The sequence below is a fragment of the Nocardiopsis potens DSM 45234 genome, assembly GCF_000341105.1.
Taxonomy (GTDB): Bacteria; Actinomycetota; Actinomycetes; order Streptosporangiales; family Streptosporangiaceae; genus Nocardiopsis_A; species Nocardiopsis_A potens.
In genome coordinates, this window is record NZ_ANBB01000027.1 from 55,941 (window position 1) to 111,300 (window position 55,360).

The window sequence follows — 55,360 nt, forward strand, 5'->3', positions numbered from 1 at the left end:
CCGCCGCGATCATCGCGGCCGTCTTCCCGAGCAGGAGGACGCGCCGGTCGGGCGTCGCGGCGAGGCTCATCCGGAGCTGCCCGCCGCGGTACTCGCCGGCCGCGGCGTGCACGGGCAGGACCAGGAACGCGTACACCGGGGCGAGCATGAGGGTGCCGAAGGAGGAGAGCGTCGACGGTCCCCGGGCGCCCCCGGTGTAGAAGGCCGTGCCCGACGCGTCGATCACCGCCAGAAGGGTGTTCACGGCCGCGGCGACGGCGAGCAGGGCGACGGCGACCGGATCCGTGGCGATCTTGACGGCCTCCGCGGCGATGACGTCGCGCCGGCGGATCTCGGGCGGTGCGGCCGCTGCGCTCATCGGGCGTCCCTCCGCTTGACGGCCAGCGTCGCGGCGGCGGTGGCGGCGAGCGCCCAGCAGGTCAGGACGGCCGCGCCGTGTCCGGCACTGCCGGTCAGGGGGGCGCCCGCATCGCGCCCCTGCAGCAGGAGGTTGCGCGCCGCGCTCAACGGCAGGAACGCGTCCGCGGCGGGCGAGACCACTGCGACGATCTGCGCCATGGTCAGCATGATCAGGAGCACCACCGCGACGACCCCGGTCGGCGTGCGCCGGCCGATGAGGGTGATCCCGGTGCCGATCAGCGTGAACGTGACGATGAACAGCAGCAGGCGGGCCTCGGTGGCCAGCATCTCCGGGCTCCACAGCATGCCGGGGTTCCAGCCGCCGACGGCGGCGTAGGTGAACGCCGCGGCGATGGCGATGCACACGGTCCCGAGCGCGAGCGCATAGACCGCTGTGGCGAGGAACTTGCCCAGGACCAGGCGGGTGCGGTCGGGCACGGCGACCACGCTCAGGCCCAGCTGCCCGGCGCGGAACTCCGCGCCGGCGATCACCGCGCCGAGTATCGGGAAGAGGAGGCCCGGATTGAAGACGCCGACGCCGAGCGTCTGGCGGAGTTCCGTTTCGGCGTGGACGAGCCGCCCGTCGACCTCGGCCATTCCGTCGGGCCGCACGCCGGCGACCGTGTCGATGTTGAAACCGAGGGTCTGGTACTGGAAGAAGACGTTGAGCGCGAGGACGGCGCCCGTCATGATCCAGACGCTCGGGAGGGTCAGAGCCTTCGCCAGCTCGGAGCGGATGATGTCCGGCACGCCGATCACCGGCTCTGCCCGGGTCGGCCGCCGGTCAGCGAGAAGAACGCCTCTTCGAGCGAGGCATGCCCTTCGGTGACCTCGGCCAGGGCGCCGTCCGCGATGATGCGGCCCTTGTCGATGATCACGATGTCGTCGACGGTCTCCGCGGTCTCGCCCATCAGGTGGCTGGAGAGCAGCACGGTGTTCCCCTGGTCCGCGTATCGCCGCAGGAACGTGCGGACGGTGCGGATGCCCTCGGGGTCGAGGCCGTTGACCGGCTCGTCGAGGACGAGGATGCGCGGCTCTCCGAGCAGCGCCGCGGCCAGGCCCAGCCGCTGCCTCATGCCCAGGGAGTACTTGCCCACCCGCACCTTCGCGGCCTCGGAGAGGCCCACCGTCTCCAGGACCTCGGAGATCCGCCGGGACGGGATGCGGTTGGACCGGGCGATCCAGCGCAGGTGGTCGACCCCGCGGCGCTCCGGGACCGCCGAGGCACCGTCGAGCATCGCACCGACGGTCCTCAGCGGCCGCCGTATCGACGTGTACGGTCGGCCCTCGATGAGCGCCGTCCCGGACGTGGCCCGGTCGAGCCCCAGGAGAATGCGGAGCGTGCTCGATTTCCCCGCTCCATTCGGACCGAGGAACCCGGTGACCCGCCCGGGGGCGGCGGTGAAACTCACCCCGTCGACGGCCGTTTTCGGCCCGTACTTCTTTGAAACGTTCTTCACTTCGATCATCGGCACCGGTCTTCCTCGGTCGGACGCTTTCTCCGTGCGGGTCCAGCATCACGCGCGCGGGTCCGCCGTGCTGACACCCGAAAGGGGACAATGGGAAAAGCGCGGCGGGATCGACCGGCGGGGCGGCGACCGGCGGCGCCGGCCCCGGAAGGCCGGTCGGGTCTCAGCGGATGACGCCCGCCTCATAGGCCAGGGCGACGAGTTGGGTCCGGTTCCTGGCCCCGAACTTCTCGAACATCCGCCGGAGGTACGTCCGCACGGTCTCGTTGCTCAGGTGCAGCTCGTCCGCGATGTCCTGGCTCCGGTACCCGGCCGCCAGGAGCCGGCAGATCTTCGCCTGCTGCCCGGTGAAGGACGGACGCCCCCCGCCCGCTCCGGCGCGGCCGGGGCCCTCGCCGGCGGGCAGGAGGCCGGCCAGGCGGGACGCCACGTTCAGCGCCAGCGACGCGTGCCCCGCATGGACCGCCCTGACGGCGCTCAGCACCCGGGCGGGCGAAGCGCTCTTCAGGAGGAAGCCGGCCGCGCCGCAGCGCAGCGCCTCGTGCACGTATTCGTCGCGGTCGAACGCCGTGAGCACCACGGTCCTCGTGGGCAGGGAGCGCCGGTGCAGGTCGCGGACGACCTCGATCCCGGTCGGCCCCGGCATCTCGACGTCGAGCAGCAGGACGTCCGGTTCCAGCCCGGCCAGGCGCTCGGCGAGCCCTTCCCCGGTCCCGGCGGAACCGACCAGGTTCAAGCCGGGGACCTTTTCGAAGAACCTCTCGTAGGCGCGCAGGAAACCGGCGTCGTCGTCGGCCATGAAAACGTCTATGCTGCTCCCGGCGGAAAGGCCGCCCTCGGCTCCGCCCGCGCTGAAACCGGTGCCGTCCGTCGGAGCGGAGGAATATGAATTCGATGCCTGCACGTTCATCTCCCTCCGCGGAAACGGCTCGCCGGTATCGGGGGCAGGGATGCTAGCACGGCGGCCGCGCGGGTCGGATCGCCGTTCCGGGGCCGGCGGGTGAAGAGAGGGCGCCGGGGCGCGCCGGGCCGGCGCGCCGCCGCGTCCTGGCTCGTGGACGCCGCCGTTTCGGCGGCGGCCGTGCTGGTCTTCTGGGTCCCCCCGGTCCTCGCCCTCGACGGGGGAGGGCAGCGGCTGCTCGGCGCCACGGCGGCCGGCTGGGCGGTCTCGGCCACCACCGACCCCATGATCGGGGCGGCCTGGTGCCTGTACCCCCTGGCGCTGCAGCACCGGTCCCGGAAGCGCGCCGCCGGACCCGTCGCCGTCGGGGTCCTGGTGGCGGCCGCCCTCGTGCTGGGGATCAGCGTGCCGGAGGGCGACCCGGTGCAGCGGGCCGTCTTCGGGCTCGGCGCGATCGGCGCCGCCTGGCTCCTCGCGCGCAGTGAGGCGGAGCGGGCCGCCGCCGTCCGGCGGGCGGAGCGCGGGCGGGTCGAGGCCGAGCAGGCGCGGAGGGAGGCCGCCATGGCCCGCGAGGTGCACGACATCGTGGGGCACGCGCTGAGCACCATCAGCGCCGAGGCGGGCGTCGCGCGCGCCGTCTCGCACTCGGACAAGGGGGAGATGCTCGAAGCCCTGGAGGACATCGAGCACCGCTCGCGCGCCGCGCTGGAGGAGGTGCAGGCCCTGGTCCGGTCCCTGCGCAGGCGCGACCGCACCGCACTCGGCGGCGGGCGCGGCGCCGCCGCGCTCCGCGAACTGGTCGCGGCGGCGAAGGTGAGCGGGGTGGACGTGGACGCCCGCATCGACCTGCCGGAATGCAGGGACGAGACCGTTCTCGCGGCCACCCGGGTGGCCCAGGAGGCGCTGAGCAACATGGTCCGGCACGCGGCGGCCGAGCGGTGCGAACTCATGGTGGCGCCGGTCGGGGAGCGGCTCGTCGTCCGGGTCGACGACGACGGCAGGGGAATCCCGCCCGGCGGGCGCGCCGGGTCGGGGATCGCCGGGATGCGCGAACGCGCCGAGTCGGTCGGCGGCCGCCTGACGGTCTCCGACCGCCCGGGAGGAGGGACGCGCGTCCTGGCCGAGCTGCCGCTGCCGGCACAGGACTGAGCCCTGCGCGCCGTGCCTCCCGGGCCGCCGGGGCCGGCCGGTATCGCCCGGCGCGGGGCTAGCGGTCCGGCGTCCGGGCGGTGAGCAGGTCGGCGACCAGGCCGCGGGCGTATCCGGCGTCGAGGCCGCCGGGGCGGAAGAGGATGCGGTACATCAGGGGCGCGACGACCCGGTCCAGGACGGTCTCGACGCCGGGCGCGTCCTCCCCCCGGTCGGCGGCGCGGGCGAGGACGGTCTCGACCTGCTCGGCCGCATAGGACGAGCACAGGACGGGGTTGCCGCCCTCCGGGTCGCCGAGCAGGGCGTCGCGGACGTAGGTCCGGCCGGGAGCGGAGCCCATCTCCTCCAGGAACCGCTCCGCCCAGACCGCCAGGTCCTCGGCCAGGCCGCCCAGGTCCTCCGGGGGCGCTTCGGGGCGCAGCCGCTCCACCGCCACGTCGGAGAGCAGCCCCTGCAGGTCGCCCCAGCGGCGGTAGACCGTCGACGGGGTGACCCCGGCGCGCGCCGCGATGAGCGGCACGGTGAGGGCGTCGCGGCCCGACTCCGCCACCAGATCGCGCACGGCGGCGTGAACCGACTGCTGGATCCGGGCGCTGCGCCCGCCTGGGCGTACGGTCGGTCTGCTGGGCATGGCGACACTCTAAGGCAAAGAATTCGCACGAGGGCCGGGGAGGACGGGGCCGATCCCCGGCCGGGCGGCCGCGTCCCGTGCGGAGCGTGCGCGACGAGGGCCCGCCGGCGCCGCAGACGGCCCCTCGCGCCGCGTTCCCGCAGGCGGCAGCCGGTGCCGGCGGGCCGACCGGGGCCCGCGCCCTTCCTGCCGGAGGCGCGGGCCCGGCCGTGCCGGGCAGGTCCCCGTCCCGGCCGAACCCGGGGCGAACGGGCCCGGGGAGGGGATCAGCGCACCGGTGCGATCCCCGGACCGGGTTCGGCCAGCTCGTAGGCGTGCCCGATGCGGAGCAGCACCGCCTCGGCGAAGGGGCGGCCGAGCAGCTGCATCCCGATCGGCATCCCCGCCCCGTCCCGGCCGACCGGTACGGACAGCGCGGGCACACCGGTGACGTTCGCGGGGGCCGACAGCCGCACGTAGGCGTCGGAGACGCTCTCCACCGAGCCGTCGGGCCAGGTGAGCCCTTCCTCCCCGGTGCGCACCGCGGTCACCGGGGTGGCCGGCGCGGCGATCGCGTCGACCCCCTCCAGCAGCCGCGCCCACTCCCGCCGCATCAGCGTCCGGGCCCGCTGGGCCCGCAGGTGGTCCCCCGCGCTCAGCCGCGCCCCGGCCTCGAGGAGGAGGCGGACGTCCTCCCCGTACAGCTCGGGCGCCGTGCGCAGCGTCGGCTCGTGGTAGGCGGCGGCCTCCGGGGCCACCAGGCCGTGCAGGACCGCCTGGGCGTAGCGGGCCAGCGGGATCTCGACCTCGACGGTGCGGGCGCCGAGCTCCTCCAGCCGGGCGACGGCCCGCCGGACCGCGGCCTCCACCTCCGGGTCCACCCGGTCGAAGTAGTGGTTGCGCGGCACGCCGACGCGCAGCCCGGTCAGGTCCGGGTCGGGCCCCGGGAGGAGGTCCGCGGCGGGGGCGGGCACCGACGCCGGGTCGCGCGAGTCGTGTCCGGCGAGGACGGACAGCGCCAGGGCCGCGTCCCGCGCGGTGCGGGTGATCGGGCCGACGTGGTCCAGCGACCAGGACAGCGGGGTCACGCCGTGCCGGGAGACCAGGCCGTAGGTCGGCTTGAGGCCGACGGCCCCGTTCAGCGCGGACGGTACCCGGATCGACCCGCCGGTGTCGGTGCCCAGGGCGAAGGTCGCGCTTCCCGCCGCCACGGCGACGGCCGATCCGCCGCTGGAGCCGCCGGCGATCCGGCCGCGGTCCCAGGCGTTGCGGGTCTGCGGGGTGATGAGCCCGTAGGCGAACTCGTGGGTGCGGGTCTTCCCGATCGGGACGGCGCCCGCCGCCAGCAGCCGCCCGGTGACCTCGGCGTCGGAGCGCGCGCGGTGACCCTCCCGGACCCGCGAGCCCGCCCCGGTGGGCCTGCCCGCGACGTCGATCAGGTCCTTCAGTCCGACGGGGACGCCGAGCAGCGGGCGGAACCGCCCGGCCGCGGCCTCGCGCTCGGCCCGCCGCGCCCCGGCGCGCGCGGATTCGGCGTCGACCGAGGCGTAGGCGCCCAGGCGCGGCTCGACCTCCTCCAGCCGCTCCAGGACCGAGTCGACCAGTTCGACGGGGGAGAGCCGCCGTTCCCGCACCGCCTTAGCGGCGTCGGCGAGGGAGAGCTCATAGGGCCGCATCGGTGCGGGCCTCCTCTGCGCGGTAGGCGGCGGTGGGCGGTGTGTCGGCGAGGTCGAGCTCGCGCAGGAGGGCGACGACGGAGCGGAGGTGCTCGGCGGCGGCGGCCACCCGGGCGTCCCGGTCGGCCTCCGGCGGTACGGGGCCATCCGGTGCATCCGGCATGCGGGGGTCTTCCCTTCCGGTCGGTGAAGAACGGGGCGGTGCCCGTAAAAGCTAAATATTTGCGTTAGTGGAGTGTAGGGACCTAGGGTCACCGGAGGCAACCCGCCGCGGCCCACCAGGAGGAGGTCTCCCCATGCGACATGGCCGGACTGAGAGCACGCCGTTCTGGGATGTGGGAGGGGTGCGGGTGCACCGCATCGACGAGACCCCGCTCCCGCCGCCGACCGGCCCCTGGCTGCTCCCCGGCGCCACCCCCGATCTGGTCGCGGAGGAGGAGTGGCTGCACCCCGCCTACGCCGGCGGCGACGGCCTGCTCCGCCTGGACAGCCACGGCTTCGCGCTGGTCGCGGGCGGCAGGCGGATCCTCGTCGACACCGGGATCGGCAACGGGAAGACCCGGGCGAATCCGGCCTGGAACGGCCTGCGCACCGGCTACCTGGAGCGGCTCATCGCCGCCGGGTTCCCGCCGGACTCCGTCGACCTGGTGGTCCTCACCCACCTGCACACCGACCACGTCGGCTGGAACACCCGCGAGCGGTCCGGCGCATGGGAGCCGACCTTCCCCAACGCCCGCTACGTCGTCTCCCGGGCCGAGCGGGACTTCTGGCGGGGGTATGAGATGGACGCGGCGCGGCGGCAGATGTTCCGCGACTCCGTGGACCCCGTCGAGGAGGCGGGGCTGCTCGACCCGGTCGACGTCCCGGCGGAGGGGGCCGAGGCCGCCCCGGGCGTGCGCCTGCTGCCCACCCCCGGGCACACGCCGGGCCACGTCGCCGTCCGGGTGGACGGAGGCGGCGGGACGGCGCTGATCACCGGCGACTGCGTCCACCACCCGGTCCAGCTGGCCCGGCCGGATCTCACCAGCTGCGTCGACACCGACCCGGAGCAGGCCCGGGCGGTGCGCGGCGCACTGCTCGACTCGCTCGCCGGCACCGGGACCCTCCTCCTCGGCACGCACTTCCCGCCGCCCACCGCGGGCCGCGTGGTCCGGCACGGCGGCGGCTACCGGCTGGAGCCGGTCCCGCCGCGCCGGTGAGCGGACCGGGATGAGCCCCGGGCGGCGGCGGGGCCGGGAAGTCCCTTCCCGCAGGCTCCGCTCGGCGGTTCCGGGCCGAGCCCGCGTCCGGCGGGGCCGCCCCTCCCCGGACGGGCCGCCCTGCGGCCGCCGCGACCCGGCGGCCGGACCGGGCCTTCCGGGGTCAGTCCCGCGGGCCGTCGGCGGGGACGGCGCGTTCCGGGGGCAGCCAGCCCATGACGCCGTCGGTGGCGCGGGCGAGCACCGCCGGGGGCAGGCGGCGCATCAGCCCGTTGCGCAGCGACTGCCGCCACCCGCCGCCCAGGTGCGAACCGAACCGGCCGGCCTGCACGGAGGCGCGGGCCAGCGCCCGGCACCGGGGCCTGCGGGCGGCGTCGAAGGCGGACAGCGCGGCGGACAGGCCGCCGCCGGCCGCGACCGGGGCCCCGACCAGCAGGCCGGTGCAGAGCCCGTCCTCCAGCGCGGTCGCCGCGCCCTGCCCCATCGTGGGCAGGGTGGCGTGCGCGGCGTCGCCCACCATGACCACCCGGCCCCGGGCGTAGCGCGGCAGGCCGCCGGGCAGGTGGTGCACGTCGTGGCGGAGCAGGGCGGAGGGCGGCGTGGCGGCGACGATCCGCTCCACCAGCGGGTCCCAGCCGGCGAACCTGCCGGAGGCGGCGGCGGACTCGTCGTCGAACCGGGTGCGCTCGGGCAGCCGCACGTACCCGTACCAGTACGTCTCCCCGCCGTGCACCGGCATCACGCCGAACTCCGCGTGCGGCCCCCAGAACTGGCGCAGCGAGCCGTCGCCCGCGAGCTCCGCGGGCAGGCCGGTGACGACCGCGCGCCAGCTGGAGTAGCCGCTGTAGGCGGGGCGGCGGCCGGGGAACAGCGCCGCGCGCACCGCGCTGCGCACCCCGTCGGCGCCGACGACCAGGTCGGCGGGGAACGACCGGTCGCCGGCCCGCACCACCGCGCGGGCGCCGCCCGGTTCTCCGGGGCGGACGCCGGTGACCCGGGCCGAGGTGACCAGCTCCGCGCCCGCTGCGCGCGCCCTCTCCAGCAGCGCGGAGTGCAGCCGGCGGCGGTGCACGCCGACCAGCGCGGTCGTCCGCCGGGTCTCCGGGTCGTCGGGGAAGCGGAACATCGGCCGCCCGCGCATGTCCAGGGTGCCGCTCGCCCAGGTGGGCGCGCCCAGCCCGGCGATGGCGCCGTCGTCGAACCCCAGGCCGCGCAGGGCGGCCGCGGCGTTGCGGGTCAGCGCGACGCCCGCCCCCACCTCGCCCGCTTCCCCGGCCCGCTCCAGCACGGTGGTGCGCCAGCCCTCGCGGGCCAGCGCGGCGGCCGATGCCAGGCCCGCGATCCCGCCCCCGACCACCACCGCGGTCAGCTCCTGCATGGCTTCTCCGATCTCCCGTTCGGCGGCCGCCCCGCTGGCCGGCCCCTCGTTCACTACGATGGTAGTGGCATTCGGTACGAGAGTAGTGAACGGGGTGCGCGGGCCTATACTCGGCCCATGCCGCCGCCCAACCCGCACCGGCGCCGCGCCCTGGCCGACGCCGCCGTCTCGCTGCTGGCCGACCGCGGAGCGCACGGACTGACCCACCGCTCCGTCGAAGCGCTCGCCGAGGTGCCCGCGGGAACGGCCTCCAACTACTTCCGCAGCCGGGAGGCGCTCCTCGTCGCCGCCGCGGAGCGCATCGTCGAGCTGCACCTGGCGGACATGGAGGCCGCCACGGCGGCGGAGGGCACGGGGACGGAGGGCGCGGCGGTGGAGCCGTCCGGGCGGCCCTGGTGGGCGGAGGACGCCGAGGCGTTCGCGGACCTGCTCGCGGAATCGCTGTGGACCGCGGCGACGGCGCTGCGCGAGCGCTACCTGGCGGTCTTCGAGCTCCAGCTGGAAGCGCGGCGCAGCCCCGCCCTCACCGAGGCCCTGGCCGGACTGGGCGGAGCCGCGGTGCGCGCCAGCGCCGGCCTGCACACCGCGGCGGGGTCGCCGGTCCCCGAGGCCGCGGTCCCGATCGTGGGCGACCTCTACGCCGGCGTGCTGTTCACCCTCGTCGCACGCCCCGCCGAGACCCTGGACCGGGAGGCGGTCCGCGCCCGCGCGGCGGCGATCGTGCACGGGGCCCTCGCCGCCGCCCCGGCCCCCACCGCACCGGACGGAGGGCCCGGCCCCGAAGGGCGGCCGTAGCACCGGGATCCCGGCCGCCCGGTACCGCTCCCGGGAGCACCGGCTCGCGGCACCTCGTCCGGCCGGGCGGCCCGGGAACGGCGGCGCCGCCGGCTCCGGGGGAGCCGGCGGCGCGAGCGGAAGGCGGTCGGGGCGGAGACCGGGGCGGACGCCCTCCCCGGGCGGCTATTCGGCGGAGGCGGGCACCTCCCGCCGTTCCCCGTCCCGCCGCCGGCCGCCGGCGGGCTCCCCGGCCTCCTCGGACCCCTCCCGCAGCGGCGCGGGACCGGGGCCGAACAGCCCGACGGCCAGGGAGGCGAAGGCCAGGGCGGCGGCGCCCCACAGCAGCGGCATGATGCCGGCCGCTTCGACGGCGGTGCCGCCGGCGAACGCGCCGAGGGCGATGGCGGCGGTGAACACGCCGACGTAGAGCCCGGTGACCTGCTCGACCCGGTGCGGGGCGGCGCGGGTCATCCAGATCTGCCCGGCCACCGACACCCCGCCGTAGGCCAGGCCCCACAGCGCGATGGCGGCCCCGGCGAACACGCCGACCGAGCCGAGCAGGACCAGCAGCACGATCGCGGCCCCGATGCCCCCGGCCAGGACCAGCACCGTGGCCCGGGGGCGGCGCGCCGCCAGGGCCCCCGCGGCGAAGTTGCCGGCGAGCCCGAAGAGGCCGTACACCAGCAGCAGGAAGGCGACGCCCGACGGGGCGAGCCCGCCGTGCTCCTCCAGCACCGGCCGCACGTAGGTGTAGGCGGCGAAGTGCGCGGTGACCAGCGCCGTGACCACGATCAGGCCGGTGGCCACCGCCGGCGGCAGCGGCGACCGGCCGCCCGCGTCCGCGCCCGCCGCGGGCGCGGACGCGGGGCGGGGCAGCCGGGGGGGCACCGCCACCAGGCCGGCGGCCAGGACGACCGCGGCCGCGGACAGGGCGCCGAACGCGGCGCGCCAGCCGAAGGCGTCGCCGATGACGGTGCCCAGCGGCACCCCGGCGACCGAGGCCGCCGCGACGCCGCTGACCGCGAAGGAGACCGCGAGCGCGGCATTGCGCGGCGCGACGAGCCGGGGCGCGACCGCCGCCGCCAGCCCCCACACCGTTCCCATCCCGAGGCCGAGGACCACGCGGGCGGCGATCAGCAGGGCGAACCCCTGGGCGAAGGCGGTCAGCGCGTTGCCGGCGGCCAGCACCAGCATCGCCGCCGCCAGCACGGTCCGCCGGTCGAGCGCGCCGAGGAACCGCGGGACCACGGGCGCGGTGACCGCGGCGACCAGGCCGGTGGCGGTGAGGCTGAACCCCGCCGTCCCGGAGGAGACGCCCAGGCCCTCGGCCATCGGCGTGAGCACGCCGACCGGCAGCATCTCGGAGGTGACGACGGTGAAGGTGCTCAGGGAGAGGACGGCGACCGCGGACCACTGCCGCAGGGTGGTGCGGGCGGTGCGCGCCGTGTCGTTGTCCGCCGCAGAGGGCGGAGCCGTGGAAGTCATGGAGGTCAGCCAAGTACGCGCGGCCGGCGCGAACAACAGCGATCCGCTCACGGATCGGTGAGCTACGCTAACGGATGTGCCGAGTGCGGGGAGAACGATGAACCAGGTGCACGTCCAGCAGATCGAGTGCCTGATCGTGCTCTCCGAGGAGCTGCACTTCGGCCGCACCGCGGAGCGCCTCGGGGTCTCCCGGAGCCGGGTCAGCCAGCTCGTCGCCGCGCTCGAACGGCGGATCGGGGTCCGCCTGGTCCAGCGGACCAGCCGCAGGGTCTCCCTCACCCGCTTCGGCGCCCAGTTCGTGGACGAGGTGCGCCCCGCCTACGAGGCCCTGGCCGCAACCTTCCTCCGGGCCCGCGACCGGGCCATGCGCGGGGCCCTGCGGGAGCTGCGCATCGGTTTCCACGGCAGCCTGTACGAGGAGGTCGCCGAGGCCTTCCGCCGGCTGCGCGCCCGGCACGAGGTGGCGGTCACGCTGTGCGAGATCCCGCTCGGCTCGCCGTTCACCGCCGTGCTGGAGGGGCGCCTGGACGCCGTGATGGTCGAGCTCCCGGTGCACGAGGCGCGGCTGACCGTCGGCTACCGGTTCCCGCCGCAGGACCGGCTGCTCGCCGTCGCCGCCGGTCACCCGCTCGCCGGGCGCGAGCGGGTGCACGCCGAGGAACTGGCCGGCCTCGACCTGCTGCACCCGGCCGGGGACGCCCCGGACTACTGGACGGCCGCCCGGGTGCCGCCGACCACGCCCTCGGGCGCGCCGATCCGCTCCACCACCGGCATCACCACGGTGCAGGAAGGGCTGGCCCTGGTCGCCGGGGGCGACCATGCCATGCTGGTCTGCCGCCCGCTGGCCGAGCACACCCCGCGCGGCGACATGCGCTGCGTACCGGTCGACGGCCTGGCCGAGCGGTCGCAGATGGCCCTGATCCGGCGCACCGCCGACGCCGCCCCGCAGCTGGAGCTCCTCGCCCGGCTCCTGGACGAGGAGTACGGCCGCCCCGACCCGGAGGAGACCGGGCCGGCGGAGCCGGAGCTAACGGAGGCCGACCCGGCCGAAGCGGCGGAGCCCCGCCCCCGGGTCCGGGCCGGCGCCGGCACCGGCTGAACCCGGTACCCGCACGCACCGCCGGAGGCCGGCGGCCCCTCGGGGCGCGGTGGTCTCCCGTTCCCCGCTGCGGAGCCGGCGGCGCGCTGGGCGTGCCCGGCCGGTGAAGAGCGCGTTCGCACCGGCCCCGTGCGGGGGGCCCGGCCGCGCCGGCTTCGGCGCCCCCGGCCGTGCCGCTAGCGGGCGGCGGCGCCCCGCGCCGGGCAGGGGGCCGTGCCGCTCAGCGCACGGCACGGGAGACGAGGTCGGCGATGGCCTTCTCCTCGGCCGGGCCGATCGCGGTCAGCGCGAACGAGGCCGGCCAGAAGGAGCCGTCGTCGAGGGCGGCGGCGTCGCTGAAGGCGAAGGTCGCGTAGCGGGTCTTGAACTTCGCCGTGCTCTGGAAGAAGCACAGGATCTTCCCGTCGAGCGCATAGGCCGGCATCCCGTACCAGGTCTTCGGCGCGAGCTGCGGCGCGGTCGCGGTGACGATCTCGTGCACCCGCTCCGCGAGGACGCGGTCCTTCTCCGGCATCTTGGCGATCTTCGCGAGCACCTCGTTCCGCTCGGCCTCGGCCTTCGCCGCGCCCTTCGCGGCGCTCTTCGCGCGCCGGGCCTCGGCCCGCACCTCGGCGGCGCGCTCCTTCATCGCGGCGCGCTCTTCGGCGGAAAGGCCGCTCGACCCCGTCTTGGAAGTGGCCATCGTCGTCTCCGATCTCTGCGTACGGCCGGCCCGCGGCGGACTCGGCTCCGAGGATCACCGCCTCGGCGCCCCTCCCCGCCGGGCGGGGGAGCGCCGGGTGCGCGGCGGTGCCCATGCCGATCACGCTAGTGAGGCGGCCTGCGGCTCTGCTTCTCGATTCCTGACCGGATCGCCCGCTCCGCCGCGCACGGCGGCGCACCGGGCCGGTGCGGGGCGGCCCCGGCCGTACGATGCACCAGGGCCCGCCGACGGGGCGGGCAGGACCGGAGAGGAGCGCGACCGTGGGCGTTCACGGCGGCCGCAGGCACCGCACCGGGAAGGGCCCGGACCGCACGCCCGGGGAGCGCCTCCCGTCATGATCCTCAGCGCCGAAGAGATCCGCGCCCTGCACCGGAAGCACGCCCCCTCCCCGGAGGCGTTCGACCTGGTGTACACGCACTCCGAGATCGTGTGGGGGGTCGCCGAGCAGCTGCTCCGCACGGCGGGCGGCGGCGCCGACCCCGAACTGGTCCGGGTCGGGTGCATGCTGCACGACATCGGCGTCTACCTGCTGTACACGCCCTCCGGGGCGTTCGACGCGAAGGGGTACGTCCGGCACGGCGTGCTCGGCCACGCCCTCCTCGCCGACGAGGGTCTCCCCGAGGAGATCCGCCGGTTCTGCTCCCGGCACACCGGCGTCGGCATCTCCGCCGAGGACGTCCGCTCCCAGGGGCTGCCCATCCCCGTGGACGACTACACGGCGGAGACGCCCGAAGAGGAGATCGTGATGTACGCCGACAAGTTCCACAGCAAGACCGACCCCCCGGTCTTCGTCTCCCCAGGCACCTACTCGGAGTCCGTCGCCCGGTTCGGCCGGGACAAGCAGGAGCGGTTCGCGGAGCTGAGGCGGCGGTTCGGCGACCCCGACCCCGTCCTCCTGATGGCGCTGCACGGCCACGGCCTGGTCTAGAGCGACCCTCGCCCCAGGCGATGATCTCGACGTTGCGGCCCTTGAGCCGCCCCGAGGTTTCCAGTGTCCGTTGCAACACCGCACACCAGAGGACAGGAGGGGATCGGCCGGTCGGGCGGCCGAGGCCGCGGCGCCTCGCGGGGCGGGGGTTCAAGCGGGCGGCGAGGGCGGGGAGGGGGACCGGCTGGTCGGTCTGGCGCGGCGCCCCGCGGAGTGACGGTTCAGGCAGGCAGCGACGGCAGCGGTGGGGGCGTGGCCGGGCGCCTCACCCGGGCGCGGCGCCCCACGGGGTCGGGCTTAAGGCGAGCAGCGAAGGCGGGAGCGGGTTGGGCGCCGCGTTCACCTGCCCGGCGCGTGCTCCCGGCGGGAAGCGGCGGCGCCCCGGCGGTGGGGGTGGGCCCGCCCGAGCCGAGCAGGGTGGCCTTATCCCCTATGCCGGGTTTGCGGCAGGGATCGGGCGGGAGCGGGGGGCGCCCTGCGCACCGTGAGAGCACTACGATTACATCTACCAGCGAGTAGTAAGCCCTGAGGCCCCCACCACCCCCTCGCCGGTCACCCAGAGTGGCCAAGCTGGGGCCTCGTGGGAGAACAAAAGCGGCATTCCGCCCCTGCCTCTACTCTCTCCGGGTTCCGGCCCCCTGACTCCCGGCCTTGCGGGCGGCTCGAACCCCCGATCACCGGCCCGATCGAGGCGATCCGGGGCTTCCGGGGGCCGATCCGGGCCGGGATGCGCGCCCGGGAATCACCGGGGTGCTCTCGCGGTGCGCAGGGCACCCCACCCCGCCATCACCCTGCGTATTCACCCAGGTGAGGGAGGTGTAGCGGTTTCAAGGGCGGTCGGCCCCGGCGCCCGGGCGACGCGGGCACGGCGATCCCGCCCCCCGGCCCGCCCCGACCATTCTCGCCCCGCTCTGCCGCGCCGGACCGACCGGCCGGTCCCCGCCGTCGCCGCCAGCCTGAACCCCCGCCCCGTGGGGCCCGTGCCCGGGCGATCGCCTTCGCCCCGGCCCTGCCTTCGCCGTCGCCGCTCGTCTTGACCTCCGCTCTGCGGGGTGCCGCGCCGGACCGACCGGCCGGTGTCCACCGCCGCCTTCGCCGCCCGTCTTGACCTGTACCCCGTGGGGTGCCGCGCTCGGGCGATCGCCTTCGCCCCGCCCCTACCGCCGCCGTCGCCGCCCGCTTGGACCCCCGCCCCGTGGGGTGCCGCGCCCGACCGACCGGCCGGCACGCCCTCCTGTCCTCTGGTGGCTCCTGTCCTCTGGTGGGCAGTGTTGCAACGGGCACTGGAAACCACCCGCTCTGCCAGGACCGCAGCGTCGAGATCATCGGGGCGAGGCCGGCGGCCCGGTCCGGTTCGTCGGCGGGGTGTGGTTGTCTCGTCCCATGGGCGTTGAGATCACGCGGTTCCTGCGACTGGTGAGCGCGCTCCCGGAGAGCGACCACCGGGAGCTGGACAAGTACACGGCGTTCGCCGTGCGCGGCAAGGGCTTCGGCTACCTGTGGCCGCGCACCAGGACCGTGGGGCTGAAGCAGACCCTCTCCGAGCAGGCCGCCCTGGTCGCCGAGCGCCCGGAGGTGTTCGAGGAGCAGTTCACCGCCGGCGGGTACGGCTGGGTCGTCGTCCACCTGGACGGCATCGAACTGGACGAGCTCAGCGAACTGGTCCTGGAGGCCTGGCGGCTGTCGGCCCCCGAGGAGCTGCTCGACGCCCTGCCCACCCCCGCCGCCCTCGCCGGCGCCTGACCGCCCCGGGCCGCCCCGGTGCGCGGCCGTGCGCAGGGGCGGCCGCCCGGTCAGGCCGTGGCGCGGGGCAGGAACGCGGTGACGGTCGTCCCCCCGGGCCCGCTGTCGATGCCGACGCGGCCGCCCTGGGCGGTGACCAGGGAGCGGACGATCGCCAGGCCCAGGCCGGCGATGCGGCCCGAACCGTCGGCGCGGGTGGTGACGAACGGCTCGAAGACGTGCGCGAGCACCTCGGGGTCGATTCCGGGGCCGTCGTCGGAGACGGCCAGCACCACCTCCCCGCCCTCGCGCCGGGCCGACACCTCGGCCGCGGTGCCGGGCGGGTTGTGCGCGATCGCGTTGTCCACCAGGTTGGCCAGGCACTGCTCCAGGCGCGCCTGGTCGCCGAGGAGCACCTCCGGCGGCGGGTCGTGCACGGTGACCGAGGCGGCGTGCGGCAGCGCCTCCAACCGGGCGCGCACCTCGTCGAAGAGGTCGGGCAGGAACACCGGTTCGCGGCGGGCGTCGATCTCGTCGCCGCCCCGCGCCACCGCCATCAGGTCCTCCAGCACCCGGCGCAGCCGGTCCAGCTCGGTGCGGACCACCGCCGCCTCCGGCCCGCCGAGCAGCTCCAGGTGCCCCTCGGCGACGGCGAGCGGGGTGCGCACCTCGTGCGAGATGACCGCCAGGTAGCGGCGCCGGTCGGCGTCGGCCTCCTCGATCCGGGCCAGCATCTGGTTGAGCTCGGTGGCCAGCTCGGCGATCTCGTCCCGGGTGTCCGGGACCGGGACCCGGGCGGCCAGGTCGGTCGGCGAGACCGCCTGCGCCGCCGAGGAGACCTCCCGCACCGGGCGCAGCGTCCGCCGCACCACCAGCCACAGCAGCACCCCGCCGCCGGCCACGCCGACCGCCCCGGCCAGCCCCGCCCACAGCAGCACGGTCGCGGCCGCGTCCCGGGTCTGGTCCAGCGGCGCGGCGACGGTCACCACGGCCAGCCGGGTCCCGGCCCCGTCGGTGACCTCGGCGTCCAGCACCCGCAGCGGGCCCGCGGACGTGTCCAGGGTGCGCAGGGCGCCGGGGTCGGCCGGCGGCGCGCCGCCGCCGCGCATCAGCGCCGCCGCCCGCGAAGGACCGCCGGTGCTCTGCAGGCGCACCCCGTCGACGGTCACCAGCGACACGTGCCGGGCCCCGCTCGGGTGCACGGCGAGCGCCTGGCGGACGGCGCGCTCGGCCTCGGGCCCCGACACCACCCCGTCCAGGCCGGCCGCGGCGGGCAGCCGCTCGCCGAGCGCGGCCCCGATCAGGCCGGCCTCCTCGCGGAGCAGCCGGTCGACGTCGCTCCGTCCCGACACCCGCACCAGCTCGTAGGTGAGCAGCGCGACCCCGCCGATCACCACCAGCATGACCAGCAGCGACCGGAGCAGGACGCGGCCGCCGAGGCTCACCGGGGGTCCTCCGCCAGCCGGTAGCCGACCCCGCGGACCGTCTCGATCCGCCCCGGGCCGAGCTTGCGGCGGAGCTGGCTGACGTAGACCTCGACCACGTTGGACGAGCCCTCGAAGTCGTACCCCCAGACCAGGTCCAGCAGCTGGGGCTGGGAGAGCACCTGGCCGGGGTGCTGCACCAGCACCTTCAGCAGGGCGAACTCGCGCGCCGACAGGGTGACGGTGCTCCCGTCCACCGACGCGGCGCGCGCCCCCAGGTCCAGGGTCACCCCGCCGGCGGCCAGCACGTCGCCGCGCTCCTGGCCGCCGCCGCGCAGCCGGGCCCGCACCCGGGCCAGCAGCTCGTTCACGCTGAACGGCTTGACCATGTAGTCGTCGGCCCCGGCGTCGAGGTTGGCGACCCGGTCGCTCACCGCGTCCTTGGCGGTCAGCACGATCACCGGGACCGAGGGGCGGCGCCTGCGGAGCCGGCGCAGCAGCTCCTCGCCGGGCAGCCCGGGCAGGCCCAGGTCCAGGACGACCAGCTCGACGTCGGAGGCGAGCGCCATGGTCAGCCCGTCGATCCCGTCGGAGGCGACCAGGACCTGGTGGCCGGCGCTCTCCAGGCCCCGGCGCACGAACGACACGATCCCCTGCTCGTCCTCCACCACCAGAATCGCCATGCCGCTCCCTGATCGTCCTCCCGGTGGCACCAGCCTCCCGGGATCCGCTGAGCCGTCGCTGAACACGACCTGAAGACCGCCTTCAGGTTCTCCTCAGGCCCCCATCATCCCGCCGCGCGACGGTGGGAACGTACTCGGACACCTCGAAGCGAGGAGACGACATGCAGCGCCGCACCACGATCCTGATCGCCGCCTCCGCCACCGGGCTGCTGGCCCTCGGCGCGGCGGGCTACCTCCTGGTGGACGACCCCGAGGAGGTGATCGAACCGGTCCGGATCAGCGGGGTCACCGCGGGCGACACCTCCGGCTCCGGGGAGGGGGCCGGCGGAGGGGACGGCACCACCCGGTCGGTGGACGGGCTGGAGCGGCTCACCGGCGAGCTGCGCTCCGGCGACGACCCCGACGACTGGTCCGTGGCCGGCGTCGACGTCGACTTCGGCCCCGAGCAGTGGCTGCTCGGCGACCCGGAGCAGGCGGACCTCGACGGCGACGGCGAGACCAAGCCGGTGCTGGAGGAGCTGCGCGCCCTGGAGGGGCAGGAGGTCGACCTCGGCGTCCGCTATGAGGAGGACGACGACGGCGACGATGACGGCGAGGGCGCCGACCGCGACGACGCCGAGGTGTTCACCGTCAACGGCGCGACCTACCGGGACCCCGACGGCGCCGCCCCCTGGGAGGCCGCGGCCGAGCAGGGCGGGGCCGACCGGGACGCGGTCGCCACCGCCGCGGAGAAGGCGGTCGGCGAGGGCGCCCGCGCCGTCGACGTGGACCGCGGCGACGTGGAGGACGGCGCCGGCTGGGACGTCGAGGTGCACGGCGCCGACGGCCAGGAGTACGAGGTCCTCCTCGACGCCTCCGGCAAGGTCGTCGACGTCCGCGCCGACACCGGCGAGGACGGCGACGACTCCGACGACTGAGCGGCCCCGCCTCCCTCGATGATCTTGACGTTGCGGGGGAATCGGAGCGCTCCGATTCCCCCGCAACGTCAAGATCATCGGTCTGAGGAGGTTTCCCCGTCGGCGCGCCCGCAGGGGGCGGACCTGGTGACCCGGTGCGCCGCTTCCCGGCCCGCTTCGGTGGTTCGCCCCGCATCTGCGCAGGTGGGCTGGTAGAAGTCGGGGGACCTTGCCCGCCCTGCTCCCGCGGAGACCCCATGGCGCAGCCCACCGTCCTCGACTTCGACGCCTTCTACTCCGACCGGCTGGACCGCCGCGGCGGTCCAGCCGCCCCGGACGTCCCCTGGGACCTGCGCTGCCCGCAGCCGGCGCTGGTCCGGGCCGGGCAGGCCGTGCGCTCGCCGGTCCTCGAAGTGGGGTGCGGCCTGGGCGACAACGCCGTCCACCTCGCCCTGGCCGGCCACCGCGTCACCGCCGCCGACATCTCGCCGGCCGCCGTCCGCGAGGCCCGGAGACGGGCCGGGGCCGCCGGAGCGGAGGTGGAGTTCGCGGTCGCCGACGCCACCGACCTGGGGCCGGCCTTCACCGGCTTCGCCACCGTCGTCGACGTCGCCCTGCTGCACAGCCTCCCGGGCGGTCTGCACCGGGCCTATGCGCGCTGCCTGCACGGCGCCGCGCGGCCGGGCGCCCGCCTGCTGCTGCTCTGCCTGGCCGGGGCCGGGGAGGGCCCGGACAGCGCGCGCCCCGGGGCCGGCCCCCGGCCGCTGAGCAGGGAGCGGGTCGAGGCGGCCCTGCACGGGTACTGGCGGGTGCGCCGGTTCCGGCGCGAGGAGCTGGCCGCCCCCGGCGGCGCCTCCGCCGACCCCGCCTGGCTGGTGGAGGCGGTGCGGTGCTGACGGGTAAGCGCTCCCCGGCCGGGGCGGGGCGGCCGGCGCCCGCCCACGGCCGGGACGACAGCGTCCTGCTGCGCGACGCCGACCTGGTGCTGACGATGGACCCGTTCTACGGTGAGGGCCTGCTCGGGACGGTGGAGCGGTGCGACCTCCTCATCCGGGAGGGCGCGATCGCCGCCGTCGGCGGCCGCCTCGTGGCCGGCCCGGACACCGAGGTGATCGACGTGCGCGGGAAGGTGCTGCTCCCCGGCTTCGTCGACGCCCACACCCACCTGTGGCAGAGCGCGATCCGCGGGCGCGGGCCCGCCCTGGGGCTCTACGAGTGGTTCGACGCCTGCGTGTGGACGGTCGTCCCGCGCATCCCGCCCGCCGACATGTACCGGTTCGTTCGCCTCTCCGCCGCCGATGCGCTCCAGTCGGGCACCACCACCGTCGTCGACTGGGTGCCCGCCCTGGAGTACGCGGTCTCCGAGGCATACCTGGAGGCCGTCTCCGACAGCGGGGTGCGCTTCGTCCACGCCGCCTACCAGGAGCCCGCCGACGCGGGCCTGGCCGCCAAGGTCCTCACCGGGCTGGTCGCGCCGCACCCCCTGGGCACGCCGCAGGTCGCCACCGTCGCCCACCCGGACGACCCGGACCACCTGCGGGTGCACGCCGGACTCGCCCGGGAGCTGGACGTCCACCTCAACCTTCACCTCCTGGAGCACCGCACCGACCGCTCCGCCGATCTCGTCGCCCGGCTCCAGGAGGCCGGCGGCCTCGGCCCGAAGACCCTGCTCAACCACGTCATCCACGTCACCGCCGCCGAACTGGACCTGCTGGCCCACCGCGGTGCCGCGGTCGCGCACTGCCCGCTGAGCAACATGCGGCTGGGAACGGGCGTCATGCCGCTGCGCGAGATCCACCGGCGCGGCATCCGGGTCGGCCTGGGGCAGGACGGCGGCACCAACGACTCCGCGGACATGTTCGCCTCGATGAAGGCCGCCGTGGGGCTGCAGCGGGCCGTCTCCCTGGACCCGGCCGGCTACCCCGGGCCGGAGGAGGCCCTGTACATGGCCACGATGGGCGGGGCCCGGGCGGTCGGCCAGGACGACCGGATCGGCTCGCTCACCCCGGGCAAGCGGGCGGACGTCGTGGTGCTCGACCCGGCGGCGCTGAACCTCGCCCCGCTCGGCGCCCGGCCCGCGCAGATCGTCTTCGGCGGCCGCCCGGAGAACGTCACCGACGTGTTCGTCGACGGGGTCGCCCGCAAGCGCGCCGGACGGCCGACCGGGACCGACCCCGCCCGCCTGGTGGCCGAGGCCGACGCCGCCGCCCGCACGCTGTGGGGAGGGGAGGCGGGCCGGTGACGCCCGGCGCCCCGCGCGTCTCCGGGGCGTGCGGCGTGGCGCCGCCGCAGGCCGGGTCCGGTCCGGTAGATCGTTGACCGGGGAAGCCCCTGCTCCCCGCCGGCGCGGGGCGGAGGAGGGGCACCCGGCGGCGATCCATCTCGTCCGCCCCGCGGGAACCGGACCGCCCCGAGCGTCCGCGGGGCGGACCGGGGCCAGGGGCGGGCGGAGACGATGACCAAGAACCTGACCGCGTTCCTGTGCGCGGTCGCCCTGCTGCAGTTCGGGTACCCGGTGACCCTGCTGGGAGAGCTGTGGACCGCGCTGTACATGCTGCTCTACATCGGCATGATCTACTTCGGCATCAAGATCGTCCGGGCCCAGCCCGGGTGGACGGCGCCGTTCCTGGTGCTGGCGGCGGTCTTCTTCGCCTGCGGGGTGTGGTTCGCCCTGGAGCAGGGCAGCGAGGCCGCCCGGCTGGGGATGTCCGCCGCGCTCATCGCCTTCCAGGGCCACCTGATCTACTCCCTGCTGGCGTTCGTCTTCCGCCGCCGCCTCGCCCCCCGGATCGATCTCGTGCTGGCCGCGATCTCGGTCTACCTGCTGCTCGGCGGCCTGTTCGCCTCCGCCTACGGGGCGATCGAGGTCCTGTGGCCCGGCAGCTTCAACGACACCGCCGACCCCGGCGGGCGCGTCGCCTGGCAGCAGCTCATGTACGGCAGCTACGTCACCCTGGCCACGCTCGGCTACGGCGACGTCGTCCCGGTCGCCGCGTGGGCCCGGTCGCTGTCCGCCCTGGAGGGGGTGGCGGGGACGCTCTTCATCACCACCGTCATCGCCCGCCTGGTCGGGGCCTTCGCCGCCCCCGACGGCCGGCGCCGCGGGGCGCCCCGGGAGCCGCGGACCTGACCCGGCCGCGGACCCCGGGCGCGGTGCGCCGGAACCGGGGGCGGCCGTGCGCCGCCGCCGTCGATCCGGCGGCGCGGAGGGCGGAACGGGCAGAACGCAGGAGGGCATGGGCGGCCGCCCTTCTCCGCGGGCGGCCGGCGGTGCGGCGGAGCCGCGTCCGCCGCAGGCATGCCCGGAATTCCTTTGAGCGCCGGGCGGACCGATCCGGCGCTGGCGGCCCCTTGAAAGACGGAAAGGCGCCGCGGCCCCGCCGCGGAATTCCTCCTTCCGGGCGGAAGGAGGCCCCTGCGGCGCAGGAGTTCCGGAATTCGGGAAGGGATCCCGAAGGCCGGCCGCCGCAGGAGGTTTTGCCGCTGGCGGAGGGTTCTTTGGCGTGTAAAAGCCGCCTCCTTGACCGCAACGGGGAATCATGTACCCCGCCGACCTGGTTTCAGGTGTGAATTCGGAGCGCAGGGCAATGGCACCGTGCGGTCCGGTCGCTTCCAAGGAGAGGTTCTCTCGGCATGGCCGAATTCTCGATGCCAGGATACGTCGCGGTCGTCCTGGGAACGCGCCCGGAAATGATCAAACTGGCGCCGCTCGTGCGCGAACTGGGGGAGCGGGTCCGGGTCATCCACACCGGCCAGCACTGGGGCCAGGAGATGTCCGGCGCCTTCCTCGAAGGGCTGGGCATGCCCGAGCCGGTGCGGCTGCCCGGCATCGGCGGCCACACCCGCGGCCGGCAGATCGGGGTCGCACTCGATCTGATGGACGAGATGTTCCGCGCGCAGCGCCCCACCGCGGTCGTGGTGCAGGGCGACACCAACTCCACGGTCGCCGGCGCCCTCGCCGCGAACAGCACCGGCGTCCCGCTCGTGCACGTCGAGGCCGGGCTGCGCAGCAACGACCGGAACATGCCCGAGGAGTACAACCGGATCGTCACCGACAACCTCTCCGACGTGCTCTGCGCCGCCACCGAGCTGAACCGGCTCAACCTGCTGCACGAGGGCATGGACCCGGACATGATCAAGGTCACCGGCAACACGGTGGTCGAGGTCGTGCAGGACTCGCTGCCCGCCCCCGAGGAGCGGGAGCGGATGCTGCGCCGGATGGGCGTGCGCCCCGACGAGTACGTGCTGGCCACGATCCACCGCCCGGAGAACACCGACCACCCCGAGCAGCTCTCCGCGATCCTGCACGAGCTGTCCGACCTGGTGCGCACCACCGGCCGCCCCGTCCTCTTCCCCATGCACCCGCGGACCGGCAACGCCGTGGCCCAGGACGGCCTGGAGCACCTGCTGGAGGGGGTCACCGTCACCGAACCGCTGGGCTACGCCGACTTCCTCGCCCTGGCCCGCCACGCCGCGCTGCTCATCTCCGACTCCGGCGGCATCCAGGAGGAGTGCACCGTCCTCAAGCGGCCGCTGCTGGTGGTCCGCCGCTCCACCGAGCGGCCCGAGGCGGTCGACGCCGGGTTCGCCCGGCTGGTGCGCCCCGGCCCGGAGCTGGGCGTGGCCGCCCAGGAGCGGCTGGAGCGCACCGCCGACCTGCTCGCCGCCCTGGCCCCGCTGCCCAGCCCCTACGGCGACGGCACCGCCTCCGCCCGCATCGCCGAGCTGGTCGGCGGCCCGGTCGCGGTGCCCGCCACCGCGGTCTGAGGCGGGGCCGCATGTTCGACGCGACCCTGATGCTGACGGTGCTGCTCACCGCCGTCCTCGTCTACACGGTCCTGGTCTCCGTCCGCTACGTGCTGTACTGGTCGGCCTCCTACTACTTCCACCACAAGGCCGGCAAGGGCCTCCGCGACCTGCCCCCGGGCGACCCGTCCGCGTTCACCTGGCACTTCCTGGTGCCCTGCCGGGACGAGGAGGTGGTCATCGCCGAGACCATGGACCGGCTGCGGGAGCGCTTCCCCGAGGCGCACGTGTGGGTCATCGACGACGACAGCGACGACGCCACCGGCGAGATCGTCGCCGAGCGCGCCGACCGGGACGCCAGGGTGCACCTGCTCACCCGCCGCCGCCCCGACGCGCGCGTCGGCAAGGGCGCCGCGCTCAACGCCGCCTACCGGGCGCTCAACGCCTGGCTGCCGGAGGGCACCGACCGCACCCGCCACATCACCTGCGTGGTCGACGCCGACGGCGACCTGGCGCCCGGCGCGCTGGAGCTGCTCGCCTCGCCGCGCGCCTTCGGCGACCCGGAACTGGGCGCGGCCCAGGTCGGCGTGCGGATGCGCAACGCCGGGGACACCCGCCCGCTGGCCGGCCAGGGCGCCCTGGCCAACGCCTACGCGCACTGGCTGGCGCGGATGCAGGACGTGGAGTTCTCCGCGATCAACAACGGCATGCAGCTGCTCCGCGAGCGCACGAGGTCGGTCGGGCTGGGCGGCAACGGCCAGTTCGGCCGGCTCAGCGCGCTCGACGCGATCGCCGGCGAGGACGAGGCCCCGTGGCCGCCGCACGCGCTGCTCGAAGACTACGTGTGCGGCCTGGAGATGCACCTGGCCGGGATCAAGGTGATCCACGTCGAGAACACCCACGTCTCCCAGGAGGGCCTGGTCACCACGCGCCGGTTCCTCACCCAGCGCACCCGGTGGGCCCAGGGCAACCTGCAGTGCCTGCGCTACTCCTACCGGCTGGCGCGCTCTCCGCGCATCCCGTTCGCCGGGCACCTGGAGACCATGTACACCTTCACCCAGCCGCTGGTGGCGGCGGTGCTGGCGATCATCGCCGCGGCGACGCTCGCGACGATGGCCTTCGGCCCGTACGAGAACCCGCAGCTGTCGGGGTACGACTTCGGCCGGTTCACGCTGCTGGGCCTGGGGATCCTGCTGCTGTCGGCGGTCCCCATCGTGCTGTGGGGCCTGCGCTACCGCGTCGGCCGCTACCCCGGCGAGCGCTGGTGGGTCGGCCTGCTGTGGGGGGTGGGCCTGTGGATCTACGCCTACCACCTGATCCCGGTCTCACTGCGCGCCCTCTACCGCATCGCCCGCGGCCGCAACGGCTGGGCCAAGACCCGCCGCAACGCCGAACTGACGGCGGTCACCGCCCCCACCGCCCGCGAGGACTGACCCGGAGGCGGAAGGCCGCGGCCCCGGTGCCCTCGGCGCCCGGGCCCGCGAAGAGGCCTCCCCGCTCCGACGGACCGGGGCAGACGGCTCATTCGAGCTCGGGACGGCGGTCCTCGGCCCGCTCCGGCGCCTCGCGCGAGGAGTCGGAGTGGCCGACGAAGACCCCGGCGGTATGGGAGGCGCCCAGGTGCGCCCAGACGGAGGGCTCGTACGACCGCTGCTCCGGGGCGGGGGCCAGCTTGTAGGAGGCCAGCGGTACGCCCTCCCGGTCCACCACCGTGATCTGCTCGGGGACGAACGGGCCGCCGCTCAGCCGGAGTACCGGCACTCCGTGCCGCTCCTCCACGGCGAGCAGGCCCCGGTCCTCCTCGGAGAGGTCGGACAGCGGCACCGGGGGCTTCTTCTCGGCCATCTCCTGCTTCCTCCTCTGCGGTCGAAGGTCGGAACCAGAGGAGTCAATACCCTCTGTGTCCGCATGGACACCATGCGCTCTCATTCGGTGTCGCCGCCGGGGCCGCTTTCGGTCTCCCGAATCGCCGCCTCTCTCGGCCCCGGTCAAGGTTGTGGCCTGCGGAAACGCGGCCCGGTGGAGCCTGTCGGCCCTGTATCGGCGGAGATCCGGCGGAACGGCGGATGGAACGGCCCGGGGCGGAGAAGGATGGGGGCGGCCGCCCGCCCTCCCCGGCGGGCGGCGGCACGGCGGGGCGGTGCGTCACCGGGCGGCCCGCCCGCGATCCCACCACAGGGAAGGACCCGATGGCACACAGCGCGGAGACGATCGAATCGCTGGGGCAGCTCACCATGGGCTGGCGCGGACTGGTGCTCGACCGCACCGCGGGCGCCGACGTGCGGGACCTGCCGGGCATCGCCGTCCGCTGGGCCGACTGCCGGTTCCCCTTCTGGAACTGCATCGCCCTGACCGACATCGGCGCGGACGCGGCGCTCACCGGGAAGCGCCTGGAGCAGGCGGCCGACATCATGCGCGCCAAGGAGCACCCCGGGTTCCTCTGGCTCTTCGAGGACCTGCTCGAAGAGGGGGCCCGAGCCGGGCTGCGCGCCGCCGCCGAGAAGGCCGGCCTCGAATACGCCTTCCCCGGCACCGGGATGGCCGGGGACCTCCTCCCGATCCCCGAACCCTCCCACCCGGACCTGGAGTTCGTCCGCGTCTCCACCGACGAGCACCTGGAGGCCTACGCCGACATCAACTCGCGCGCCTACGGCTTCCCGATCGAGGCCGGCCGGGACGGGATCGGCGGGTCCGCGCTGTGGAAGAGCGGCGTCCACGCCTACCTCGGCCTGCGCGGAGGCACCCCGGTGACCGGTGCCGCGACGCTGGAGGCGGACGGCCGCCTGTTCACCGTCCTGGTCGCCACGGACCCCGAATGGGAGCGCCGCGGCTACGGTGAGGCGGTCACCCGCAAGGCCCTGTACGAGGGCTCCCGGGCCACCGGCCTGACCCGCGCCACCCTGCACGCCACCGAGGCGGGGGCGCCGCTCTACCCCCGCATCGGCTTCGAGCCGAACACCCCGATCCACTTCTACGGACTGAAGGGCTGAGCGGGCGCGGGCCCGGGGCCGGGGAACGCGGAGGAAGGCGCCCCGGCCCGCCCGGCGGCCGGACGGGAGAGGTGTGCACGCGGAGCGCCCGACCGCCCTCCGGCGTCCGTGCCGGCGCGGAGGAGGGGGCGGGGACCCCGAGCGGCTCCGCGAAGCGGAACCGTCGCGCAGTGGATTTCAACGACCGCTCTACGCTCGCGTCCGGGGCTTCGGAATCCTCGCGCAGGTGTCCGCGCGCCTTCAGAACCGGAGGTCCGGATCGTCCAGCCAGACCCGGTGGGCGCCGTCCGCGCCGACCGTCAGGCCGAACCGCCCGATCCCCGGGCGGCCCGCGCCGGCCCACCACCGGTACGCGGCCTCCACCTCGTCCCACAGCCGGCGCGGACCGGACTGGTGCACCTGGGCCCTCCCCGCCCCGGAGGGGAACCGCACCAGGGCCCAGGACCGGTCCTCCGGGGCGTAGAACCAGGCGACGCGTGCACCGTCGTCCTGGCCGCCGCGGGCGTGCACGCAGCGCGGCACCTTCAGGCCGACGGCGAAGTCCAGCGCGCCGTAAGGGTCATCGGAGAAGGCCTCCCGCTCGGTCAGGGCGGTGGAGGACACCTCCCCGGGCCAGTCGGTCACCAGGGCCTCGTGGTCGGGCCAGGCGAGCCGCTGCGAGCGCGCCTTCATGAACTGCGCGGGGCCGGTGAACCGGCCGCTCGCGCTCTCGCCGTCCTCGGCGACCACCAGCCGCGCGATCCCGTCCAGCGGGCTGTAGTCGGTTCCCCAGGGGACGAGGACCACCCCGCCCGGCCGGGTCTGGGAGATCCAGGCGGACGGGACCGAGCGCAGCCCGCAGGTGGCGATCACCCGGTCGAACGGAGCCCGCTCCGGACGGCCGAGCAGGCCGTCGCCGGCGACCACGGCGGGGCGGAACCCCGCCCGGTGCAGGTTGTCCGCCGCCGTCGCGGCCAGCCCGGCGTCCACCTCGACGGTGGTCACCGCGCCGTCGCCCAGCCGGGCGGAGAGCAGGGCGGCGTTCCACCCGGTCCCGGTGCCGACCTCCAGCACGCTCATGCCCGGGCGCGCGTCCAGGTCGCGCAGCATGGAGAAGACCAGGGACGGCATCGACGCCGAGGAGGTGTAGAGCCCTCCGGGCGACGCCCCGCCGTGCCGCCCGTCGTCCCACTGCACGGTGATCGGGACGTCCGCCTCGGCCCACCGGGACCAGGCCTCGGGGTCGGTCCGTCGGTCGACGGCCGCGCTCTCGCCGGTGGCGGGATCGAAGGGCCACATCACCTCTGGGAGGAACCCGGACCGGGGCACCGCCTCGAAGGCGTCCGCCCACTCAGGGGATATGGCCCCGGTGTCGGAGAGCAGCCGCAGTAGTGCGGCACGGGGAGGGGACGGACTCATTTCTCGCGTCGGCCCGGGGGCGGGCCGCTGTCGGGGTGCGGGGGAGGAGGCGGAGGAAGTGGTCGGGGCGGGGGCTGCCGGGGCCCTTCGTGCTTTCCCATGCGTGGATTCCCTGGGAAGTCGGGGTGTTCAGGGCAATGGTAATGAGGTGGTCACTCTGAGTGCCAGAGGCTGGGGGTGGAGGTGCTGGTCCGGAGGCGGTTCAGGTGCGCGGAGTGAACCACAGCCGGTTGATCCCGCCGTCGGTGTAGTCCACGGTGATCTCGGTGCCCGCCGGGATGTCGGCGACGGCGGTGATGTGCAGGGCGGAGGCGGCGAAGTCCTTGCGGTACCGGGCCAGCGGCTCGGCGGCGTGGTTGTACAGGGTGCCGTAGCCCAGCGCGATGCCGACCGCGCCGCCCTCCCAGTTGAAGTAGTACTCGTAGAGCAGGGTGCCGTCCACCGGCGGCCGGTCGGCGGCGGGCAGCACCAGCACCGGGCAGAGTTCGACCAGGTCCCCCGCCCGGAAACCGCGGAGCGCGAACACGCCCCGCCCGTGCACGGCCGAGGCGCGCACCTCCAGGCCGCCGGCGCCGCACACGTGCTCCCCGCGCCCGCTCACGCCCGCACCGCCCGGTACCAGTGGTCCGGTTCGCCGAGCATGCCCAGGTCGCCGACACGGTCGATTCGGTCGCGGTGGTAGGGCGACCACTCCGCGACCGGCCCGGCGTCGGTCAGCTCCAGCCCGGCCCGGGCGAACTGCTCGGCCAGGACGTCGTCAGGGACGGCCAGCTTCTCGTAGGTGTGCGGCGGGACGACGGTCCGCCCGGTGGCGGCCTCCACCACCTCGCAGGCCACCGACAGCACGGCCATCGGGGTCCCGTCCAGCGGGCGCAGCGTGCGGCGCCTGCGGTCGACCGCCTCCACGTCGCCGTCCGGGCCGCGGTACAGCTCCGGCCACTCGGTCGTCCCGTCCCCGGCGTCCGGGGCGTAGCGGCCGCCCGCGTAGTCGAAGACCAGCACCCCGCCGGGGGCCAGCGCGCCGGCCAGGGCGGCGATGAACCGCTCGTGCCCGCCGGGGTCGGTGACATCGCCGAGGCTGTTGCCGCCCATGAACGCGAACTCCGCGCCGCCCGGCGGGAGTGCCCGCGCGGCGGCCCGGACATCGCCGTGCCGCACGTCCAGCCGGGGCCGGAAGGGTGCGGGGACGTTGCGGGCCAGCCCCGCCTCCAGTGCGCCCCGGGACAGGTCCACGCAGACCAGCCGCTCCGCGCCCGCCTCCAGCAGCGGGGCGGCGTGCCGGAGGGGGCCGCAGCACGGCAGGTAGACCAGGGAGGGGAGCGGGCGCCCGTACACCCGCAGGGCGGCCGCGACCTCCGCCCGGCTCAGCTCCGCGTCGAAGTGGATCTCGCCGGCCAGCCGCATCAGCGGCTCGCTGTCGTAGTGCTCGCCGACCATCCGCATCAGTCCGGGGTCCACCAGGTCGAGGCCGTCCAGTTCGGTCACGCCGCCGGTCTCGGTCGCGCTGCTCGTCTCGGCCATGCCGTGGGCCATCCCGCCGCCTCCTCGCCGCCGTCCGCACCGCCCGGGCCGGTCCATTCCCGGCAGAGCGATGATCACCGATGGCGATGGCATCCGCGCCGAGAGTGGCCGGATCCGGCCGCCGGAACGCCGCTCGCCCGGGCCCCTTCCGGCGTCTCGACCGGCCGCCGGGCCGAGGGCGGCCCCCGCGTGGCCGGGGAATTTACCCGTCCTCGGCCGACCGCTGATCGATCCGTTCCATGGAACCGCCGCAGAGTGATTCGGAGCGGCCCGCCGCCGGTGCCCCGGCCCCGGCGGGAGCGGCCGGGGAGAGGGAACGGGAGTAGGGAGCGGAGGGAACGAGATGGGCGGATGGCGGGTGTTCGCCTCCTGCATGCTGATCTTCGCGGGGGCGGTCAATCTCCTCCAGGGGATGGTGGCGTCGTTCAATCCCGGCTTCTACACGGCGCCGGACGGGGAGATCCTGGTCTTCGACTACGCCTGGTGGGGGGTCTCCCTGGCGGTGTGGGGCGCGGTGCTCCTGCTGGCGGGGTTCGCGGCGCTGTCCGGGCGGATGTGGGCGCGCGCGGTGGGCGTGGTAGCCGCCGGGCTGAACGCGTTCGCGCAGCTCGCGTTCTTGGAGGCCTACCCGGTGTGGTCGGTGGTGGCCCTCGTCGTCGACGGCCTGGTGGTCTACGGGCTGACCGCCGGATGGCGCGACAGGGAAGCGGCGGTGCCCCGGATCGACTCCGAGCGCGAGGCCTACCGGTCCGGCCACCGGGACGCCGACGAGGCCCCGGTGCCCGGGGACGAGACGCGTGAACCGGAGCGCCCGCTGCACTTCGGCCGGCACGAGCAGGGGTTCGGCTGATCGGACGCGGGTGATGGGCGGCCGCCCTCGGAGGTTCGGCGGCCGCCCGAGCAGGGGTTCGGTGGTGAAGGCGTCAGAAGGCGTCGCGCTTGGCGGCGTCGAGGAAGGCCCGCCACTCGGGGGAGGGGAAGAGGAGCGCCCCGAGGTCCCTGTGCTTGGTGTCGCGCATGGCGCTCACCCGGGGGGCGTCGGCGACCTCCACGCAGTCCTGGCCTTCGGCCTGGCTATAGGTGGACTTGCGGAACGCCGAGCTTGCCGGGAAGGCGGCGACTTCCACGCAGTTGTTGCTGTTGGCGTTGGTGTAGCTGGACGTACGCCATGCCGGGCTCGCCGGGAGAACGGCGATCTCGACGCACTCTCCGCGGTCTGTGCTGTAGCTGGACTTGCGGAAGACCGCTTCCATGGGCCTCTCCTTCAGAGCTGCGTTGCCAGGTGCTTCAGGCGTTCTCGGGACTGGGGGACCGAAAGCGCGGATGCATGTACATGGTCGTAGAGCAAGCTATAGCGCTGGTGATCTTGCCGGGTCTCCAGGTACAGCCCGTCCGTCGCAGTCTCCACGTGGACGACAGGCGGGTCTTCCGGGAACTCCAGAAGCACGAAGTGCCCAGTAAGACCTGCGTGGGCGCCTGCGGAGAACGGCAGTACCTGAAGGTGAACGTTTTCGTGCTCCTGGCCGACGGTCAGCAGGTGTTCGAGCTGCTCACGCATCACCTTGGGGCCACCGACAGGGCGAACGAGGGCGGCTTCATCGATGATCGCCCAGAGGCGGGGAGGATGGTCCGCGCTCAAGATCTGCTGGCGCTCCATTCGGATGGCCACTCTGCGCGCGATGACATCCTCTTTGGTGCCGAACCCGCGCATGAGAGCTTCCGCATAGGCGGAGGTCTGAAGGAGACCGGGTACGACCCCGAGCTGAAAGGTCCGGATGACCGACGCCTCGGCCTCCAGGCCGATGTAGGTCCCGTTGCCCAGCAGGTCATCGTGCGCCGCCCACCAGCCCTTCTGGCGTGATTGGCGGGCCAGCTCGATCAGTGCCTCCCGGCGGCTCCCGTCTTCGACCTTGTACAGGTCGAGCAGGTCCTTGATGTCACGGGGGTTGGGACGTTTCCACTCGTTCCGCTCCATCCGGGTGATCTTGCTGGTGTCCCATTCGAGCTGCTTCGCGGCCTGGCTGGCGGTGAGCCCCGCGGTTTCGCGGAGTCGGCGCAGTTCGAGACTGAGCCGCCGTCGGCGGACTGTCGGGCTGTACCTCGGCATGGGGGTCATCCTTCCAGTCGTTGGGTCGGTACTCAGAGTGCAATTGGGATTTCGAGGTGCATAGTACACGCATTGCGATTTGCGTATTGCGATTTAGGTTCGACGCAGGCAGTCTATGGGCACTGGTCGTACTCGCGCCATCACTCGGCGCGCGAACCCCCTGGGGGCACCATGTCCGCTACTTCCGAGACCTCCCGCAGCGCATGGCCGTTCCACTCGGTGCGCTGGGAGCCGCGCGTCTACCCCGGCCGGCTGAAGCAGGCCTCCCGGGTCCGCGCGCACATCCGCCGTGACCTCGCCGGGTTCCCCGACGACACCGTCGGCACCCTCCAGCTCTGCTGCTCCGAGCTCTTCGCCAACGCCGTCAGCTACACCGCCTCCGGCGAAGAAGGCGGCGAGGTCGTCCGCCGCCTCTGCCTGCACCGCCCCGACACCCTCCGCCTGGAGGTCACCGACGGCGGCTGGACCGACCGCCGCCCTGCCGTCCCGGACGACCGCAGCGACCGCGACTGGGCCACCGCCGAAGGCCAGCGCGGCCTCCTCCTGGTCACCGCCTGTGCCACCGAGTGGGGCTACTTCCAGGTCGTCCCGCACCCCGGCCTCAACCTGGGCCTCCGCGTCTGGGCCGACTTCCCCGTCGACCCCGGCCGCGTCCCCGCCGGCCTGGAGCGCTACATCTTCGCCCACTGAACACCGGGCGATCCAGACGCCGCGGCCGCCCCGGGAGGAGCACCCCGGTGGGCGGAGAGAAGAGGTACCGGTGCCGCGTTCGAGGGGGCGGCACCGGCACCGATGGGGAAGTCCCCGCCGGACGGACGGGTGGGGGCGGCCGCGGCTCTACCTCTCACGACCTCTCACGACCCCTCGCGAACTCACCGCCACTTCTATGCCCCACCGGGCAGGAAGAAGCCAACCGATGGACCCGTCAACCAGGAAGACCACCACCGGCGCCCCCGCGCACACCGCAGCCGAGGCCGCGTCCGCCACCGAACCCCGCCCGGACCTGCGCGCGGTCCTGGCGGCGCCCAGGGGGCAGCGGTTCAGCCGTCCCCGCCGCTACGCCCGGCCCCTCCCGCCGAACCGCCCCGAGCGGCGCACCACCCTGGAGCCCCCGGCGCCCGGCCCGGCCGAGCGCGGCGCCCTCCCGCCGTGGCTCTCCCAGCTGAGAACCGAACTCGCCCCCGAAGCCCGCGCCGCCGCCCCGCACGCCGGCCCCGTGCGCACCGCCCGCCGGTCCAGCCCGTCGTCCCGAATGCCTCCCGCGCGCCCTGCACCCGCTCGGCGCCTAGTAGCCGGCCGTGACCGCCGACGCCCCCGCCGTCCGCGTCGCTGGACCGGCCCGCGCTTCATCGGCTGCGAGACCGTGCCCTACACCTGCACCATCCTGGGCATGCTGCTGGCCGCCTACCTTCTCGGCCTCCTCGGCTGAGAGCACCGAGAGGGCATGCGGGCCCGGTGGAGGCATCCCCCCGCCGGGCCCGCGTTCGGAGGCGATCGGGTTCTCGAGCTCCGCGGCTGATTCAAAGTCGCCACCGCTGAGCCTCCATGTGCTGGGGCGGGAAAGCCGTCGAGGCGAGACTTTGAAACACCCCTGTCGGAACTCCGCCGGAAAATCGGACACAGGCCGCCTGGCGGCGCCTCTCTTCCCGGCACATATCGAGCAGCTGGCGTCCTTCCTCTCCTCAGAGCTTACGCACCGATGATCTGCCTGTCGCGCTCGAGAGTGTCTCGATGAAGAGCATCAAATGTGCGATCTCTTGAGTGTTCCCGGAGGTGGAAGAGAATCTTCTTCTCGGGGCGCCGGCCATCGCCGTGTTCTTTCCCTGTTTTTGTAGGGGCGGGGATCGCTATCCCAGTCGACTGCCCAGCCTGGAATCTTGACCCCGGATCCGTATACCGCGACGGGAGCGAAAGAGGGGGTCGTCTTAAATTTTGCCCCAGTGAAATCGATTTCCATTTCAAGGGCGGTGTGCGCGACGCAGATGTCTCCGGTGAATTCTGTGTTGCGAAAATTTGAGATCGATACAGAGCGTGAGGACATTGACATGTCCCGGATCTTCGCCCCTTGAAATTCAAGTCCAGACATGTCGGATTCTTCGAATCGAATGCGATCGTTCAAGTGGGTGTTCGTGAAGTTGGCGGATCGAATTTCGCATTCCCTGATCGTGATGGGGCCAGTGAATCGGGCGCCGCGAAAATCTGCTCCCTCGAGTGTTATTCCATTCAAATCCAGCGAAGGAATGACCGCTCCGGCTAGATTCCAAGAGTGCTTTCCCCAGTCTTTGGGGGTGCGTATGTATCCTTGGCGTTGGATGTACTGTATTTCTGGGTAGAGATAAGGGTTGTCGGGGAGGTGGCGGATCAGAATTTCTATGGCTGTTCGACGCTCGTCGCATGCGGCCGGCCAGGCCGGGTCGAAAGGAGTCTCATTTTCTGGAGCGGGTACGGCTACGCCGTCTGGAAGGGGGCGGCGGAGGAATGAGCACAGGACTTGGACAATGGGTGATCGCCAACGCGGGTATTCATCCGCAATGCTTCCCAGGGAAGCCAGTGCTCCTTGTCGTGAAGTCGCATGCTCGGACTCGAGTAGGTTGAGCGCGGAAACGTATATTTCATTTATTCGGGGCTCTTCGGCGTCTTGCTGATTTAGTTCTGCGATGCGTCGGTCATGTAGGTGGATGTATTCTTGATGTTGTTGTTTTCGGGCGGCCAAGAGAACGGTGAGTGCTGCACCGGTCGCCCCGCCTACCGCGAGTCCGGCCTTGATCGCGTCCAACTGCTGGCCGGGTTCCGCGACGGAGAGCATCCAAGTTGTACTCGCCCACGTCGAGAACGCCACTGCGGCGGTTCCGCCGAGGACCCACCAGCGCGAAAACGGGTAGAGGGAACCTGCGGGGCGGGATCGTTCTCTCCAAATTAGAACACCATGGACCACCAACAGAGTGCCGGCCAGAGCTGTGAACCAGGGGATGGGAACTGAACGTATCAGCTCCTGCGCCGGTCCCCACAAGTGATCTAGTGCCCATAGGATGAAAAGAAATCCAATAAAAAATATAATGGGTAAGCGAACCCATTTCGTGAAGCTGGAGGCTGGGGATGGGATTTCGCTGAAAAGTGCGGCGCCTTCCTGGTGTAGGCGCCTTGCTCGATGTGAAGCGAGGTTGTCATTGAATGGATTGTATCTACGCAAATCTCACCGCCGACCTTGTTGATCTCCGATATTGAACTCTACTGTCTTTATGTGGGGTCGCCGAAAAGGTATCCTCATTTTAGCTTTCCCTTGGCGTGTAGGGGGAAAGGGACGTGTGGCCAGTGCAGAGCCGCGGCCGGTTCGAAACCGTCGGCAGTGGAGAAACCAGCCGGGGTGCGGTCCCGAGAAGGCCTCGATCCGACCTCTCCCGGGATCAGTCCAGCGGCGGGCGGCGCCGGCCGTGGCCGGTCGCCGCCTCGAAGGCGGCCGCACGGCCGAGCAGGGCGCGCTCGCCGCGGGGCGGGCCGACCAGCTGTACCCCGACCGGCAGCCCGCCCGGGGTGAACCCGCCGGGCACCGAGACCGCCGGGCAGCCGGTGGCGCTCACCCAGTAGCAGGAGGCCATCCAGCCCAGGTAGTCCGGCATCGGGACGCCCGCCACCTCCGCCGGGTATTCCAGGTCGGCGTCGAACGGCGCGACCTGGCTCACCGGCAGCAGCAGCACGTCGAACCGCTCGAAGAACGCGCGGAACCGGTGGTAGAGCCCGGTGAGCGCGACCTGGGCCCGGCCCACCTGTCCGCCGGTCAGCGCCGAGCCCTGGGCGGCGTTGGCCGCCACCGCCTCCTTGACCCGGCCGGGGTGGGCGTCGATCAGGTCGCCGAGCAGCAGGTGGAACCGCCAGGCGCGCAGGGTGCGGAAGGCCTCCTCGGCGCCGGAGAAGTCCGGACGGACCTCCTCCACCGAGGCGCCGAGCCGCTCCATCACCCGACCGGCCTCGGCGGTCACCGCCGCCACCTCGGGCTCGACCGGCAGGGCGCCGCCGAAGTCCGGGGCGAGCGCCGCCCGCACCCCCGCCAGACCGGCGTCCGGTACCTCGGCGAACGGCGCCCCGGGGTCCCCCAGCGCGGTCGGCGTCCGCGGGTCCGGCCCGGCGATCACCGACAGCAGCAGCGCGGCGTCGGCGACGGTCCGCCCCATCGGGCCGGGCGTGCCCAGGGGATCCCACAGCAGCGGCGCCGGCCAGGCCGGGACCCGCCCCGGGGTCGGCCGCAGCCCCACCACGTTGCAGAACGACGCCGGGTTGCGCAGCGAGCCGCCCATGTCGGAACCGTCGGCGATCGGGTGCAGCCCGGCGGCGAGCGCGGCCGCCGCCCCGCCGCTGCTGCCGCCCGCCGACCGGGACGTGTCGTAGGGGTTGCGGGTGGTGCCGAACACCGGGTTGAAGGTGTGCGAGCCCGCGGCGAACTCCGGGACGTTGGTCTTGCCGACGACGATCGCGCCGGCCGCGCGCATCCGCTCCACGATGAGCGCGTCGGCGCCGGGCACGTGCTCGGCGAAGACCGGCGAGCCGTGCGTGGTGCGCAGCCCCGCGGTGTCGTGCACGTCCTTGACCGCCACCGGCAGCCCGTGCAGCGGGCCCGGGGCGGCGCCGCGCGCCAGCCGCTCGTCGGCGGCCGCGGCCTCCTCCATCGCCCGGTCCGCGCACCGGGTGACGACCGCGTTGATCAGCGGATCGACCGCGTGGATCCGGTCCAGGTGCGCCCGCACCGCCTCGCGGGCCGACACCTCGCGCCCGCGCAGCAGCCGGGCCAGCTCGACGGCGTCGGTGTAGTGCAGCGGGTCCGGACCGGTGTCGCTCACGGGGGCTCCGTTCTCTCCGGGGAGGGTGCGCCCTGCGGTGGCCCGGGCCACCGCAGGGACGGGGGATTCCTACCCGCGGACCGGCGGAGAACCGGCGTCCGGCCGGCCTGTGCCGGAAACGCCCACTACGGCCGCACGGGCACGGGCGTTGTACATTTCAGTGAACGCTCTGCGGGGCGGTGCGGAAGCGGGCGGTGCGCCGCCCGGGTCGGGTCGGGCCCCGAGGGGCGGAAGACGGAAGAGGTGCTGCGGTGGTCCGCGAACGGAGCGGCCGGGTGCTCGCGGCCAACCTGCGGGTGCTGCGGGAGAAGGCGGGGCTGTCGCTGTCGGAGCTGGCCCGCCGGTCGGACATCGCCAAGGGGACGCTCTCCCAGCTGGAGTCCGGCTCAGGCAACCCCACCCTGGAGACGGTGTTCAGTCTGTCGAACGCTCTGGAGGTGCCGGTCTCCTCGCTGCTGGCCGAGCACGGCGACCCCGACGCCGTCCTGGTCCGCTCCGCCGACGTGGAGGAGTTCAGCGGGGACGCCGTCGACCTGCGGATGCTGCGCCGCCTGGACCTGTCCGATGCCACCTTCGAACTGTACGACCAGCGCATCCGCCCGGGCGAGGAGCAGCACTCCGACGGCCACCCCGGGCGCGAGCACCACATCGTCACCCGGGGCGTGCTCCGGCTGGGTCCGGTGGACGCCCCCTACGAGCTGCACCCCGGCGACTACGTGTGCTTCTCCGCCGACCGCCCGCACTCCTACGCGGCGCTGGGGGAGGAGACCGTCACCTCGGTCCTGCTGCTCGAATACCCGGCGGGCCCGGCCCTGCACGGCCGGGGCTGCTCGGCGGCGGGGCGCACCCGCCGGGGCTGAACCGCGCGGCCCGGGCCCGGGGCCGCTCCGCCGAGGGGTCGGGGAGGAAGGCCGCACGGGCCGGGCCCGCCGCACCGCCCCGGGGGAGGGGGGCGGCGCGGAACGCTTCCGCTACCGGGCGGCGCCTAGTTGTCGCACATGATCACCAGATAGCAGACGGTGATCACCCTGTCCCACTTGTCGGCGGCGGCGGGGGCGGCGGTCAGGCCCACCAGGGCCGCGGACAGGGCGAACGCGGCGGTGGTGCGGGCCAGGAAGCGCGCCATGACGGCAATCTCCTCACTTTTGGCAATGGAATCGTCACTTATTGTTGCAGATTTGCGGAGGGGGCGGTCCCGCTACACGGAATCGGCGGCCCGCCCGGCCATGGGGTGCAGGGCGGCGCGGGGGCGGCTCCGCCGCTCTCCCGGGCGGGCCTAGGGTGGCGAGAGTGCCGATATCCCAGACCTTCCCGTTCCTTGCCCCCTGTTCCCCCCGTTCCCCGCGCCCGCCGCGCACCGGGCGCCCGGCCGCCGCCGCGTGCGCCGCGCTCCTCGCCGCCGCGACCGTTCTGCCCGGTGCGCCGGCCGCCTCGGCCGCCGACGAGGCGAAGGCGCTCCCCTCCGCGATCGACGCCCTCGTACAGGAGTACCGGGACGCCGCCGGCGTGCCCGGTGTCGCGGTGGCCGTCACCCGGGGCGCGGAGACCGTGCACGCGGCCGGCTACGGCACCACCCCCGTCGGCGACCCCGTCACCGCGGACACCCCGATGGCGATGGCCTCGGTCAGCAAGTCCTTCACCGCGGCGGCGGTGCTGCAACTGGTCGAGGCCGGCGAGGTCGACCTCGACGAGCCGGTCCGCACCTACCTGCCCGAGTTCGAGATGGCCGACCCGCGCGCCGAGCGGATCACCGTGCTCCAGCTCCTCGACCAGACCTCGGGCATGTCCGACACGACCTTCCCCGCCTTCACCCGGGAGCAGCCCGAGGACCTGCGCGAAGCGGTGGCGAGCATGCGCACCGGGCGGCTGGCCGCCGACCCGGGGGAGCGGCACGAGTACCACAACCCCAACACGCAGGTCGCCGCGCGCCTGGTCGAGGCGGTCGCGGGCAGGCCGTTCGCCGAGCAGCTGCGGGCGGGGGTCTTCGAACCGCTCGGCATGGAGAACAGCACCACCATCGACACCGACCGGGACCTGCCGCCGAGCGCGCACGGGCACCTCAAGGCCTTCGGGGCGCCGGTCGCGGCCCCCGAGCCCCGCGCCTTCGGCAACGGCTCCGGCGGCGTGATCAGCACCGCCGACGACATGGCGGCCTGGCTGATCGCGCAGAACAACGGGGGGAAGGGGGCCGGCGGCGCCCGGATCGCCTCGGCGGAGAGCATCGAGCGGATGCACACCCCCTCGCCGAACTCCGGCTCCTACGCGCTGGGCTGGTCGGTCGGGGAGACCCCGTCGGGGGCACCGGTGATCGCGCACGGCGGGGACCTGTTCACCTCGACCGCCTACCAGGCGCTGCTGCCCGAGTCCGGCCACGGCGTCGCGGTGATGGCCAACACCGGCATGGCCTACGGGGACGCCCAGGCCATCGCCGACGCGCTGATCACGCTGATCGAGGAGGAGGAGGCGCCCGCGCCGCCGTCGCAGGCCGCGCTCGTCTGGACCGACGTGCTGCTCACCGCCCTGGCCGCCGGCGCCGCCGCGGCGGCCTGGTTCGGCGCGCGGCGCGCACCCCGCTGGGCGCGCCTCCGGGCGGGCAGGCCGCTCGGAGCGGCGCTGCGGCTGCTGCCGCTGGCCCTGCCCCCGCTGCTCTTCGCCGAGATCCACCGGGTCGTCGGCTTCCTCTTCCGGGGCCGCGACGTGGCCTGGATCCAGGTCTCCTACCTCTACCCCTCGTTCATGCTGCTGCTCGGCGCGGCGGCACTGGCCTGCGCGGTCGTCGCCGCCGCCCGCATCGCCTCCCTGGTCCGGAACCGGGCGCGGCGGGACTGACCCGAGCAGGGCGCCTCCCCTGCTGAAAGGCTGCCGGATGTGCAGGCGACTCCGCACGGCGACAGCGGCCGACCCACCTCACCCGGGTGGGGAGCGAGAGTTCAAGCGGGCGGCGACGGCAGCGGTAGGGGCGGGGTTGGGCGCCTCACCCGGGCGCGGCGCCTCGCGGGGCGGGGGTTCAGACCGGCGGCGAGGGCGGGAGGGAGGCGTGCCGGCCGGTCGGTTCGGCGCGGGGCCTCGCGGAGTGGAGGTTCAGGCGGGCGGCGACGGCCAAGGAGGGGCCGAGGTCCGGCGCCTCACCCGGGCGCGGCGTCTCACGGGGCGAGGGTTCAAACCGGCGGCGACGGCGCAGGTAGGAACCGGGCCAGGCGCCCCACCCGGGCGCGGCGCCTCGCGGAGCGAAGGTTCAAGCGGGCGGCGAGGGCGGGAGGGGGACCGGCCGGTCGGTCGGCGCGGCGCCCCACGGAGCGGAGGTTCAAACGGGCGGCGACGGCAGCGGTGGGGCGGGGCGGAGGCGGCCGCCCGGGCGCGGCGCCCCGGCGGTGCGGGTGGGCCCGCCCGAGCCGAGCAGAGTGGCCTTATCCCCTATGCCGGGTTCGCGGCAGGGAACAGGCAGGGGCGGGGGCGGCCTGCGCACCGCGAGAGCACCCCGATTACATCTACCAGCGAGTAGTAGCCCCCAGGCCCCCACCACCCCCTCCCCGGTCACCCAGAGTGGCCAAAGCGGGGCCTCTCGGGAGGGCAAAAGCGACATCTCGCCCTCACTCCTGCCTCTCCTGGGTTTCGGCCCCCTGCATCCCGGCCTTGCGGGCGGCTCGAACCCCTCACCACCGGCCCGACCGAGGCGATCCGGGCCTCTCGGGGGCCGATCCGGCCCAGGGTGCGCGCCCGGGAATCACCGGGGGGCTCTCGCGGTGCGCAGGGCGCCCCACCCCACCATCACCGTGGGTATTCACCCAGGTCAGAGAGGTGCAGCGGTTTCAGAGGCGGCCGGCCCCGGCGCCCGGGCGGCGCGGGCACGGCCACCCCGCCACCCCGGCCCGCCCCGACCACTACCGCCCTGCTCTGCCGCACCCGACCGACCGGCCGGTCCCCACCGCCGCCCTCGCCGCCCGCTTGAACCCTCACCCCGTGAGGCGCCGCGCCCGGGCGATCGCCTCCGCCCCGCCCTCACCGCTTCCGTCGCCGCCCGCTTGAACCTGCACTCCGTGGGGCGCCGCGCCCGACCGACCGGCCGGTCCCCACCGCCGCCCTCGCTGCCCGCTTGAACCCCGACCTCGTGAGATGCCGCGCCCGGGTGGGGCGCCGGGCCCTGTCCCTGCCTACGCCGTCGCTGCTGTCTTGGCCTTCGCTCCGCGAGGCGCCGCGCCTGACCGACCGGCCGGTCCTCCCCTCGCCCTCGCTGCCCGCTTGAACCCCGACCCCGTGAGGCGCCGCGCCCGGGCGATCGCCTCCGCCCCGCCCCCACCTGCGCCGTCGCCGCCCGCTTGAACCTGCACTCCGCGACGTGCCGCGCTTGGGCGACCGCCTTCACCCTGGCCCTTCGGTCGACTATTCGTTCGTCAACATGAACGGTCGGACCCATCGTGGTGCCGCTTCGGGGCGGTAGATGCCCTTTGAAGTGGCGCATTTGCCTCGCAATCAGGCATTGACGTGACCGGCGTCTCATGACTAACCTCGCAGTCGTTCAGTTAAATGAACGCAAGTGAGGGGTGGTGCGGCGTGCAGGGGCATCCGGACGTCGTGGTGGTGGGAGCGGGAGTGATCGGCGCGGCCTGCGCCGAAGCGCTCAGCGCCGCCGGTCTACGGGTGACCGTGGTCGACCGGGGCGCGCCCGCCTCCGGCACCACCGCGGCCGGCGAGGGCAACGTCCTCGTCTCGGACAAGGAGCCCGGCCCCGAGCTGGAGCTGGCCAAGGCCTCCCGGCGGCTCTGGCCCGAACTCCTGGCCGGCCTCGCCGAGGAGATCGGCCCGCAGGCATCCGAGGCCGAGTGGGAGCCCAAGGGCGGCCTGGTCGTCGCCACCGGCGGGGAGTCCGCCGCGCCGCTGGCCGACTTCGCCGCAGGCCAGCGCGCCGCCGGCGTCCGCGCCGAGGAGATCGCCCCCGACGCCGCCTTCGACCTGGAGCCGCACCTGACCCGCGCGGTCACCGCCGCCGTGCACTACCCCGACGACGCCCAGCTCCAACCGGTGCTCGCCGCCGCCGCGCTGCTCGCCGCGGTCCGCGCCCGGGGCGGCCGGGTCCGGCCCGGCACCGAGGCCCTTGGCGTCGAGCGCACCGCCGCCGGCGGGGTCGCCGGGCTGCGCACCGGCGCCGGGACCATCCCGTGCGGGGCGGTGGTGAACGCCTGCGGCCCCTGGTCCGGGGAGTTCTCCGCGGCCGCCGGAGCCCCGGTCGACGTCCGGCCGCGCCGCGGCATGGTGCTGGTGACGGCCCCGCTGCCGCCCGGCACGGTGCGCCGCAAGGTCTACGACGCCGACTACGTGGGCGCGGTCGCCAGCGACGGCGCCGACCTGCAGACCTCCACCGTGGTGGAGTCCACCCGCGCCGGGACCGTGCTCATCGGCTCCAGCCGGCAGCGCGCCGGCTTCGACGACACCGTCCGCGTCGACGTGCTGCGCGCCGTCGCCGCCAAGGCCGCCGCGCTCTTCCCGGTGCTCGCCCGGGTCCCGGTGATGCGCGCCTACGGCGGGTTCCGCCCCTACGCCCCCGACCACCTCCCGGTCATCGGCCCCGACCCGCGGTTGCCCGGCCTGTGGCACGCCACCGGCCACGAGGGCGCCGGCATCGGACTGGCCGCGGCCACCGGAAGGCTTCTCGCCGACCTGTTCACCGGCGCCCCGCCGGTCCTCGACCCGGCCCCCTTCCGGGCCGACCGCCCGGCCCTGACCGCAGAGGCGGTGTCCTGATGCCGGGCCCGGAGCGGGCGGGAGAGGCGGGCGCCCCCCGCAGCCGGCCGCGATCGGGAGAGGTCCCGGAGAAGACGGCCCGGCCGGCCGGGCCGCCCTTCCACGCAGACGGCGCGGCCCGGCGCGGCCGACCACACCGACGAAGTGAGGAGCGCCCCGTGGGCGAGGTGCTGAAGATCAGGGTGGACGGCGAAGAGGTCGCCGCCGAGCCCGGCCAGACCGTGGCCGGAGTGCTGCTCGGGATGGGGCGCCGGTCCTGGCGCACCACCCGGGGCGAGGGCAGGCCGCGCGGCGTGTTCTGCGGAATCGGCGTCTGCTTCGACTGCCTGGTCGTGGTCAACGGGGTGCCCGACGTGCGGGCCTGCCGGCGCCGGGTCGCCGACGGCGACGACGTCCGCGCCCAGCACGGGGCGGAGCTCCCCTCCTGACCCTCCCCGCCCCGCGGGAGCCCCGAACCCTCCCCGGCCGAAGCCGGGGCACCGATGAAGGAGGAACCGGATGAGCCGCGAGACCGCCCGCGTCGCCGTGGTCGGCGCCGGGCCCGCCGGGCTGGCCGCCGCCCGCGCCGCCGCCGCGGCCGGGGCCGGCGTCCTGCTGATCGACTCCGAACCCGCCCCCGGCGGCCAGTACCTGCGCCGCGACGCCCTCGCCGACGCCGCCGGGACCGCGCGCCGGGACCGGGCCACCGCGCTTCCCGCCGGCACCGAGCACCTGCCCGACACCTCCGTCTGGGCCGTCGAACCCGCCCCCGGCGGCGGGCGCCGGCTGCACCTGCGCACCGGCCCGGCCGACGCCCCCGGGCGGCGCGGGCGCACCGTGGACGCGGCCGCCCTGGTCCTGGCCACCGGCGCGCACGACCGCGCACTGCCGTTCCCCGGCTGGGACCTGCCCGGCGTCTTCACCGCCGGCGCCGCCCAGGCGCTCGCCAAGGAGCAGCGGATCGCGGTGGGCCGCCGAGTACTGCTCTCCGGGACCGGCCCGTTCCTGCTCCCCGTCGCCCGCTCGCTGATCGGCGCCGGCGCCCGGGTGGCCGCCGTGCTGGAGGCCGGCGAACCGGTCACCGGCTGGCTGCGCGACCCCGCCGGGCTCGCCGCCGGCACCGGCAAGCTCGGCGAACTCGCCGGCCACCTCGCCCTGCTGGCCCGGCACCGCGTCCCCTACCGGCCGCGCACCGCCGTCGTGGCGGCGCACGGCGACGGCGCCGTGCGGGCCGCCACCACCGTCCGCCTGGACCCGGACTGGAACCCGGTCCCCGGCACCGAGCGGACCGTCGAGGCGGACGCGGTCTGCGTCGGCTTCGGCTTCACCCCGCGCACCGAGCTCGCCGTCGCCGCCGGCTGCGCCATGGCCGGCGGGTTCGCCGAGGTCGGCGCCGCCCAGGCCACCTCGGTGCCCGGGGTGTTCGCCGCCGGGGAGCTCACCGGCATCGGCGGCGCCGACCTGGCCGCGGCCGAGGGAGAGGTCGCCGGGGCGGCCGCCGCCCGGCTGCTCGGGTTCGCCGCCCGCCCGCCGCTGCGCGCGCTGCGCCGGGTCCGCCGCGGCCGCAGGTTCGCCGCCGCGCTCGCCGCCGCCCACCCGGTCCGCCCCGGCTGGCAGGGCTGGCTCCGCGACGACACCCTCGTCTGCCGGTGCGAGGAGGTCGGCCGGGCCGAACTGGTCGAGGCGGCCCGCGCCCGCCAGGCGGTCGGCACCCGGTCGCTGAAACTGGCCACCCGGGTCGGCCTGGGCCCCTGCCAGGGCCGGATCTGCGCCCGCAACGCCGCCGAACTGGTCGGCGACCCCGCCCTCGCGGACGGCTTCGCCCGCCGCCCGATCGCCGCCCCGATCCGCCTCGGCGAACTGGCCGAGGACCCCCGGACCGCCGCCCCATGACACCACCGCGGCCGTGCACCGCCCCTACCGACAAGGAGCCCCCGATGACCGAAGAGAGACTGGACGGCGTCATCGTCGCCACCGCGCTGCCCTACGCCGAGGACCCGGCGGCGCCCGCCGGGCTCCGCGTCGACCTGGACCGCTACGCCGAGCACTGCCGCTGGCTGGTGGAGAGCGGCTGCCGCGGCGTCGGCCCCAACGGCTCCCTCGGCGAGTACTCCTCGCTGACCGCCGAGGAGCGGCGCGCCGTGGCGCGCACCGCGATCGAGGCGGTCGGCGGCGACGGCGTCGTCGTGGTCGGCGTGCACGGCGTCGGCGCGCACCAGGCCCGGGAATGGGCGGAGAAGGCCGCCGAGGACGGCGCCGACGGCGTGCTGTGCCTGCCGCCGACCATGTACCGGGCCAACGACGCCGAGGTGGTGCACCACTTCGAGCAGGTGGCCGCGGCCGGCCTGCCGGTGATGGCCTACAACAACCCGATCGACACCAAGGTCGACATGAAACCGGAACTGGTCGCCGAGATCGCCGCGATCGACAACGTCGTCGCGGTCAAGGAGTTCTCCGGAGACGTCCGCCGGGTGCTGGAGCTGCGCGAGCGCGCCCCCGGCCTGAACGTGGTGGCCGGCGCCGACGACGTCGCCCTGGAGGCGCTGCTGATGGGCGCCACCGGCTGGTTCGCCGGGTTCCCCAACGTCTTCCCCGCCGAGTCGGCCCGCCTCTACGAGCTGGCGCTGGCCGGGAAACTGGAGGAGGCCCGGGCTCTGTACGAGCCGCTGGTCGCCGCGTTCCGCTGGGACTCGCGCACCGAGTTCGTGCAGGCCATCAAGCACGGCATGGACATGGTCGGCCGGTACGGCGGGCCGTGCCGGCCGCCGCGCGGCCCGCTCGCTCCGGACGCGCTGGCCGCCTTGGAGGCCGACATGCGCCGCGCCATCGACCACCTCACCGCGAACCCGGCGGCCTGACATGCGCGCCGCACGCTACTTCTCCGCGGTCGACTCGCACACCGAGGGCATGCCGACCCGGGTGATCACCGGCGGCGTGGCCCCCGTGCCCGGGGCGACCATGGCCGAGCGCCGCACCTACTTCGCCGAGCACCTGGACCACATCCGCGAGCTGCTGGTCAACGAGCCGCGCGGGCACCCGGCGATGAGCGGGGCGATCCTGCAGCCGCCGCTCCACCCCGACGCCGACTGGGGCGTCATCTACATCGAGGTCTCCGGCTGCCTGCCGATGTGCGGGCACGGCACCATCGGGGTGGCCACCGTGCTGGTGGAGACCGGGATGGTGGAGGTCACCGAGCCCGTCACCCGAGTCCGGCTGGACACCCCCGCCGGGCTGGTCACCGCCGAGGTCGCGGTGGAGGACGGCCGCGCCGCCGCGGTCACCATCCGCAACGTCCCGTCGTTCTCCCTGGAGCTGGACGCCTCGGTGCACGTCCCCGGCCTCGGCGAGGTCGGCTACGACATGGCCTACGGCGGCAACTTCTACGCCGTGGTCTCCGCCGAGAAGCTGGGCATCCCCTTCGAGAAGTCCGCCAAGGACGAGATGATGCGGGCCGGCCTGGCGATCATGGCGGCGGTCAACGAGCGGAACCGCCCCGTCCACCCCGCCGACCCGGACATCTCCGGGTGCAAGCACGTGCAGATCACCGCGCCGGGCCGGGACGGATCCGACGCCCGCAACGCGATGGTCATCCACCCGGGCTGGTTCGACCGGTCGCCCTGCGGCACCGGCACCAGCGCCCGGATGGCCCAGCTGCACGCGCGCGGCGAACTGCCGCTGGGCCGCGACTTCACCAACGAGTCGCTGCTGGGCACCCGGTTCATCGGGCGCCTGGTGGAGGAGACCGAGGCCGGCGGAGTGCCGGCCGTGGTGCCCACGGTGACCGGCAGCGCCTGGATCACCGGCATGGGGCAGTACCTCCTCGACCCCCGGGACCCGTTCCCCCGGGGCTTCACCCTGTAGGCGCGGGGCGGCCGCGCGCCGCCCCGCCGCTCCCCGGCCCCGCCCCGCGGGCCGCCGATCCCCGTCCCCGGCGCCCGGGCGCCGACCGCGCCCCGCGGCCGCCCCGGACGGGCGGGCGGCCGCCGGGCGGGGCCCGACCGGGCGGACCCGCGCGTCCCCGCGGGCCACCGCCACCGGCGCCGACGCGGCGCCGCATCCCCCCACCGGGCCCCGCGCAGCGCGGCGCCCGGGCGCGCCCGACCGCGCCCGCCGCCGGCCCGGGGCCCTCCCTCGGACGACCGAGAGCTGGTCCGAATGGAAATCCTCGTCACGATCAACGACTGGCTGTGGAACCCGCTGGTGGTGCTCGCCCTCGGGCTGGGCCTGGTCCTCACCGTGCTCACCAGGGGAGTGCAGTTCCGGCTGCTGCCCGAGGCGGTCCGCCAGATCCGCGCGGGCAAGAGCGGCGGCCGGGACGCCGAGGAGGGCGTCTCCTCCTTCCAGGCGCTGATGCTCACCCTGTCCAGCCGGGTCGGCGTGGGCAACATCGCCGGCGTGGCCACCGCGATCGCGGCCGGCGGCCCCGGCGCGCTGGTCTGGATGTGCGTGATGGCGCTGCTCGGCGGCGCACTCGCGTTCATCGAATCGACCCTCGCCCAGATCTACAAGCGGAAGGCCGACGGCCGGTTCCGCGGCGGCATCCCCTACTACATCGAGCGCGGGCTCGGCCTGAAACCGCTGGCCACGGCCGCGGCGCTCACCGCGCTCACCCTCTACGGGCTGCTCGCCCCCGGCGTCCAGGCCAACAACATCACCGCCGCGGTGCACACCGCCACCGGCACCGACCCGTGGATCACCGGTGCCGTCCTCACCGCCGCCTTCGGCTACGTGGTCTTCGGCGGGCGCAAGCGCATCGTGGCCGTCGCCGACACCCTGGTCCCGGTGATGGCGGCGGGCTACCTGCTGGCCGCCGTCGCGGTGCTGGCCGCCAACGCCCCGGCGCTGCCGGGCGCCGCGATGCTGGTCCTGGGCAGCGCCTTCGGCACCGACGCGGTGTTCGGCGGGATCGTCGGCGCCGCCGTCGCCTGGGGCGTGCGCCGCGCCCTGTTCTCCAACGTGGCCGGCGTCGGCGAGGGCACCTACGGGGCGGCCGCCGCCGACGTCTCGCACCCGGTCAAGCAGGGGCTGGTGCAGGCATTCTCGATCTACATCGACACCCTGCTGGTGTGCACCGCCACCGGCCTGATGATCGTGGTCACCGGCAGCTACAACGTGCGGACCGAGGACGGGCGGACGCTCGCCGAGCACCTGCCCGGCACCGAGGCCGGCCCGGCCTTCACCCAGGAGGCGGTCAGTTCGGTGCTCCCCGGGGCGGGGCCGCTGTTCGTCGCCGCCGCGATCACCCTGTTCGCGTTCACCACCCTGGTCGCCTTCTTCTACATCGCCGACACCAGCCTGGCCTACCTGACGCCGCGCCCCGCCGCCCGGACCGCCCTGCGGCTGGCGATGACCGCGGTGACCATGTACGCCTCGGTGCAGTCCGCCGACCTGATCTGGGCCGTCGGCGACGTCGGCTACGCCTCGCTGGCCTGGGTCAACATGGTCTGCCTGATCTTCCTGGCCCGGCCGGCCCTGGCCGCGCTGCGCGACTACGACGCCCAGCGCCGCCGCGGCCTGGACCCGGTCTTCGACCCCGAGGCGGCGGGCGTCCGCGGCGCCGACTACTGGAGCGGCGAGGACGCCCCGGCGCACCGAACCGCCCGGCGGCCCGCCGAACCGCCCCGCGAACCGTGACCACCGCGCGGCGGCCCCGCCCCGGGGCCGCCCCCTCCCCGGCCGGAACCGGCCGGGGCACCCGACAAGGAGCACGATGACCAGCGCAGACGAAAGGACGGGGGCGCCCGTGGCCGCCGAGACCGGCATCGACCCCCGTACCGCCCGGCCGATCGGGGAACCGGTGCCGCTCTCCGCCCCCGCCGAGGCCGAGGCGGCCGCGCGGGCCGCCGCGCGGGCGGCCCCCGCCCTGGACCGGGCCGGCCGGGCGTTCCGGGCCGACCTGCTGCGGGCCGCCGGGGAGGCGCTGGAGGCCCGGCGCGCCGAGATCGTCCGGACCGCCGACGGGGAGACGGCGCTGGGCGCCGACCGGCTGGGCGGCGAGCTGACCCGGACCGTGCACCAGGCCCGGCACTTCGCCGAGGTGCTGGAGGAGGGGTCCTACCTGGAGGCGGCGATCGACCGGGCGGGCGGCACCCCGCCGGGGCCGGACCTGCGGCGGATGCTGGTGCCGATCGGCCCGGTCGCGGTGTTCGGGGCGGCCAACTTCCCGCTGGCGTTCTCGGTGCCCGGCGGCGACACGGTGTCGGCGCTTGCCGCGGGCTGCCCGGTGGTGGTCAAGGCGCACGAGTCGCACCCGCGGACGTCGCGGCTGGCGTTCGAGGCGCTGGCCGGGGCGGCCGAGCGGGCCGGGGCGCCGGAGGGGGCGCTGGGGCTGGTGCACGGCCGGGAGGCCGGGGCGGCGCTGGTGGCCGACCCGAGGATCAGGGCGGTCGGGTTCACCGGGTCCGCGGCGGGCGGCCGGGCGCTGATGGACATCGCCGCCGCCCGGCCGGACCCGATCCCGTTCTACGGGGAGCTGTCCGGGATCAACCCGGTGGTGGTCACCGAGGGCGCGGCGCGGGCGCGCGCCGCCGGGATCGCGGCCGGGCTGCTCGCCTCGGTGACCGGCTCCGGCGGACAGCTGTGCACCAAGCCGGGGCTGGTGTTCGTGCCGGCCGGGCCGGACGGCGACGCGCTGGTGGAGGCGGTGCGCGCGGGCTTCGCCGAGGCGGGGGAGGCGGTGCTGCTCAACGCCGGCGTGCGCGCCTCCTACCTGGCGGCGGCCGAGCGGCTGGCCGGGCTGCCGGGGATGCGGCTGCTCGCCGCCGGGCGGGACGGGCAGGGGGCGGAGGGCTTCCGGGCCGGGGCGCGGCTGCTGTCGGTGCCGGCCGGCCGGTTCGGCGCGGAGGCGGCCGAGGAGTGCTTCGGGCCGCTGACGGTGCTGGTCCGCTACGCGGGGGCGGAGGAGCTGGCGGCGGCGCTGGACCGAGTGCCGGGGTCGCTGGCGGCGGCGCTGCACTGCGACGGGGAGGCGGAGGCCGGGGCCGCCGCCGAGCTGGCCGGGGTGCTGCGGGAGCGGGCCGGGCGAGTGGTGTTCGGCGGGTTCCCGACCGGGGTGCGGGTGTCGTGGGCGCAGACGCACGGCGGCCCGTGGCCGTCGGCGAGCGCCCCGCACAGCTCGGTGGGGGCGAGCGCGATCCGGCGGTTCCTGCGCCCGGTCACCTGGCAGGACGCACCGGAATGGGCGCTCCCGGCCGAGCTGCGCGACGGCCCGGCGGACGTCCCGCGCCGGATCGACGGCCGCCTGGCCCCGGCCCGGGACCGCTGACGGGAGAAGGGGGCGGGGAAGCGCCCCGTCTCCCGCCTTCCCCCCTCCGCGCTGATGCCGGCGGCACCCGGTGGCCGCTCGGAGACCGTTCGGAGGTCGTTCGGAGGCCGCGCGGTGGCGCCGTGCGGTGGCGCCGTGCGGCCCCGGCCGGACGGCGTTCCCGGGCGGAGTTACCGTCGTGGTGAGGGGCGGGGCGCCCCGCCCGCCGGCAGGGGAGGAGAGCGGCCGTGACCGAGCGCAAGCCCGCGGGGATGGAGTTCGAGAGCTGGGTGGACAAGATGATCCGCGAGGCGACCGAGCGCGGTGAGTTCGACGACCTGCCCGGCGCCGGCAAGCCCATCCCGGACATCGACCGGCCCCGCGACGACCTGTGGTGGGTCCGCAAGAAGGTGCAGGAGGAGGGGGTGGCGCCGCTGCCCCGCGCGCTCCAGGTGCGCAAGGAGGCCGAGGAGGCCCGCGCGGCGGCGGTCGGCGCCCGCACCGAGGCCGAGGCGCGGCGGATCATCGAGGAGATCAACGAGACCATCACCGAGACGGTGAAGACGCCCCAGTCGGGCCCGGCGCTGAACATGATGCCGTTCGACGTGGAGCAGGTCCTCGCCGAGTGGCGGGAGCGCAGCGGGCGGGGCCGCTGAGCGGTGGTCGCGACGCTGCGACTCCGTCAGGGCGCGTCGACGGGGCCGCAGCGCCGAGACCGTCGTGTCGGTGACGGCCTCCGCCGGGTCCGCCACGGGGAAGGGGCCGGTCGGGTGGAGCGGACGCTTGAACCCCGTCGGCGACCCGGACGGGGCCAGGTCCGGGGTGCCGGGAGGGGCCGGTAGGGGTGCCGATGCCGCCCGTGCCGGTCGGCTTTCTGCGACGCGCCGCCCCGGTGCTACCCGGCCAGGTGGCGGAGGGCGATCAGGACCGCCACCGCGCTCAGGACCACGATCGGCACGCCGATCAGGATGCCCGCCAGGGTGGCGCGGCCGGGGCGGGGCACCGGGTGGGGTGCCAGGGCGCCCCGGTTGTAGATGGTCAGCGGCGGGGCGTAGTGCAGGAGCAGCGGGTAGGGGGCGGAGGTGTCAACGGTCAGTTCGGCCGTGCCGACCTTGATCCCGTAGTAGGAGCACCAGACCCGCAGCGTGCGGACGCCGGGCGGGACGGGCAGCGGGTTGCTTCCGGCGGACAGCTGCCAGCGGCGCCCGTCGACCTCGGCGATCAGGGGGCAGCCGCCCTTCACTCCGGGGATCGAGGTGGCGTCCACCTGAAGCGTCAGCCGCGGTGCCAGCGGTCCGGTCCACTGCGGTTGCACGGCCCCTCCATCACCCGGTATGCGGCTTTCCGTATATTTCCTCCGACATTGTGCCGTACGGGAGCGGTGGAGCGGGAGGGACGTCCGGAACCGGCCGTTCCGGCGGCTCCGGACGGTCCGGTCAGTCCAGCGGGCGGCCGGTGGTGGCGTGCACGTGCTCCGGGACGGGGTCGTGCCGGTCGCCGACGGTGCTGGTGCCGGACGGCTCGAACAGCAGCATCGAGGCGCCGCCGGGCGAGGACGGCCGGTGTTCGACCCCGCGCGGCACGACGAACACCGAGCCCGCGGGCAGGCGCACGGTGTGCTCCGCGCCGCCGGGGCCCTCGCGCAGCGCGATGTGCAGCTCGCCGTCGAGGACGAGGAAGAACTCGTCGGTGTCGTCGTGGGCGTGCCACACGTGCTCGCCGCGGGCCCTGGCGATCCGCACGTCGTAGTCGTTGACGCGGGCGGCGATGCGCGGGCTCCAAGCCTGGTCGAAGCGGGCCAGGGCGGCGCCGAGGTCGATGGGTTCACGGTTCATGCCGGCCATCCTCGCCGGGGTCCGCCACCGGGAGAAGTGATAGGAATCGCCCATGTCGAAAAGATCGTCGCACCGGGTGGCCGCCATCGTCGACGAGGGGTCGAACCCGTTCGAGCTGGGGGTGGCCGCCGAGCTGTTCGGGCTGCGCCGCCCCGAGCTGCCGGTGCCCTGGTACGAGTTCACCGTGTGCGCCCCGGCCCCGCGGGTGCGGATGCACCGCGGCGCCTTCACCCTGTCGGCGACCGGCCTGGAGGCGGTGGAGGACGCGGACACGGTGATCGTGCCCAACCGGCCCGACCCCGAGGCGGGGGCCTCGGCGGCGGTACTGGAGGCGGTGCGCGGCGCGGCGGAGCGGGGCGCACGGCTGGTGAGCCTGTGCACGGGCGCTTTCACCCTGGCCGAGGCGGGGGTGCTGGACGGCCGGCGGGCGACGACGCACTGGCGGTGGGCGGAGGTCTTCCGGGCCCGCCACCCGCGGGTCGACCTCCGCCCCGAGGTGCTCTTCGTCGACGAGGGCGACGTGCTCACCGCGGCGGGCAGCGCCGCGGCCCTGGACCTCTGCCTGTACCTGGTCGAGCGCGACCACGGGGCGGAGGTCGCGGCGTCGGTGTCGCGCCGGCTGGTGTTCTCGGGGCGGCGGGACGGCGGGCAGCGCCAGTTCATCGAGGCCCCGGTGCCGGCGGTCGCGGACCCGTCGCTGCGCCCGGTGCTGGAGTGGGCGCGGGAGCGGGCCGCCGGACCGCTGTCGGTGGCCGACCTGGCCCGGCGGGCGGGGGTGGGGCGGGCGACCCTGCACCGGCGGTTCCGCGCCGAGCTGGGCACCACGCCGCTGGAGTGGCTGACCGCGGAGCGGGTCCGCCTGGCGTGCCGCCTGATCGAACGCGGCGAGCGCGGTGCCGAGCGGATCGCACACCTGTCCGGCCTGGGCACCGGCGCCAACCTCCGGATCCAGATGCGCCGCCGAACCGGCCTGACCCCGACCGCCTACCGGTCCCGATTCGGCCCCTTGCAGGGACAAGTCCCGGGACCGGCCGAGTAGTACGGACGAGCGGCTCTGCCGGGGCGCGGCGCCCCACGGAGCGAGGGGGCAAACGGGCAGCGAAGGCAGGAGGAGGGACCGGCTGGTCGGTCCGGCGCGGCGCCCCACGGGGCGAAGGTCCGAGCAGCGGCGACGGCGTAGGCAGGGGCAGGGCCCGGCGCCCCACCCGGGCGCGGCATCTCACGGGGTCGGGGTTAAGGCGGGCGGCGAGGGCGGCGGTGGGGACCGGCTGGTCGGTCGGGCGCGGCGCCCCACGGAGTGCAGGTTCAAGCAGGCGGCGACGGAAGCGGTGAGGGCGGGGCGGAGGCGATCGCCCGGGTGTCGGGCCCCACAGGGTGAGGGTTCAAACGGGCGGCGAGGGCGGCGGTAGAGCCGGGGTACAGGAGTCGCCCGGGCGCGGCGCCTCACGGGGTGAGGGTCCAAGCGGGCGGCGAGGGTGGCGGTGGGGACCGGCTGGTCGGTCGGGTGCGGCGCCTCGCGAAGCGGGGGTCAAGACGGGCGGCGACGGCGCGGGTGGGGGCGGGGCGGAGGCGGTCGCCCGGGCGCGGTGCCTCGCGGAGTGACGGTTCAGGCGGGCGGCGAGGGTGGGTGGGCGTGCCGGCTGGTCGGTCGGGCGCGGCGCCCCACGGAGTGCAGGTTCAAGCGGGCGGCGACGGCGCAGGTGGGGGCGGGGCGGAGGCGGTCGCCCGGGCGCGGCGCCTCACGGGGTGAGGGGCCAAGCGGGCGGCGAGGGCGGCGGTGGGGACCGGCCGGTCGGTCGGGTGCGGCAGAGCAGGGCGGGAGTGGTCGGGGCGGGCCGGGGTGGCGGGGTGGCCGTGCCCGCGCCGCCCGGGCGGCGCGGCCGGCCGCCTCTGAAACCGCTGCACCTCTCTGACCTGGGTGAATACCCACGGTGATGGTGGGGTGGGGCGCCCTGCGCACCGCGAGAGCACCCCGGTGATTCCCGGGCGCGCACCCTGGGCCGGATCGGCCCCCGAGAGGCCCGGATCGCCTCGGTCGGGCCGGTGGTGAGGGGTTCGAGCCGCCCGCAAGGCCGGGATGCAGGGGGCCGGAACTCGGGCAGGGGCGGCGCGGGGGCGAGATGTCGCTTTTGCCCTCCCGAGAGGCCCCGCTTTGGCCACTCTGGGTGATCGGTGAGGGGGTGGTGGGAGCCTCGGGGGCTACTACTCGCTGGTAGATGTAATCGGGGTGCTCTCGCGGTGCGCAGGCCGCCCCCACTTCCGCCCGTTCCCCGCCGCGAACCCGGCATAGGGGATAAGGCCCCCTGGTTGCTGCGGGCAGGCCCACCCGCACCGCCGGGGCGCCGCGCCCGGGTGAGGCCTGCGCCCCGGCCCTACCCTCGCCGTCGCCGCCGGTTTGAGCCTTCGCCCCGTGGGGCGCCGCGCCGAACCGACCGGCCGGTCCCCACCGCCGCCGTCGCCGCCCGTTTGAACCTCCGCTCTGCGGGGCGCCGCGCCCGGGTGGGGCGCCTGGCCTGGTTCCTACCTGCGCCGTCGCTGCCTGTCTGGACCTTCGCTCCGTGGGGCGCCGCGCTCGGGTGGGGCCTGCGCCCCGGCCCTACCCTCGCCGTCGCCGCCGGTTTGGGCCTCCGCCCGGTGGGGCGCCGCGCCGAACCGACCGGCCGGCCCCCCTCCTCGCCGTCGCCGCCCGCTTGAACCTTCGCTCCGTGGGGTGCCGCACCCGGGTGAGGCGCCCGGCCCCGCCCCTTCCTGGGCCGTCGCCGTTGGCTTGAACCTTCACCCTGTGGGGGGTCGTGTGGCTCCGAGGCCAGGTCGGGTGGCGGCTGTGCGTTCGGCGAGGAGGGCGGCGGGGGTGAGGCCGGACATGCGGCGGACCTCTCGGGTCAGGTGCGGCTGGTCGGCGTAGCCGGCGGTGAGGGCCAGGTCGGCAAGGGGGCGGCCGGGGTCGGCGTCGGCGGCGCGCAGGAACCGCTGCAGTCGGGCGGTGCGCTGCAGGGCGCGGGGGCCCAGGCCGGTGTGGTCGAGCAGGAGCCGGCGGAGCTGGCGCTCGGACAGCCCGACGGCGCGGGCGGCGCCGGCCGCGGTGGCGCCGGGCTCGGACAGGGCGCGCAGCGCGGCGCGCACCCGCGGATCGGGTGGGGCGGCGGGCAGGGCGGGGCGGGCGCCGGACCAGATCTGTTCGGTGAGGCGTTCGGCGTCGGGGCGGGGCAGCAGTGCGTCCAGTGGCAGGTCGGCGTCGCGGACCAGGTGGGCGGGGAGGCCCAGGGCGGGGCCGATGGCGGAGGTGCGCAGCCGCAGGCCGCGGATGCGGGTGTGCGGGGCCAGCAGCGGCACGGCGGGGTCGGCGGTCGGGCCGGCCAGGCGCGCGGCCCCGCCGTCGGTGACGATGAGGTCGGCGCAGGCGTCCGGGAGGACCCGCTGGGGGTGGCCGCCGGGGGCGGCGCCGATGCGCTGCTCCCGCCGGCAGGCGATGAGCGGGTCGGGGCGGCCGGGGCGGTGCTCGGTGTAGACCGAGGCGGGCCCGGTGTCCGCTTCGTTCAAGACGCGCGCCCCCTTCCGGTCCCATTATCGACCCATGGAACAGCGACTGGATTTCATCACCCTGTCCACTCCGGACCTGGACGCGGTGCGGGCGTTCTACCGCGACGGCCTGGGGTGGGCACCGCTGCTGGACGTCCCCGGGGAGATCGTCTTCTTCCAGGTGGGCCGCGGCCTGGTGGCGGGGTTCTTCGACGCGGAGAAGTTCACCGCGGACATGGAGGGGAGCGGTGCGCCGGTCGGCCCGTCGGGGCTGACCCTGTCGCACAACGTCGCGTCCCCGGCCGAGGTCGACGCGGTGGTCGAGCGGGCGGTGCGGGCGGGGGCACGGCTGGTCAAGGCGCCGAAGAAGGCGGCGTTCGGCGGCTACCACGGCCATTTCGCCGACCCGTGCGGGCTGGTCTGGGAGGTCTGCCACAACCCCGGCTGGAGCGTGGCGGCCGACGGGACGGTGCGCCTGACCGAGGTGGAGTGACCGGGGCGGAGTGACCGGGCTCCGGTGCCCGCCCTCCCCTCCCGGGAGGACGGGCGCCGCGCCCGGCGGGCCCGGCGCCGGAGACCTAGAGTGGGGGCATGGACTCCCTCTTCGGCGATCGCGACGTCCTGGTCATCGACGGCGGGTTGGCGACCCGGCTGGAGCACCACGGGTGCGACCTCTCCGACGAGCTGTGGTCGGCCCGGCTGCTGCGGGACGACCCCGGGCTGATCCGGCGGGTGCACCGGGAGTTCTTCGAGGCCGGGGCCGACATCGCGGTCTCGGCGAGCTACCAGGCCAGTACCGCGGCGTTCGAGCGGCGGGGGGTGCCGCGGGCGGAGGCCGAGGGGCTGCTGCGGCTCTCGGTCCGCCTCGCCGAGCAGGCCCGGGACGAGGCGGGCGGCGGGCTGGTCGCGGCGAGCGTCGGCCCCTACGGGGCGGCGCTGGCCGACGGCTCGGA

General features: G+C 75.2%; 53 protein-coding genes (2 of these 53 only partly in view). 29 read left to right on the forward strand and 24 right to left on the reverse strand.

Annotated elements, in window-relative coordinates:
• The 4 genes from D459_RS0110660 to D459_RS0110675 form a co-directional block, all read right to left on the reverse strand.
• Positions 1–358: the 5' portion of a hypothetical protein gene (locus D459_RS0110660; protein ID WP_017592994.1), read on the reverse strand. The gene continues 395 nt to the left of window position 1, outside the view; 358 of the gene's 753 nt are visible here — the first part of the coding sequence; the start codon lies at positions 356–358; its stop codon lies beyond the left edge, outside the window.
• Positions 355–1,089, reverse strand: coding sequence for an ABC transporter permease (locus D459_RS0110665; RefSeq protein ID WP_241484997.1), 735 nt, complete (start codon positions 1,087–1,089; stop codon positions 355–357). Before D459_RS0110665 ends, D459_RS0110660 begins: the two co-directional genes overlap by 4 nt.
• Before the next feature lie 65 nt (positions 1,090–1,154).
• Positions 1,155–1,868 carry an ABC transporter ATP-binding protein gene (locus D459_RS0110670; protein ID WP_026120264.1) on the reverse strand — a complete coding sequence of 238 codons (714 nt, stop codon included), beginning with the start codon at positions 1,866–1,868 and terminating at the stop codon, positions 1,155–1,157.
• 163 nt (positions 1,869–2,031) lie between these two features.
• The gene (locus D459_RS0110675; RefSeq protein WP_017592997.1) at positions 2,032–2,667 is read right to left on the reverse strand and encodes a response regulator transcription factor; all 636 of its coding nucleotides are present in this window, start codon (positions 2,665–2,667) and stop codon (positions 2,032–2,034) included.
• Between the two features lie 255 nt (positions 2,668–2,922).
• On the opposite strand from D459_RS0110675, the gene D459_RS0110680 reads away from it, so the two are divergent.
• On the forward strand, positions 2,923–3,918 hold the full coding sequence (locus D459_RS0110680) for a sensor histidine kinase (RefSeq protein ID WP_241484998.1): 996 nt from the start codon (positions 2,923–2,925) through the stop codon (positions 3,916–3,918).
• Between the two features lie 58 nt (positions 3,919–3,976).
• On the opposite strand, the gene D459_RS0110685 is transcribed toward D459_RS0110680, so the two are convergent.
• From D459_RS0110685 to D459_RS36135, 3 genes are all read right to left on the reverse strand, one after another.
• Positions 3,977–4,549, reverse strand: coding sequence for a TetR/AcrR family transcriptional regulator (locus tag D459_RS0110685; RefSeq protein ID WP_081620519.1), 573 nt, complete (start codon positions 4,547–4,549; stop codon positions 3,977–3,979).
• Positions 4,550–4,815: 266 nt separating this feature from the next.
• On the reverse strand, positions 4,816–6,204 hold the full coding sequence (locus D459_RS0110690; protein ID WP_017593000.1) for an amidase: 1,389 nt from the start codon (positions 6,202–6,204) through the stop codon (positions 4,816–4,818).
• Positions 6,191–6,367 (reverse strand): hypothetical protein, encoded by a 177-nt coding sequence (locus D459_RS36135; protein WP_017593001.1) that lies wholly within the window; start codon positions 6,365–6,367, stop codon positions 6,191–6,193. Before D459_RS36135 ends, D459_RS0110690 begins: the two co-directional genes overlap by 14 nt.
• Positions 6,368–6,500: 133 nt before the next feature.
• Between D459_RS36135 and D459_RS0110700 the strand changes: the two genes are divergently transcribed.
• On the forward strand, positions 6,501–7,403 hold the full coding sequence (locus D459_RS0110700) for an MBL fold metallo-hydrolase (RefSeq protein WP_026120266.1): 903 nt from the start codon (positions 6,501–6,503) through the stop codon (positions 7,401–7,403).
• 163 nt (positions 7,404–7,566) lie between these two features.
• On the opposite strand, the gene D459_RS0110705 is transcribed toward D459_RS0110700, so the two are convergent.
• Positions 7,567–8,835 carry an FAD-dependent oxidoreductase gene (locus D459_RS0110705; RefSeq protein WP_020380123.1) on the reverse strand — a complete coding sequence of 423 codons (1,269 nt, stop codon included), beginning with the start codon at positions 8,833–8,835 and terminating at the stop codon, positions 7,567–7,569.
• Positions 8,836–8,898: 63 nt separating this feature from the next.
• Here D459_RS0110705 and D459_RS0110710 point away from each other — a divergent pair, with 63 nt between their 5' ends.
• Positions 8,899–9,576, forward strand: a complete 678-nt coding sequence (locus D459_RS0110710; RefSeq protein ID WP_017593004.1) for a TetR/AcrR family transcriptional regulator — start codon at positions 8,899–8,901, stop codon at positions 9,574–9,576.
• Between the two features lie 165 nt (positions 9,577–9,741).
• Here D459_RS0110710 and D459_RS0110715 read toward each other — a convergent pair whose 3' ends face one another.
• Positions 9,742–11,043: an MFS transporter gene (locus tag D459_RS0110715; protein WP_017593005.1), complete on the reverse strand. Its 1,302-nt coding sequence runs from the start codon at positions 11,041–11,043 to the stop codon at positions 9,742–9,744.
• A 97-nt stretch (positions 11,044–11,140) separates the two neighbouring features.
• On the opposite strand from D459_RS0110715, the gene D459_RS31350 reads away from it, so the two are divergent.
• A complete protein-coding gene (locus D459_RS31350) occupies positions 11,141–12,142 on the forward strand; it encodes a LysR family transcriptional regulator (RefSeq protein WP_017593006.1) in 1,002 nt (333 codons plus the stop codon).
• A gap of 220 nt (positions 12,143–12,362) precedes the next feature.
• Here D459_RS31350 and D459_RS0110725 read toward each other — a convergent pair whose 3' ends face one another.
• Complete coding sequence (locus D459_RS0110725) at positions 12,363–12,824, reverse strand: iron chaperone (RefSeq protein ID WP_026120267.1); 462 nt, start codon at positions 12,822–12,824, stop codon at positions 12,363–12,365.
• Positions 12,825–13,179: 355 nt separating this feature from the next.
• Here D459_RS0110725 and D459_RS0110730 point away from each other — a divergent pair, with 355 nt between their 5' ends.
• Positions 13,180–13,773, forward strand: a complete 594-nt coding sequence (locus tag D459_RS0110730) for an HD domain-containing protein (RefSeq protein WP_017593008.1) — start codon at positions 13,180–13,182, stop codon at positions 13,771–13,773.
• 1,383 nt (positions 13,774–15,156) lie between these two features.
• Positions 15,157–15,516, forward strand: a complete 360-nt coding sequence (locus tag D459_RS0110735; RefSeq protein ID WP_017593009.1) for an MmcQ/YjbR family DNA-binding protein — start codon at positions 15,157–15,159, stop codon at positions 15,514–15,516.
• Between the two features lie 50 nt (positions 15,517–15,566).
• Here the strand turns inward: D459_RS0110735 and D459_RS0110740 are convergent, their stop codons facing one another.
• Both D459_RS0110740 and D459_RS0110745 read right to left on the reverse strand, forming a co-directional pair.
• Positions 15,567–16,940, reverse strand: coding sequence for a sensor histidine kinase (locus D459_RS0110740; RefSeq protein WP_017593010.1), 1,374 nt, complete (start codon positions 16,938–16,940; stop codon positions 15,567–15,569).
• Positions 16,937–17,602, reverse strand: a complete 666-nt coding sequence (locus D459_RS0110745; protein ID WP_017593011.1) for a response regulator transcription factor — start codon at positions 17,600–17,602, stop codon at positions 16,937–16,939. Before D459_RS0110745 ends, D459_RS0110740 begins: the two co-directional genes overlap by 4 nt.
• Before the next feature lie 161 nt (positions 17,603–17,763).
• Between D459_RS0110745 and D459_RS0110750 the strand changes: the two genes are divergently transcribed.
• The 6 genes from D459_RS0110750 (at position 17,764) to D459_RS0110775 (ending at position 24,677) form a co-directional block, all read left to right on the forward strand.
• Positions 17,764–18,519, forward strand: coding sequence for a PepSY domain-containing protein (locus tag D459_RS0110750; RefSeq protein ID WP_017593012.1), 756 nt, complete (start codon positions 17,764–17,766; stop codon positions 18,517–18,519).
• Positions 18,520–18,755: 236 nt separating this feature from the next.
• Positions 18,756–19,394, forward strand: a complete 639-nt coding sequence (locus D459_RS31355) for a class I SAM-dependent methyltransferase (protein WP_017593013.1) — start codon at positions 18,756–18,758, stop codon at positions 19,392–19,394.
• Positions 19,388–20,740 (forward strand): amidohydrolase family protein, encoded by a 1,353-nt coding sequence (locus D459_RS31360; RefSeq protein WP_017593014.1) that lies wholly within the window; start codon positions 19,388–19,390, stop codon positions 20,738–20,740. The genes D459_RS31355 and D459_RS31360 overlap by 7 nt, the downstream gene beginning before the upstream one ends.
• Before the next feature lie 213 nt (positions 20,741–20,953).
• On the forward strand, positions 20,954–21,628 hold the full coding sequence (locus D459_RS31365; RefSeq protein ID WP_017593015.1) for a potassium channel family protein: 675 nt from the start codon (positions 20,954–20,956) through the stop codon (positions 21,626–21,628).
• Between the two features lie 503 nt (positions 21,629–22,131).
• Complete coding sequence (wecB, locus tag D459_RS0110770; protein ID WP_026120268.1) at positions 22,132–23,265, forward strand: non-hydrolyzing UDP-N-acetylglucosamine 2-epimerase; 1,134 nt, start codon at positions 22,132–22,134, stop codon at positions 23,263–23,265.
• An 11-nt stretch (positions 23,266–23,276) separates the two neighbouring features.
• Positions 23,277–24,677 carry a glycosyltransferase gene (locus D459_RS0110775; RefSeq protein ID WP_017593017.1) on the forward strand — a complete coding sequence of 467 codons (1,401 nt, stop codon included), beginning with the start codon at positions 23,277–23,279 and terminating at the stop codon, positions 24,675–24,677.
• An 88-nt stretch (positions 24,678–24,765) separates the two neighbouring features.
• Here the strand turns inward: D459_RS0110775 and D459_RS0110780 are convergent, their stop codons facing one another.
• Entirely contained in the window at positions 24,766–25,089 is a 324-nt protein-coding gene (locus tag D459_RS0110780; protein WP_017593018.1) for a hypothetical protein, read from the reverse strand.
• 344 nt (positions 25,090–25,433) lie between these two features.
• On the opposite strand from D459_RS0110780, the gene D459_RS0110785 reads away from it, so the two are divergent.
• Positions 25,434–26,234, forward strand: coding sequence for a GNAT family N-acetyltransferase (locus D459_RS0110785; protein ID WP_017593019.1), 801 nt, complete (start codon positions 25,434–25,436; stop codon positions 26,232–26,234).
• A 240-nt stretch (positions 26,235–26,474) separates the two neighbouring features.
• Here the strand turns inward: D459_RS0110785 and D459_RS0110790 are convergent, their stop codons facing one another.
• The 3 genes from D459_RS0110790 to D459_RS0110800 all read right to left on the reverse strand — a co-directional run bounded on the left by D459_RS0110790 (position 26,475) and on the right by D459_RS0110800 (position 29,165).
• On the reverse strand, positions 26,475–27,512 hold the full coding sequence (locus tag D459_RS0110790; RefSeq protein ID WP_017593020.1) for a methyltransferase domain-containing protein: 1,038 nt from the start codon (positions 27,510–27,512) through the stop codon (positions 26,475–26,477).
• Between the two features lie 322 nt (positions 27,513–27,834).
• Positions 27,835–28,233, reverse strand: coding sequence for an SET domain-containing protein-lysine N-methyltransferase (locus D459_RS31370; RefSeq protein WP_017593021.1), 399 nt, complete (start codon positions 28,231–28,233; stop codon positions 27,835–27,837).
• On the reverse strand, positions 28,230–29,165 hold the full coding sequence (locus D459_RS0110800) for a class I SAM-dependent methyltransferase (RefSeq protein ID WP_017593022.1): 936 nt from the start codon (positions 29,163–29,165) through the stop codon (positions 28,230–28,232). The genes D459_RS31370 and D459_RS0110800 overlap by 4 nt, the downstream gene beginning before the upstream one ends.
• A gap of 331 nt (positions 29,166–29,496) precedes the next feature.
• Between D459_RS0110800 and D459_RS0110805 the strand changes: the two genes are divergently transcribed.
• Complete coding sequence (locus tag D459_RS0110805) at positions 29,497–30,003, forward strand: DUF7144 family membrane protein (protein ID WP_017593023.1); 507 nt, start codon at positions 29,497–29,499, stop codon at positions 30,001–30,003.
• A gap of 73 nt (positions 30,004–30,076) precedes the next feature.
• Here D459_RS0110805 and D459_RS34255 read toward each other — a convergent pair whose 3' ends face one another.
• Together D459_RS34255 and D459_RS0110815 are read right to left on the reverse strand one after the other, a co-directional pair.
• A complete protein-coding gene (locus D459_RS34255; RefSeq protein ID WP_017593024.1) occupies positions 30,077–30,406 on the reverse strand; it encodes a DUF397 domain-containing protein in 330 nt (109 codons plus the stop codon).
• Positions 30,407–30,417: 11 nt separating this feature from the next.
• Positions 30,418–31,260, reverse strand: a complete 843-nt coding sequence (locus D459_RS0110815; protein WP_017593025.1) for a Scr1 family TA system antitoxin-like transcriptional regulator — start codon at positions 31,258–31,260, stop codon at positions 30,418–30,420.
• A 171-nt stretch (positions 31,261–31,431) separates the two neighbouring features.
• Between D459_RS0110815 and D459_RS0110820 the strand changes: the two genes are divergently transcribed.
• Together D459_RS0110820 and D459_RS0110825 are read left to right on the forward strand one after the other, a co-directional pair.
• On the forward strand, positions 31,432–31,950 hold the full coding sequence (locus tag D459_RS0110820; RefSeq protein WP_026120272.1) for an ATP-binding protein: 519 nt from the start codon (positions 31,432–31,434) through the stop codon (positions 31,948–31,950).
• 226 nt (positions 31,951–32,176) lie between these two features.
• Positions 32,177–32,689, forward strand: coding sequence for a hypothetical protein (locus D459_RS0110825; RefSeq protein WP_026120273.1), 513 nt, complete (start codon positions 32,177–32,179; stop codon positions 32,687–32,689).
• 312 nt (positions 32,690–33,001) lie between these two features.
• On the opposite strand, the gene D459_RS35380 is transcribed toward D459_RS0110825, so the two are convergent.
• A complete protein-coding gene (locus D459_RS35380) occupies positions 33,002–34,066 on the reverse strand; it encodes a pentapeptide repeat-containing protein (RefSeq protein WP_152522946.1) in 1,065 nt (354 codons plus the stop codon).
• A gap of 598 nt (positions 34,067–34,664) precedes the next feature.
• Positions 34,665–36,092, reverse strand: coding sequence for an amidase (locus D459_RS0110830; RefSeq protein WP_017593027.1), 1,428 nt, complete (start codon positions 36,090–36,092; stop codon positions 34,665–34,667).
• A gap of 251 nt (positions 36,093–36,343) precedes the next feature.
• On the opposite strand from D459_RS0110830, the gene D459_RS0110835 reads away from it, so the two are divergent.
• On the forward strand, positions 36,344–36,952 hold the full coding sequence (locus tag D459_RS0110835) for a helix-turn-helix domain-containing protein (RefSeq protein WP_017593028.1): 609 nt from the start codon (positions 36,344–36,346) through the stop codon (positions 36,950–36,952).
• A 125-nt stretch (positions 36,953–37,077) separates the two neighbouring features.
• Here D459_RS0110835 and D459_RS35825 read toward each other — a convergent pair whose 3' ends face one another.
• On the reverse strand, positions 37,078–37,218 hold the full coding sequence (locus tag D459_RS35825) for a hypothetical protein (RefSeq protein WP_017593029.1): 141 nt from the start codon (positions 37,216–37,218) through the stop codon (positions 37,078–37,080).
• 164 nt (positions 37,219–37,382) lie between these two features.
• Here D459_RS35825 and D459_RS0110845 point away from each other — a divergent pair, with 164 nt between their 5' ends.
• From D459_RS0110845 to D459_RS0110885, 9 genes are all read left to right on the forward strand, one after another.
• Entirely contained in the window at positions 37,383–38,921 is a 1,539-nt protein-coding gene (locus D459_RS0110845) for a serine hydrolase domain-containing protein (protein ID WP_017593030.1), read from the forward strand.
• 1,695 nt (positions 38,922–40,616) lie between these two features.
• Positions 40,617–41,831 carry an NAD(P)/FAD-dependent oxidoreductase gene (locus D459_RS0110850; protein WP_051065401.1) on the forward strand — a complete coding sequence of 405 codons (1,215 nt, stop codon included), beginning with the start codon at positions 40,617–40,619 and terminating at the stop codon, positions 41,829–41,831.
• A gap of 158 nt (positions 41,832–41,989) precedes the next feature.
• A complete protein-coding gene (locus tag D459_RS36535) occupies positions 41,990–42,259 on the forward strand; it encodes a (2Fe-2S)-binding protein (RefSeq protein WP_017593032.1) in 270 nt (89 codons plus the stop codon).
• Positions 42,260–42,329: 70 nt separating this feature from the next.
• The gene (locus D459_RS0110860) at positions 42,330–43,703 is read left to right on the forward strand and encodes an FAD/NAD(P)-dependent oxidoreductase (protein ID WP_017593033.1); all 1,374 of its coding nucleotides are present in this window, start codon (positions 42,330–42,332) and stop codon (positions 43,701–43,703) included.
• Positions 43,704–43,747: 44 nt separating this feature from the next.
• Positions 43,748–44,668 (forward strand): dihydrodipicolinate synthase family protein, encoded by a 921-nt coding sequence (locus D459_RS0110865; protein WP_017593034.1) that lies wholly within the window; start codon positions 43,748–43,750, stop codon positions 44,666–44,668.
• Between the two features lies 1 nt (position 44,669).
• Positions 44,670–45,671: a proline racemase family protein gene (locus D459_RS0110870; protein WP_017593035.1), complete on the forward strand. Its 1,002-nt coding sequence runs from the start codon at positions 44,670–44,672 to the stop codon at positions 45,669–45,671.
• Between the two features lie 294 nt (positions 45,672–45,965).
• The gene (locus tag D459_RS0110875; protein ID WP_017593036.1) at positions 45,966–47,444 is read left to right on the forward strand and encodes an alanine/glycine:cation symporter family protein; all 1,479 of its coding nucleotides are present in this window, start codon (positions 45,966–45,968) and stop codon (positions 47,442–47,444) included.
• 76 nt (positions 47,445–47,520) lie between these two features.
• The gene (locus D459_RS0110880) at positions 47,521–49,074 is read left to right on the forward strand and encodes an aldehyde dehydrogenase family protein (RefSeq protein ID WP_026120276.1); all 1,554 of its coding nucleotides are present in this window, start codon (positions 47,521–47,523) and stop codon (positions 49,072–49,074) included.
• 227 nt (positions 49,075–49,301) lie between these two features.
• Positions 49,302–49,709, forward strand: a complete 408-nt coding sequence (locus tag D459_RS0110885) for a DnaJ family domain-containing protein (protein WP_017593038.1) — start codon at positions 49,302–49,304, stop codon at positions 49,707–49,709.
• A 239-nt stretch (positions 49,710–49,948) separates the two neighbouring features.
• On the opposite strand, the gene D459_RS33590 is transcribed toward D459_RS0110885, so the two are convergent.
• Positions 49,949–50,368, reverse strand: a complete 420-nt coding sequence (locus D459_RS33590) for a hypothetical protein (protein ID WP_020380124.1) — start codon at positions 50,366–50,368, stop codon at positions 49,949–49,951.
• Between the two features lie 121 nt (positions 50,369–50,489).
• A complete protein-coding gene (locus D459_RS0110895; RefSeq protein ID WP_020380125.1) occupies positions 50,490–50,888 on the reverse strand; it encodes a cupin domain-containing protein in 399 nt (132 codons plus the stop codon).
• Positions 50,889–50,940: 52 nt separating this feature from the next.
• Between D459_RS0110895 and D459_RS0110900 the strand changes: the two genes are divergently transcribed.
• Complete coding sequence (locus tag D459_RS0110900; protein ID WP_026120277.1) at positions 50,941–51,927, forward strand: GlxA family transcriptional regulator; 987 nt, start codon at positions 50,941–50,943, stop codon at positions 51,925–51,927.
• A 1,736-nt stretch (positions 51,928–53,663) separates the two neighbouring features.
• On the opposite strand, the gene D459_RS37340 is transcribed toward D459_RS0110900, so the two are convergent.
• Positions 53,664–54,428 (reverse strand): helix-turn-helix domain-containing protein, encoded by a 765-nt coding sequence (locus D459_RS37340; RefSeq protein WP_017593042.1) that lies wholly within the window; start codon positions 54,426–54,428, stop codon positions 53,664–53,666.
• A 34-nt stretch (positions 54,429–54,462) separates the two neighbouring features.
• Between D459_RS37340 and D459_RS0110910 the strand changes: the two genes are divergently transcribed.
• Both D459_RS0110910 and mmuM read left to right on the forward strand, forming a co-directional pair.
• The gene (locus D459_RS0110910; protein WP_017593043.1) at positions 54,463–54,900 is read left to right on the forward strand and encodes a VOC family protein; all 438 of its coding nucleotides are present in this window, start codon (positions 54,463–54,465) and stop codon (positions 54,898–54,900) included.
• Between the two features lie 98 nt (positions 54,901–54,998).
• A protein-coding gene (mmuM, locus tag D459_RS0110915) for a homocysteine S-methyltransferase (protein WP_017593044.1) crosses the window boundary here: on the forward strand, positions 54,999–55,360 show its 5' portion. Its footprint extends 532 nt past the window's final position; only the first 362 of its 894 coding nucleotides appear in the window; its start codon is at positions 54,999–55,001; the stop codon falls past the right edge of the window.

What these genes read in the sequence shown, in the direction of transcription:
- D459_RS0110815 (WP_017593025.1), bottom strand. Translation starts at nt 31,260, where the DNA reads ATGCCGAGGTACAGCCCGACAGTCCGCCGACGGCGGCTCAGTCTCGAA.
- D459_RS36135 (WP_017593001.1), bottom strand. Translation starts at nt 6,367, where the DNA reads ATGCCGGATGCACCGGATGGCCCCGTACCGCCGGAGGCCGACCGGGAC.
- D459_RS31365 (WP_017593015.1), top strand. Translation starts at nt 20,954, where the DNA reads ATGACCAAGAACCTGACCGCGTTCCTGTGCGCGGTCGCCCTGCTGCAG.
- D459_RS0110715 (WP_017593005.1), bottom strand. Translation starts at nt 11,043, where the DNA reads ATGACTTCCACGGCTCCGCCCTCTGCGGCGGACAACGACACGGCGCGC.
- D459_RS0110865 (WP_017593034.1), top strand. Translation starts at nt 43,748, where the DNA reads ATGACCGAAGAGAGACTGGACGGCGTCATCGTCGCCACCGCGCTGCCC.
- D459_RS0110665 (WP_241484997.1), bottom strand. Translation starts at nt 1,089, where the DNA reads ATGACGGGCGCCGTCCTCGCGCTCAACGTCTTCTTCCAGTACCAGACC.
- D459_RS0110895 (WP_020380125.1), bottom strand. Translation starts at nt 50,888, where the DNA reads ATGAACCGTGAACCCATCGACCTCGGCGCCGCCCTGGCCCGCTTCGAC.
- D459_RS0110685 (WP_081620519.1), bottom strand. Translation starts at nt 4,549, where the DNA reads ATGCCCAGCAGACCGACCGTACGCCCAGGCGGGCGCAGCGCCCGGATC.
- D459_RS0110675 (WP_017592997.1), bottom strand. Translation starts at nt 2,667, where the DNA reads ATGGCCGACGACGACGCCGGTTTCCTGCGCGCCTACGAGAGGTTCTTC.
- D459_RS35825 (WP_017593029.1), bottom strand. Translation starts at nt 37,218, where the DNA reads ATGGCGCGCTTCCTGGCCCGCACCACCGCCGCGTTCGCCCTGTCCGCG.
- D459_RS0110910 (WP_017593043.1), top strand. Translation starts at nt 54,463, where the DNA reads ATGGAACAGCGACTGGATTTCATCACCCTGTCCACTCCGGACCTGGAC.
- D459_RS0110700 (WP_026120266.1), top strand. Translation starts at nt 6,501, where the DNA reads ATGCGACATGGCCGGACTGAGAGCACGCCGTTCTGGGATGTGGGAGGG.
- D459_RS0110670 (WP_026120264.1), bottom strand. Translation starts at nt 1,868, where the DNA reads ATGATCGAAGTGAAGAACGTTTCAAAGAAGTACGGGCCGAAAACGGCC.
- D459_RS0110820 (WP_026120272.1), top strand. Translation starts at nt 31,432, where the DNA reads ATGTCCGCTACTTCCGAGACCTCCCGCAGCGCATGGCCGTTCCACTCG.
- D459_RS0110850 (WP_051065401.1), top strand. Translation starts at nt 40,617, where the DNA reads ATGAACGCAAGTGAGGGGTGGTGCGGCGTGCAGGGGCATCCGGACGTC.
- D459_RS0110825 (WP_026120273.1), top strand. Translation starts at nt 32,177, where the DNA reads ATGGACCCGTCAACCAGGAAGACCACCACCGGCGCCCCCGCGCACACC.
- D459_RS0110725 (WP_026120267.1), bottom strand. Translation starts at nt 12,824, where the DNA reads ATGGCCACTTCCAAGACGGGGTCGAGCGGCCTTTCCGCCGAAGAGCGC.
- D459_RS0110785 (WP_017593019.1), top strand. Translation starts at nt 25,434, where the DNA reads ATGGCACACAGCGCGGAGACGATCGAATCGCTGGGGCAGCTCACCATG.
- D459_RS34255 (WP_017593024.1), bottom strand. Translation starts at nt 30,406, where the DNA reads ATGGAAGCGGTCTTCCGCAAGTCCAGCTACAGCACAGACCGCGGAGAG.
- D459_RS0110860 (WP_017593033.1), top strand. Translation starts at nt 42,330, where the DNA reads ATGAGCCGCGAGACCGCCCGCGTCGCCGTGGTCGGCGCCGGGCCCGCC.
- D459_RS0110750 (WP_017593012.1), top strand. Translation starts at nt 17,764, where the DNA reads ATGCAGCGCCGCACCACGATCCTGATCGCCGCCTCCGCCACCGGGCTG.
- D459_RS31355 (WP_017593013.1), top strand. Translation starts at nt 18,756, where the DNA reads ATGGCGCAGCCCACCGTCCTCGACTTCGACGCCTTCTACTCCGACCGG.
- D459_RS0110710 (WP_017593004.1), top strand. Translation starts at nt 8,899, where the DNA reads ATGCCGCCGCCCAACCCGCACCGGCGCCGCGCCCTGGCCGACGCCGCC.
- D459_RS31350 (WP_017593006.1), top strand. Translation starts at nt 11,141, where the DNA reads ATGAACCAGGTGCACGTCCAGCAGATCGAGTGCCTGATCGTGCTCTCC.
- D459_RS0110775 (WP_017593017.1), top strand. Translation starts at nt 23,277, where the DNA reads ATGTTCGACGCGACCCTGATGCTGACGGTGCTGCTCACCGCCGTCCTC.
- D459_RS0110745 (WP_017593011.1), bottom strand. Translation starts at nt 17,602, where the DNA reads ATGGCGATTCTGGTGGTGGAGGACGAGCAGGGGATCGTGTCGTTCGTG.
- D459_RS0110790 (WP_017593020.1), bottom strand. Translation starts at nt 27,512, where the DNA reads ATGTGGCCCTTCGATCCCGCCACCGGCGAGAGCGCGGCCGTCGACCGA.
- D459_RS0110870 (WP_017593035.1), top strand. Translation starts at nt 44,670, where the DNA reads ATGCGCGCCGCACGCTACTTCTCCGCGGTCGACTCGCACACCGAGGGC.
- D459_RS0110880 (WP_026120276.1), top strand. Translation starts at nt 47,521, where the DNA reads ATGACCAGCGCAGACGAAAGGACGGGGGCGCCCGTGGCCGCCGAGACC.
- D459_RS0110780 (WP_017593018.1), bottom strand. Translation starts at nt 25,089, where the DNA reads ATGGCCGAGAAGAAGCCCCCGGTGCCGCTGTCCGACCTCTCCGAGGAG.
- D459_RS35380 (WP_152522946.1), bottom strand. Translation starts at nt 34,066, where the DNA reads ATGCTCTCCGTCGCGGAACCCGGCCAGCAGTTGGACGCGATCAAGGCC.
- D459_RS0110800 (WP_017593022.1), bottom strand. Translation starts at nt 29,165, where the DNA reads ATGGCCCACGGCATGGCCGAGACGAGCAGCGCGACCGAGACCGGCGGC.
- D459_RS0110735 (WP_017593009.1), top strand. Translation starts at nt 15,157, where the DNA reads ATGGGCGTTGAGATCACGCGGTTCCTGCGACTGGTGAGCGCGCTCCCG.
- D459_RS0110690 (WP_017593000.1), bottom strand. Translation starts at nt 6,204, where the DNA reads ATGCGGCCCTATGAGCTCTCCCTCGCCGACGCCGCTAAGGCGGTGCGG.
- D459_RS0110805 (WP_017593023.1), top strand. Translation starts at nt 29,497, where the DNA reads ATGGGCGGATGGCGGGTGTTCGCCTCCTGCATGCTGATCTTCGCGGGG.
- wecB (WP_026120268.1), top strand. Translation starts at nt 22,132, where the DNA reads ATGGCCGAATTCTCGATGCCAGGATACGTCGCGGTCGTCCTGGGAACG.
- D459_RS0110730 (WP_017593008.1), top strand. Translation starts at nt 13,180, where the DNA reads ATGATCCTCAGCGCCGAAGAGATCCGCGCCCTGCACCGGAAGCACGCC.
- D459_RS0110900 (WP_026120277.1), top strand. Translation starts at nt 50,941, where the DNA reads ATGTCGAAAAGATCGTCGCACCGGGTGGCCGCCATCGTCGACGAGGGG.
- D459_RS0110875 (WP_017593036.1), top strand. Translation starts at nt 45,966, where the DNA reads ATGGAAATCCTCGTCACGATCAACGACTGGCTGTGGAACCCGCTGGTG.